Genomic DNA, 57,147 nt, shown 5'->3' on the forward strand with positions numbered 1-57,147 from the left:
TGGCGGTTGAGATGGGTGAATTTCATGGCGTGTCCTTTCGGCTTTGAACACCACAAAGGTACTCCATCTCCTATCTCAACCCTTTGTTTTTTTGCCCTTGAATGTCGCAATTCGAAGTTTACGTCGCAATGCTAGCCTGCAGCCCGCATGGAATATGCGCCTTCAGGCCATACGTATTTTATTTTCCCCTTATTTGAGCTGGACTTACGCTGGCATTTCTTGTTTAGTTCGCTAGCCAACGCGGCGATGGTTTGCACAAAAGTCCAGTCTATGTTCTAATTTGCAACCTAGTTGCAAATGCACGAAAATTCGAGGTTTAAAATTCACTCCACGCTCTTATCCATACTCTTTGCTACCGCCGTTGCTGGCGTCTTGAGCATTACCGCAGCCGCCATATTTTCATTTTCGCTACTATCTAAAATGGTAGAGCGCATGGTCAGCTTATCGGTAGGCATCATGCTGTCGACCTCGTTGCTGCATGCCTTACCCGAGGCGTTTGAGTCTGGCACCGATCCGCGCTCTCTGTTTGCCTGTTTGTTAGCTGGCTTACTGGCCTTTTTTCTATTGGAAAAATTTGCGATTTTACGGCACTCGCATCACCACGAAGGTGATGGCCATCATCATGAACACGGTCATGATGCGCATGAAGCAGGTAAGGCAGGATGGATGATTTTGGTCGGTGACGGCATGCACAATTTTACCGATGGCATACTGATTGCGGCAGCCTTTCTGGCTGACCCAAAACTAGGCTTAGTGACGGGATTGGCGATCATTGCCCACGAAATCCCGCAAGAAATTGGTGACTTCATTATTCTGTTGAATGCCGGATTTTCACGCACCCGCGCCTATGTCTACAATCTCATTTGCAGCCTGATGGCGGTGGTTGGTGGCGTGCTCGGATTTTACATGTTGGAGGACGCCAGTAATCTGATTCCCTACGTCTTGGTATTCGCCTCTTCCGGCTTTATTTATATCGCTGTCAGCGATTTAATGCCACAAATGCAAAGACGCGCCACCTTGCGCGAAACAATACCGCAAATACTGTTGATAGGCTGTGGCGTGCTGCTGGTGTTATTCGTCACCCGCCATCACTAAATAAGTGACGCTGGGGCGACTTGGGAGCGGCTCGATGGCCTCAAGCGGTTCCCTAGACACATCAGGCGCCTAGCGCTACCGGACGCTCTGCCACCGCGCACCATTGGCTCCAGGAACCCGGATAGAGGCTGGCACCAGTGTAGCCTGCAACTTCCAAAGCCAGTAAGTTATGACAGGCCGTCACGCCTGAGCCGCACTGCATGATGGCCTTGTTACTGTCAGTAAGCACGGTGCTCCATTCTTGCCGCAATTGTAGTGCGGACTTAAAACTGCCATCGACTTGCAGATTATCCTTAAAGAAGCGATTTTTGGCGCCGGGAATATGCCCGCCGACCGGGTCTATGCTTTCGTTTTCGCCACGATAGCGATCAGGAGAGCGGGCATCGACCAGTATCAGCTCGGAACTCGCTACGTTCGCGAGAACCTGATCGACGCTGACCTGGCTGACCAAACTAGGCCGAGCCTGAATCGCACCGCAGGCCAGCTGCGGCTCGCTCTGACTCAAAGGCAAGCCCAAGGCCGTCCAAGCTGGCAAACCGCCATCCAAGACCGCTACCGCAGCATGTCCAACCCAGCGCAATAACCACCACAGCCTTGCCGCATACATGCCGCCATGCGCATCGTAAGCGATCACCTGCGTGTCATTATTAATGCCCCATGCCTGTAAATTCTGTATAAATTGGTCTCTGTCAGGCAGGGGATGACGACCATTAAAACTGCCGTCAGCGGCCAGTTTTTTTCCAGATAAATGCAAATCAAGATGGGCAAATTGGGCCCCAGGCAAATGCCCAGTCGCATAGGCTTTTTGGCCGAAGCTGGCATCCATTAAATCATGCCGACAATCTAGAATGACGGTATTTGCTTGCTCGCTTAGGCTAGCTAATTGCGTTGCAGATATTAATGTCGTATACATTCAGACTCCTGTTTTGAAATTCAATAAAGTGAATAGAAATACCGTTAAGCTCAGCCACAAAATACACGATGTCGTACGCGACGACAAATTTTCCAAATTATGGTCTTACATCCTGACAAAGTAACCAACATGCAGAAAAATACCTTTAGAATTATTCAGAACTGATGGGGTCGTTCGCCAGCTTAGGTGTCGTATTTTTATTATTATAGTAAGTGGCGATCAAGCCACTACCAAGTATCACCACGATTCCTAACCAGCTCATCAGATCCAAGGCATCGTTCCAAATCAGTACATCCCAAATACTGGAAAACACGATGCCTACATATTGCAAGTTGGCCGTCACTAGCGTGTTACCCAAGCGGTAGGCGCGCGTCATGGCAATTTGGGCGCTTGCCGCCGTTAAACCAAGAACTAGCAATAACAACAGACTTTTGGCCTGATGCGTATGCCAGACTGGCAGATTGGAACTGCCATGCATAGCGCCCGCCAACAGGGTGCCAATGACGCCGGCAATTGCACAGCAGGTCGAAAAATAAAACACCACCCGCGATTCTGGCTCTCCCAGTAAGCCCATCTGACGTACCTGCAAATAAGCTAATGCAGCCAGCATGCCGGAGACCAGAGCGATGATCCCTCCGGTGATTTGTTCGGCGTGCATAGCGGGACGCAACAGCAAGACGACACCAACAAAACCAAAAATTATAGCCACCAATAAACCTGGCTCTAACTGCTTCTTTTTATGCAGCCATGCGCCGCCAAACAGGATGGCCGCGATCCATATTGGTGACATGTAATTGAGGGTGACCGCCATCGCCAAAGGCAGGCGTCCTATGGCATAAAACCACAACCAAAGAGAGGTGACACCGATCATGCCGCGCCACAGATGATGGCTCGCCATGCGAGTCCGCAAGCTCTGTCCCTGCCAGCGCATCAAGGCAAACACCATCAACATACCAATCACACCACGATACGCCACAATTTCGGCGGTACTGTAATACGAAGAGGCGAGCTTGACGCACACTCCCATGATAGAAAACAAAAAGCTCGCCAGCAACATCCACAAGGATTGCATATTCCACACCCAAAAAAAAGGAGAGCAGCGCTCCCCCTTTTTTAATTAAAAATCAATTTTGCGTCGATACCATTCATGGAAGTGCTGCATGCCATCTTCCATCGGTGATTGATAAGGACCGACTTCACTGACACCACGATCGAACAAGGCCTTACGCCCGCTGTCCATGCGCATCCCGATTTCATCGTCTTCTATGCAGGTTTCCATATAGGCGGCGCGTTCGGCCTCGATAAACTCGCGCTCAAACAGAACGATTTCTTCCGGATAATAAAACTCGACTACATTTTTGGTCTTACCTGTCGCAGTCGGCCACAAAGTAGAAACCACCAGCACGTGCGGATACCATTCAACCATGATGTTGGGATACAAGGTCAGCCAAATCGCGCCATATTTCGGGGCTTCGCCATTGCGATATTTTAAGACCTGCTCTTGCCAGGCCCGATATTTTTCCGAGCCGGACTTGAGCAAACCATTATTCACGCCTACCGTCTGTACACTGTAATCCTCGCCAAACTCCCAGCGTAAATCATCACAAGTGACAAAACTTCCCAAGCCTGGATGAAACGGTTCAACGTGATAATCTTCCAGATAAACTTCAATAAAAGTCTTCCAGTTGTAGTCGCACTCATGTACTTCGACGTGATCCAGCATGTAGCCACTAAAATCGATATCTTGTGTGACGCTAAGCTGCGCCATTTTTTCCATGACGTTGTAACCATTCTGCTCGAACAACAGACCATTCCAATTTTGCAATGGCGTTTTAGAGAGGTTCAGGCAAGGCGTATCGGCAAAGTGCGGTGCACCTATCAACTCACCTTTTAAATCATAGGTCCAGCGATGCAAAGGGCAGACAATATTCTTGGCATTGCCACGCCCATTGGTGCCAGGTCCGCCAAACATCAATGCCTGACGATGCCGACAGACGTTCGACATTAGCTCTATGCCCTGGGCACTGCGCACCAGCATGCGCCCCTCATTCTCAGAGACCAGCGTAGCAAAGTCGCCGACATTGGGCACCATCAATTCATGGCCAACATAACGCGGACCAGATTGGAAAAGTTGCGTGATTTCGCGCTGCAATAGCGCTTGATCAAAATACACGTGAACCGGAAGTTGCGCGTCAGAACGCGCGAGTTTGGAAAAAGAAGCCAGATCGGACATCCCCACCCCCCAAATTAATTTACACCAACCTAAAGGAGAAAGAATCCAGAAATACCAGTTTTCTTAAGAACCAGGAACGCTCGTAAGAAAATTCAAAAAAACTTGAAGAGGAAATTTTGGACAGAACCCAGCATTATACCCGAATCGAAAATTTGCGCGCTCGCCTAGCTTAAGCACGTCTATTTTCTGGTTTTCATGAGTAACCCAATTTGTAACAAATGCTCACATTCATAAAGATTAAAACCACACATCGCCGCTCTTTCCGTGTTTTTAGTGAGTTTAGTCTAATTAAACTATTCTCAATTTTTCTGCGACTCATCTAGCAGTGAAAAACGAATAATTATTTTTTCTGGGAAATACATTTTCGAAGCTGGAAATAAAAATGTGATGCTTTTCAAGCATCTAGACGTCTTGCTCAAAAAATAAGCACAAGCTATCTTTTATTTTATCAAAATCTTATTGAAGGAGAGTTTGCAAAGGGCGCGGATAAAAGCCCGGTTTCATTTTAAATAATAAATAACTATACAAACGAGACAAAAAATGAATAAGAATTTTTTAAAAAAAATAGCGGTACTAGCTCTTAGCGCGACAATACTGCCAACAGCAGCGTGGGCTGGCACTTATACAGCCACCAAATACCCTATCGTACTAGTGCATGGTCTGTTTGGATTCGATAATATTGGCCCAGTCGAGTATTTTTATGGTGTTCCCTCAGCCCTACGTGCTGACGGCGCTAAGGTATATACCACTCAGGTAGCAGCCGCAAATAGCACCGAGGTACGCGGTGAGCAATTACTCAACCAAGTCAAACAAATTCTTGCCGTCACTGGCAGCGGAAAAATCAATTTAATCGGACATAGTCATGGTGGCCCAACCGCACGCTATGTAGCATCGGTCAGGCCTGATCTGGTGGCATCGGTCACCTCTATCGGCGGGGTCAATCGCGGCTCTAAAGTGGCGGATTTTTTAATGGGTATCGCGCCAGCCGGTTCACTCAGCAACGCCGTCATCGTCTCAATTACAAATGGCCTGGCGACCGTCATCAACTTTCTATCCGGTGGCAAAGGCCTGACGCAAAATTCTCAAGCCGCGGTTAACTCTTTGAGCACTGCTGGCTCTTTGAAATTCAATGCGGCACATCCAGAAGGAGTCCCTACTAGCAGTTGTGGCGAAGGGGCGTATCAAGTCAATGGCGTAGCGTATTTCTCGTGGAGCGGCGCCCAGCCTTATACGAATGTACTGGATATTTTAGATCCAGCCTTGGCACTCACTGCGCTGGCATTTGGTTTTGAAAAAAATGATGGTCTGGTATCTAGCTGCTCCTCCCATTTGGGCAAGGTTATTCGCGATGACTATGCAATGAACCATTTGGATGAAGTCAATCAAACGATAGGTTTAGTCAATATTTTTGAAACCAATCCTGTCACAATATTTCGCCAACAAGCGAATCGTTTGAAAAATCTAGGTCTATAGATTTTAGGTCGAAAGTTTCAAAGAAAATTTCACCGGAACAATTCATCCATGAATAGCAAAAAAATTTGTATCATTTCGGTGACGTCAATCGCAGTACTTGGCGTCGCATTTTTTTCGTATGTAAACTCATCAACATCCGACACGGATTTGGGCTCAAGTTCGAAGACAGAGACAAAATCCTTACCGAATAGGGACATGTTTTCCTTCGTCAAATCGATGCAGGGGACGCAAGCAGACGGCGCAGCAAACCAAACTGGCGATACCTTAAAAATCGATATTGAATTAAGACGCATGTTTGACTATTTTCTCGCCGCTATAGGTGAAAAAAGCCTGCCCGATATACGCTTAGAAATAGAAATAGAACTCGATAAGACCTTAAGTCGCCCAGCTGCCGCCCAAGGCAAAGAAGTGCTGGCACGTTATTTAAGCTACAAACAAGATTTAGTTGAACTGGAAAAAGCCCCTGGCCTGACTGGTAGCGGAGCCAAGGCCATGAAATTACGTCTACAAGGTATGCAAAATATGCGCTCCCGTTATTTTAGTCAAAATGAAAATACTGCGATGTTTGGCGCCGATGACATCTACGATACCGATGCTGTCGCTCGCTTTGAAATCAGCGAAGACAAAACCCTGAGTGAGGCCCAGAAAACCAGCAAATACCATGCTTTAGATGCCGCCATGCCGAACGCATTGCGGGAAGAAAAAGAGGCCCCGTATAAAATTCTACGCCTGGCGGAAAATGTGTCTAAGCTGCGCCAGCAGGGCGCTAGCGAGGATGAGATTTATCGGATGCGCGCTGCCAATACATCGCCGGAGGCAGCGGCCAGACTGGCCGCACTTGATGTGGACGAAGCACAATGGAAAAACCGGATTGCCGTGTATTTACAAGAGCGCAAACAATTACCAGAAATTGAACAAAAAAACCCTGCACCATCTGCTTCAAGTGAATTACAAATTCTGCGCGACAAAAATTTCAGTCGCGCCGAACAAATGCGATTGGCAGCCTATGAATAGGTAGACAATTAATGTTTTCAGGCAGGGAGTGAAATCCAAGACGAACGATCAGACTAGTACTAGTATGTGAAGCTCGGTTGTAAGACCTGACATCAAGACCGAGTTTAAAACTTTACTCTGAAGCCACTTCTTCCTGTACTGGAAGCTCGTCCAGTGCAGCCACCAAGGCGCGATCGACCACTTTATCTAATACTAGAATTTGCGCGCGTTGCTCTCGGAAACTTTGTTCCAATTCTTCAGTCGAGACCGAGAATGATTTCTCTTTTTGACTGGAAGTAAAAATGTACAAACTACGCATAGGACTGACCCAGGCCAGCCTGACATTATGTGTACTATCATCCTTACGGGTAAATTGTAGCCAAACTCCGCGCTCAAGGCTGGCAACGATGCCAGTAAAATCATCGGCTGCGATGTCAGCTGGCTGACCTGCTTCCTCTTGTGCACGTTTTTCCAAACGGCGCTCGGCCGCCTGCTGAGCAACTTCAACTGCGATTTCTAACTGGCGCTCTGGCGTCAGATCTAAGGGAGCACGAACGATAGAAGCATGACATTCAGCCAATTCAGAAAAAAACTGCAACTGATCGGACTCATCCCATTTAATCAGACTTAACCATTTATTCAGGCGCACCAAGATCGCGGGTAAGCGACTCACCATTTCCTGGCGCTCTTCTAAATTAATTTTCGGCTTCACGCTCCAAATCAGATCGTCCATGGTTTTGATGGCATCCGCTACCGCTTGCGGCTTATCGTCTTTAACGCTATAGGCAAGCGTCAATACTTTAATCCAACGATTTTCAAGAAAGGTCTCTACAAACGCCAACACCTCACCAGTGCGTACGCGCAGGGCGACTTCATTTTTCGCAGCAAAATTAGCCTGTTTAAATTTTTCTTTCTTCAGAGCCTGAGTAATCGGCAACTGCAAGGCCTGCTCGTTTTCCGCCTCTTCTTTCGCGACATATTTTTCCAGATCAGAAACGACACTGTCAAAGGTATCGACTTGCTGGTCAAACTCCCGCTGCACACGACTGACGTTTTCTTTCATCGCCAGGTACAGAGGGTCACTATGCCCCTTATCCTGATCGATAGAAACACTGTGTTTAGACAACAGGTCAATTAAACGGCGCGCAGGATGTGTATCTTGAAAGAAAAATTCCTTATCCATCAGGGCAGCTTTTAAGACTGGCACCTGCAATAAAGAAATAAGTTCTTTAATCTGCTTAGGAATATCCTGATTGCGAAATACGGTATCAAATATTTTAGAGAGTAAATCTAGCGTGTGCTTTTCTACGCCATTATTTGCCAATTCTGGCATCTGCTCGCGGATCTGCGACAGACGCATGAAATCTTGCGTTCCAGTGGCCATTTGAGAAATGGCCATATTTTTTTGCAAATCAGCTAAATACTGAAATAGCTTGGTGTCCACCGCACGAGACACCTGATCCGCCACATCGCCGCCAAATTGCGGCACACCAAAATGATTTTGTTCAGTGCTGCCCTGTAACGACTGATTGGCAGAAAAATACTTTCTCAGTTTTTGCGCGACATGACTATTCAAAGTCTCGGTTTCTGGCTCGGCATCGATTTCGGCTTTTGCCGTTACACTGCTCGCGGTTTTCTTGACGCGATAGGACTCCTGCAAGTCTGGCAAAATACCCTGACTCACCAAAGTCTCGTTAAGTGCACGGTAAATTGGTGCCAACTCAAACAGGATGTCAGTCCGTAAAAACGAGAGAATTAGATGATGGGCCGCGGAATCGGGGATAAATTCACGCCAAACTGCTTGCATGGTTTTGAGGAAAATATCTGGACGAAATGGATTTTGCGCAATACCAACGCTATCGCAGTCCATTAATTTTGCCAGCCGCATATTGAGTGCAGTAAGCTCCTCAGCGCAGGCTAACTCCAAGGTTCGACTGAGCTTTGCCAAGGCCAGCTTCGCATCCATTTCTTCGTAGCTGACCAAAGTCAACGCAACATCTTGCTGATTGAGCAAAGATTCGGTCTTGATTTGCAGTGCTTCTATCTCTTTACGGAAATTAGCTTCTATGGCCGCCGAAGCCAAGTAATAGAATGAGTAACCATTTTCTTTGAGTAACTGTCCGGCATGAAAACTCAGGTTGGCCTCTTTAGAATCAGTCGATTGCTCTGAGGCAGCCAGTAAAGCGTTCGACAAGCGGGCCAAAAACGCATCAATCTGCGCCACCGTCATATGCGTCGCCTGTTGCATCAGGCCATGCCAAATTTCCGCCGGTGTTTTTAACACTCGCGGATGAATACCACTCTGTTTTTTAGCTGAGGTAGGTAACATAATGACACTTCTTCACTCTTACTTGCAACGATGATTAATTTCCCAAAAACTAAATTGTCTTTAAAATCAATTAACTTACAGCTTTACTATACTACGCAAAACGAGATCACCGAATGTGACTTGACTATATACGGATAATTTCCACATGGAAATGCTTGTATCACAATTTTAGCTTCTTTTCAGCACTATTTTATGTATTATCCCTGTATTGCCCAGATGCAAAAAGCCAAGAAGTGTAACTAGTTGTAAAGCCTGATGGAAACATATTTTTCGCACAAGAGAAATAATATCAAGGAAAAAACTCCTCACCTATAAGCGGCGTTCTCTAGATCAAAAATATCCCATCCTAAGCGAAAATTACTACTTAAACATGAATTAACGAGAATCTTCCACAGAACACCCTCCCTAGAGTGGCAAACTACTAATCTGATTGATAACTTCACACGCAAGAATAGCTTTGCTCTAAAATGATGGGTTGAACTCCTTTTTCACCTGCAAGCGATTATGTCAAAAAAATTACCCATCAGTAGCGCACCGTCTTCCTTTGAAAATGCCATGGCCGAGCTATCAGAGTTGGTTGCGCAAATGGAAGCTGGCGATTTGGCATTGGAGGCATCAGTAAGCGCCTACCAACGGGGTTCGGAACTCATTAAATATTGTGCCGATCAACTCAATAAAGTCGAGCAGCAAGTCAAAATTCTTGACGCAGGATTACTCAAACCCTACTCCAGTGACGACAGCAACGAGGTTCAGGCATGAGCATACCGATGTCGCAGTTCCAGGCATGGATGAAATCGACCCAAGTCGAGTTTGAAATCGCCCTTGCCCATTTACTTCCCGCTAGTACAAGGTTGCCGACCCGCTTACACGAAGCGATGCGCTATGCCGCCTTAGATGGCGGCAAGCGGGTACGTCCGCTCTTAGTATTTGCCGCTGGTCGCCTGTTTGATGCGCCTATCAGCTTACTCACTCGTGCCGCGGCAGCTTTAGAAATGATTCATGCTTATTCCTTGGTGCATGACGACATGCCCTGCATGGACGACGATGCGCTACGCCGCGGCAAACCCACAGTACACGTCAAATACGATGAGGCAACTGCGCTCCTGGTTGGAGATGCACTGCAAGCTCAGGCTTTTTTGGTGTTAGCCGAAGGCGATGCCAGTGCCGAATGCAAATTATCCATGCTGCAGTTATTGGCGCGCGCGGCTGGCTCCACCGGCATGTGCGGCGGTCAGGCCATCGATCTTGCCAGTGTAGGGCTGGCATTAAAGCTTGATGAACTGGAACAAATGCACAGACTAAAGACCGGTGCGCTGTTAAGTGCCTCGGTCTTGATGGGCGCGATGAGCGGTAAAGCGTTGTCAGATACCGAAGTGAGCGCTCTCGATGCCTATTCCAACGCCATTGGTTTAGCCTTTCAAGTAGTTGACGATGTTTTAGATGCCACCGCGGATTCGGCAACACTGGGGAAAACTGCAGGCAAAGACGCAGTCGATAACAAACCTACCTATGTCTCGTTACTTGGATTAGAAGCCTCTTGTGCGCTGGCAGAAAAACTCTGCCATGATGCGCATCAAGCACTCTTGCCATTTGGCGAAAAAGCCCAACTACTGCGCGACCTGGCAGATCTGATCGTGCAGCGGAAAGCCTAAGCAATGACCCACCTTACCAACTTACTCCAACATATTGATAGCCCAGCCGATCTGCGCAAGCTGACGCGTGCGCAATTGCCGCCGCTGGCCGATGAGTTGCGACATTTCGTGATCGACTCGGTCTCCAAGACAGGCGGGCACCTTTCTTCGAATCTGGGGACGGTAGAGCTGACGATTGCTCTGCACTATGTATTTAATACGCCGGAAGACCGCCTGATCTGGGATGTTGGACATCAAACTTATCCGCATAAAATTTTAACGGGCAGACGCGATCAGATGCATAGCTTGCGCCAATACGAGGGCGTCTCTGGTTTTCCGCGCCGCGCAGAGAGCCCTTATGACACCTTCGGCGTGGGTCACTCTTCGACCTCGATTTCTGCCGCCTTAGGGATGGCGCTGGCGGCAAAAACTAAGGGCGAAAGTCGTCATTCGGTGGCCATCATCGGCGATGGCTCCATGACTGCCGGCATGGTGTTTGAGGCGATGAACAATGCCGGCGTATATGACGACATCAATATGCTGGTCGTCCTCAACGATAACGACATGTCGATCTCGCCGCCGGTAGGGGCACTGAATCGCCATCTGGCACGTCTGATGTCGGGCAAGTTTTACGCCGCTGCGCGCAATGTCGGCAAATCGGTATTGCCGTCACCGGTACTCGAACTGGCAAAACGCTTTGAAGAGCACGCCAAAGGCATGATAGTGCCGGCCACCATGTTTGAAGAATTTGGTTTCAATTACATCGGTCCTATCGACGGTCACGATCTCGATTCACTGATCCCGACTCTGCAAAACATTAAAAATCTTAAGGGTCCGCAATTTTTGCATGTAGTGACCAAAAAAGGTCAAGGCTACAAACTGGCGGAAGCCGATCCTATTTTGTATCACGGCCCCGGCAAATTCAATCCTGCCGAAGGCATCAAACCGGCCAGCACGCCAGCCAAACAAACCTATACCCAGGTATTTGGCAAATGGTTGTGCGACATGGCGGCGCAAGATAGCAAACTGGTAGGCATCACGCCCGCCATGCGCGAAGGCTCGGGCATGGTCGAATTCGAACAACGATTCCCTAAGCGTTATTACGATGTCGGCATCGCCGAACAACACTCGGTCACCTTTGCCGCCGGCATCGCCTGCGAAGGACTAAAACCGGTAGTGGCAATTTATTCGACCTTTTTGCAGCGCGCCTACGATCAATTGATTCACGATGTGGCGCTGCAAAATCTGGACGTCACCTTCGCGCTCGACCGTGCCGGTCTGGTCGGTGCTGATGGTGCCACGCATGCCGGCAATTACGACATCGCGTATTTGCGCTGCATCCCAAATATGATCGTGATGGCCGCCTCGGATGAAAACGAATGCCGCCAGATGCTCACTACCGGCTACCACTACCCGGGGCCAGCGGCGATCCGTTATCCACGCGGTGCTGGTATCGGTGCGGTGGTAGAACAAGAACTCACTAGCCTGCCTATCGGCAAAGGCGAACTGAAACGCAATGGCAGCCGCATCGCGATTCTGGCGTTCGGCTCTATGGTGCATACTGCCCTCAAAGCCGCCGACAAACTCGATGCGACATTGGCGAATATGCGCTTCATCAAACCACTCGACGTGGAACTGCTGAAATCTTTGGCCGAGAGCCACGATGTGCTGGTGACAGTAGAAGAAGGCTGCCGTATGGGCGGCGCCGGTTCTGCCGTGGCCGAGGCCCTGGCCGAAGCGGGGATTTGCAAGCCTTTGCTGATACTCGGTTTGCCAGATAAATTTATCGACCACGGCGATCCGACGCTGTTGCTGAGCTTATGCGGTCTCGATGCCAGCGGTATCGAAAGCTCGATTCGCGAGCGCTTTGCCAGCGAACTCAGTAGCATGCCCAAAATAGCCGTGAACAGCTGATACGGACGCGGATAAGCCGCTCCTTAAAACGCCAATAAAAAAAGCCAGCGAAATTCGATCTCGCTGGCTTTTTTATTGGCAATACCAATATACCCCCACCTAGTATATTTTCATTGCGCATACGGCATATGCGCAAATAAGCCATTTCTATTCAAATAAGCGGGAGTATATGAATCATGCTCGCCAAACAGAGATCAGCGTTGGCGTTCTTTTTCCCAAATCACATCGGCGCCACCGGCATAGCGATTAAGCACCCGCGACAACACAAACAAGAGATCCGACAAACGATTCATGTACTGACGTGGCGCATCATTGATCGCTTCGCTCTTACCGACACTGACGATCACGCGTTCGGCACGTCGGCACACGGTGCGGCAAACATTCGCGATGGCGGCGGCACGTGAGCCACCCGGCAAAATAAAATCGCGCAAAGGCGGCAGGTCGGCATTGTAAAACGCCAGCAAACTATCGAGCCGCGTCACCTGCGCTTCGGTAATCATGGTGTAACCGGGTATGCTTAATTCGCCGCCCATATCGAACAGATCATGCTGTATCGACACCAGCTCATGCCGCATCTGCGCAGGAATATCCTCGCAGATCAGTACACCTATCTGCGAATTGAGTTCATCCACATCGCCCATGGCGTGTACCCGCAGCGCATCTTTATCGACACGGCTGCCGTCACCCAACCCGGTGGTACCGGCATCACCGGTGCGTGTTGCTATTTTTGAGAGTCTATTGCCCATATTCGCCAATTATTAAACAGGAAGTCGGAAAGCATACGTGAATTCGGCTGCTAACGCATCATAATAGAGCATAGTCAAAATCACAGAAAAAAGCGCAGAAAAAAGCGCTGGTGCAGCTCCTATAGCTACGCCCTGGGAGCCCGCAAAAATTTATTTTATCTGGAACACTCATGGCAACACGACTCCCCCCGGTACACGCACTGTCCGCCTTTGAAGCCGCAGCCAGGCATAGTTCGTTTGCCGTCGCCGCCGAAGAACTGTGCATCACGCCGTCTGCCCTGTCGCATAGAATACGCCTGCTGGAAGAGCATTTATGTGAACGTGTTTTTGTGCGGGAAGGCCGGAGCGTCACGCTGACCGAATTCGGTCGCCGTTATCTCGACGTGGTCAGGGTTGCCTTACGCACCTTGGCCGAGTTCCCCTTACCCAACAAGAGCACGCAAAACCAATTGCGCGTCAAAGTCACGGTGCCGCCAACCTTTGCACGCTATATGTTCATGCCCAAGCTGGCAGAATTTACCCGCAAACATCCCGAAATAGAGATAGAAATATTTTTATTTGTGCCACTGTATGATCTGAGTCTGTCGGAGAGCGATGTGGAAGTGCGCTTCGGCGCTGGCGAGTATCCGAATCTGGTCACCAAAAAACTCTTCGTCGAACCAGCCTTTCTGGTCGCTAGCCCAGAATACCTCAAGACCATTGCGCCGATTAAGACGCCGAACGATCTGCGCCACGCCAAGCTCTTGCGTTCGGCACTGGAGCCTTGGCAACCCTGGTTTGAAGTGGCAGGATTAGATTGGCCTGAGCCCACCAGCGGTTTGCGTATCGACGATCTGGGTTTGTTACTAGAAGCGGTCAAACATGGGCATGGCGTCGGCTTGACGCGTCAGCATTTTGCGCAGGATTTAATCGAAAGCGGAGAAGTAGTGCGTCTGTTTGAAACCCAACTGGACGCGCCACCGCATGCCTATTATCTGGTGCATGAGGCGCAAGCCATCATGCGTCCGGAAGTCCAATTATTCATAGCTTGGATACAGACTACTTATCAGCAAGCCTAAGCATATTTTCGCTCGCGGCCTCCGGTTGCTGCAGCCATGCATCAACCGGAAGCGGGCGAGAAAATAAATAGCCTTGCAAGCTATCGCAAGCACTCGCGATCAAAAAATCAGCCTGTTCGCGCGTCTCAACTCCTTCTGCCACCACCCTTAAACCCAGATGTTTCGCCATCGCCAAAATCGCCTGCACGATGGCGGTGTCACTCGGGTCTGTGGGGGTGTCGCGGATAAAACTCTTATCGATTTTTAGCTCATACAAAGGCAGTCGTTTGAGATAAAACAGGCTGGAATAGCCAGTCCCAAAATCATCGATAGAAAACCGTATGCCCAATTGGCACAATTCACGCATACGTATGATAGTTTCTTGTAGATTGTCGATCAACAAACCTTCGGTAACTTCAAAAATGAGTGCCGCCGGATCGGCGCCACTGGCCTGCAGCGTGAAACGCACTTTCTCGACAAAGTCGATCTGCCGAAATTGCTTGGGACTGACATTAATCGACAGAGGGAAAGCCCGGCCCTGGGCCGTAAGCTTCAGCGATACCAGACAGGCTTGCTGCAAGACCCAATCGCCTAATTGCACGATGATCCCAGACTCCTCAGCCACCGGAATAAACTCGGCGGGAGAAACCGCGCCTCGCGTAGGATGAGTCCAGCGCATCAACAGTTCGGCACCGACGGTATTGCCTAAACTATCGACCTGCGCTTGCATAAACATCTGCATTTGCTCGTTAGCGATTGCGTTCGCCAGGTCACGTACCATGGTGAGCCGGTTCTCCACTTCTACCTGCATATTCTCCTCAAAGAAAGCAATCTGATTGCGTCCTGCCATTTTCGCGCGATACATAGCAGTATCAGACTCGCGCAATAAATCCTCTTTAGTTTGCCCGGGCTTAGGCATTAACGTCACGCCTATACTGCAGCCGCAGGTATAGGTTTGCGCATCGATCTCGAAAGGTTTCGCAATCTCGGCACGGATTTTTTCGGAAATGCTCAAGGCGATAGCTGCGCTGGAATGACTCTCTTTTGCCACATTAGCGATCAAGGCCACGAACTCATCACCACCAATCCGCGCGACCGTATCCACTTCGCGCAACATATTGCTTAAGCGCTTGGCAACGGCCCTAAGAACGGCATCGCCCGTCGCATGACCGCGAGCATCGTTGATGTATTTAAAGTGGTCAAGATCAATAAATAACACCGCGCTAAACAGACCGCTACGTTGTGCCGTGGCCAGCAACACCCCTATCCTGTCGAGCAGCAAGCGGCGATTTGGCAAACCCGTCAAAACATCAAAATAAGCCAGTGAATGGATATCTGAATCAGCTTTTTTCCTCGCGGTGATATCCCGTCCAACCATCACCTCATGCGTATATTTACCGTCACTATCGGCCACCGGTTGTATGACTACTTCCAACCAGTACTCCTCGCCGCTTTTTGTGTAAGCGATTAGTTCGCTATGCACCCATTCATGCTGCGCAACTGCTTGCCGTATCCGCGCCAGCTCTTCCGGCTGCGTATTTTTTCCGTGGAAATCTCTTGGCATACGTCCCAACACGTCAGCACTCTTATAGCCAGACTGGTGTTCAAAAGCTTGGTTCACAAAAACAATCAGCGACTCGCCATCGGCCTCTTCACTAACGCGCGAAATCACCACCATATCGCTCAGCTGCCCCACCGCTGCTGAGATCAGGCGCAACTCTTCATTTGTGCTGCGTAAGGAGTCAGCGACCAAGCCCTGGTCTTTTAAGGATTTTTCCAGACGTTGCAACAGCACACCGCATGAGATCGTGATCACCGAGCTGATCAGTGAAAAATTTAAGGTAATCACCGCCCAGCGCAATAAGGGTTTGTCGGCAAGCCCGGCCAGGTGAATATTAATATCAAAAAAATACCCAACCACCATTAAGGTGATGGCATTGACGATCAAACAGTAAACCGCTGGCCGCAATCCCAGCAATAATGCCGCCATGGCAGGGAAAGCCATTAAATATATCTGCCCGACCGGGCCGACCGCCCGTAAAAAAAATACCCCAAGAAGAAATAAGATAAGGAGAAAATTCCAGACTCTGGAGGCATAAGACAAAGCCCGTAAGGACCAGAGAATCGCGATCCAGGCTATCGCCACGATGTCCATGACGATCACGGCCCACAAGCGATCGCTGATCGCCAATAAAATACTCGGTATCGCGGTAAGTAATCCCAGTAGCAGTGTTACCGACAAGATGGCAGAAAACACTTCTTCACGCCAATGCTGAATATCAGTGGCGGGATGTTTGACGCGAATAAATTGCTTGCGTATGAACTGAAAAAAAGTTTTCAAGGCTTAGGCTCTCAAGAGAGACATCGCTAGGACAAAACACATTTTCGCTACGGGAATGCTTTACTTTATACGCTTACCAGCAATTATTTACCAGCAGACTTACGCCAACAATTTACGTCAACAACTTTCGCAAGAGACATCTTGCTAAATTAGAGTTAATCCACCGAGCGCCCGGCAGATCCGCACCACAAGGAAAACCACTGTTCACGAGTCAAGCTGATGGCAGTAGCGGCCACTGCTTCGCGTAAGGCGGCAACGCGTCCGGAGCCGGTGAGCACTAGTGGCTTAGCCGGATGCTGCAGTATCCAGGCCAAGGCCACGCTCGCCTCAGTCACCCCCAGTTCGGAGGCTAGCGTCACTAAGGCCTGCCGCACGCGCAGGCCTTGCTCGCTGGTGTCACTCATCAAGCGACCACCGGCCAGCGCCGACCAGATCATGGGGGCAATGCGCAGCCGCTGACATTGATCGAGGCTGCCATCATGCATCGGAGTCATATGCAGCAGCGACAGCTCAATCTGGTTGGTCACCAGCGGAATGCGCGAGGCGAGTAAATCAAACTGTGCCGGAGAAAAATTCGACACGCCAAAATGCCTGACCTTGCCACTTTGCTGCAGAATCTGGAACGCTTCGGCGATCTCGTCGGCGTCCATCAAGGGATCGGGACGGTGTATCAACAACAAATCGAGCTGGTGTATTCCCATCCTGCGCAAAGAATTTTCGGCCGAGGCGATGATATGCGCGCGGCTGGTATCGTAGTGCTGAATCTGATGTGCCGGTCGATGTGGCGACAGCAGCTTGATACCGCATTTACTCACTATCTGCAGTCGCTGACGCAATTGCGGTGCCAGCGCCAGCGCTTCGCCTAGCAAAGCCTCGCTTTGATAATCGCCATAAATATCGGCTTGATCCAGCGTGGTAATGCCCAATTCCAGTGCCTGCTCCAAAAAGCTGAGTCGCTGTTGCGGGGACATCGCCCAATCAGCCATGCGCCACAAGCCGAGCACAATACGGGAAAAATGCGGGCCTTGTGGCGCAATTTTTAGGCTGGGTGTCTGCATGCTCGTTATCTCACTATCTCGTTTATTGATTGATAGAAGATCAGACTTAAGATTGATCTTCTCTATTACAACTTACGCAAAATTGTTCCAGCTAGGCGCAGCGCCCAAGACAGCACTTTAGTATGGCAAGGCGAGTGCAGCGACGCTGGGGCGGTTTTGCGCTATATATGTCTTTAAAGCCTGCAGCAGTGTAGCGCACTCTTGCTCTGTGCCTATGCTTACCCGTAAATGCTGGGTGATGCGGTCTTGATTAAAATGCCGCACGATAATGGCCTGACTGCGCAGATAAGCTTGAATCTCCAGCGCGTCATGCTGAGGATGGCGCATCAAGACAAAATTGGCGGCGGACGGTACGACGTCAAAACCTAATTGTTCCAGGCCATCCACCAGTAGGTCGCGACTGACGATGATGGCTGAGCAGCATTGCTTAAAATAGGCCTCGTCGTTAAATGCGGCAGCAGTAGCGGCAATCGCGATACGATCCAAGGGAAACGGATTAAAGCTGTTTTTCACGCGCTCTAAGGCTGCAATCAAATCTTTATGGCCAATTGCCAGACCGACCCGTAAACCGGCCAAAGAACGGGCTTTTGACAAGGTTTGCACCACCAATAAATTGGGGTAGTGATTTACCAATTTGACTGCCGAGCTGCCACCAAAATCGATGTAAGCCTCATCCACCACCAGCACAGTATCCGGACTGGCTTGCAATAGACACTCTATCTCGCTAAGGGGCAGCAGGCGTCCGGTGGTCGCATTGGGATTTGGGAAAATCATACCGCCGTTTGGCCGCAAATAATCGTCCAGATTCAAGCTAAAATCATCGCGTAAAGCCAGCGTGGTATAGGCGATCTGATACAGCGCACAAAAAGTAGGATAGAAGCCGTAAGTAATATCCGGGAACAAGATCGGCAAATCTTGTTTTAGCAAAGCGAGAAAAGTATGCGCCAATACTTCATCCGAGCTATTGCCTAGAAATACCTGCTCGGGCAGCACCTGATAATAGGTGGCGATCTGCTGCTTTAAATTCTCAAGATTCGGGTACAAACGCAAGTCGCCCGATGCCGCTGCATGTATGGCAGCTAAGACCTGGGGCGAAGGTGGATACGGGTTTTCATTCGCATTGAGCTTAATCATGTCCGCCATTTTTGGTTGTTCACCCGGCACATAAGGGCTAAGACTATGCACCACTTCACTCCAGTATTGACTCATGCTTACTCTCAAAAATATGAACTAAAAACCACGCTGACGCTGGACGTTGCCGCGTCAGCGTGGCCGCGACCAGTTGCTTAAATGCGCTTATGCACTGGGCTGAGGCGCGTGTAGTAACTCGTCCTTGAACATGGCTTTTAAGCCGCGTAAAGCCTGGCGACTACGGGCTTCGTTTTCGATTAAGGCAAAGCGCACATACTCATCACCATAATCGCCAAAACCTATACCAGGAGAAATGCAAAGCTTGGCTTTTTCCAGCACCAGCTTGGCAAATTCCAAAGATCCCAGATGGCGATATGGTTCAGGAATGCGCGCCCAGATATACATTGAGGCCTTAGGTATCGCGACCATCCAGCCCATCTCGTGCAAGCCCTTGACCATCACATCACGACGCCGCTGGTATTTATCGCAAATCTCTTTGACGCAAGTCTGGTCACCTTCCAATGCCGCAATTGCCGCCACCTGTACCGGCGTAAAACTGCCGTAATCATGGTAACTCTTGATGCGTGCCAAAGCCGCTACCAGCTCCTTATTACCAACCATAAATCCTATGCGCCAACCGGCCATGTTATAGCTCTTGGAGAGCGTAAAAAACTCTACCGCGACATCGCGCGCACCCTCAACTTGCATGATGGAAGGCGCTTTCCAGCCATCAAACACGATGTCGGCATAGGCCAGGTCGTGCACGACCAGAATATTGTGCTCTTTCGCCAGCTTGACGACACGCTCAAAAAAATCAAGTTCTACACACTGCGCGGTCGGGTTCGAGGGAAAACCAAAGATCATCATCTTCGGTTTTGGGTAGCTCTCGCGTATCGCGCGTTCTAGTTCATCGAAAAAATCCACACCCGGACTCATCCGTATCGAGCGTATGTCAGCCCCCGCAATCACTGCGCCATAAATATGAATCGGATAACTAGGATTCGGTACCAGCACGGTGTCGCCCTTATCGAGGGTCGCCAGCATCAGATGCGCCAGCCCCTCTTTCGAGCCTATGGTCACGATCGCTTCCGACTCTGGATCGAAGCTGACATCGTAACGCGACTTGTACCAATGCGTGATGGCGCGGCGCAGACGCGGTATGCCTTTAGACGCCGAATAGCCGTGCGTATCCGGCCTTTGTGCCGCCTCCACTAACTTGGCGACGATATGTGGTGGAGTGGCACCATCGGGATTACCCATGGACATGTCGATGATATCGACACCACGTCGGCGCGCCGCCATTTTTAGTTCAGCGGTGATATTGAAGACGTAGGGAGGCAGGCGATTGATGCGCGAAAAGCTGTACTTGGGAAGACTAGGAGTGGCGACTGCCGCATGCGCGACCGAAGTATCGGATGAAGTAGAACTTGGAATTGAGCTTGAAGTTGAGCTTGGAATTGAGCTTGAAGTTGAGCTTGGAGTTGAGTTAGCAGATGCAGTAGCTGCACCCCGGCCCGGCGGAGTAAGAGTTTTTGTCATGATAGATTGTACGTAAGCGCCCGGAACCGTCCGAGCGACGTTGAAGCTAATGCTTCGCTGACAATACTAAAGCTAAAATCCCATTTTGACTAGGCTAAATTCAAAATCAAATTAGAGTAGGCCTACCACGCATATCCCATGCGCCTTTCAAGCCAGGCAGGCTGGAGAAGCCCATGGAATATGCGCAAGCGGTCTATGCCATTTTAATTTTTTTGAGAGCGGCGCGGAACTACTCAGCCGCCTGCACTTGTGAAAGTGCTGTGATGAGATTGGCCGTCTTGGTATACCCGGCAGCGATCATATGCAAGCCGTCTGGCTTCACCAGCAGTAAAGCAGGAAAACCAGAGATCCCCCAGCGCTGCACCTGCTCGAAATCATGCGCAGTCTCGGTCATGGTGGCGGGCGCGCTCAGGGTTTCATAAAAACTCTGGGCGTCAAAACTATCGGTATCGGCAGCGAGATTGAGTGCTGCGCTGGCGACTTGCGCCAGCACCTGCAGATCCGTGACATCTTTGCCCTCGGCATAAAACGCATGCTGGATCGCATGAAACACCACCAACAAGGATTTACCGGGCAGCTCATCGTCCAGAATACGCGCGGCCACCACGGCACGGCAGGCTGGCTCAGTGTCGTAGATAAAGTTAGGCTGCGCCATACCATTGCGGGTAAAAGGCAGGCCGCTGGCCTCTTCCACATGCTGCCAATGTTCTAGAATCATGGCTCTTTTTTCGTCGTCCATGACGTCCTTGTTATAGGCACGCAAACCGCCCAGCACAATATCAATACGCGCCTCCGGCATAGTCGCTAGCAAAGCCAGTAATTCAGGACCAAAGCCGTAACACCACGAGCACATGGGATCGGCGATATACAAAAATTGTGTCATTCAGTTTCCCTTTTTGCGATCAATCTTTTTGCGATCAATCAAAAGCAGATTGTATCGAGTTTAGAACTCCTGCATTTTAAGCCGGGTACAGCGCACCGAGTATGCGCAGACCTTTGGCTCCTGTCACCTCCGGCAAATTGCCGGGTAAGCGCAGAGTAAATCGTTGTGCCAGCCAGGCAAAGGCCAGCGCTTCTACATGATTCGGCGAGACCCCCAGCACTTGTGTGCTGGCGACGCTTGCAAGGCAGCCTCGTTGTTGCAACTGTCGCGCCAGCTCTTGCATTAGTCGGGCATTGTAAGCACCGCCACCGCAGACATACACGGCGTTCGCCGCTGGCGCGTGTTGATAAATCGCGTCGGCTAGCGTGACGGCAGTGAAGGCGCACAAAGTCGCCTGCACATTGACCGCTGCGACACAGCTAAAATCCGCCAGTTTTTGCATTAGCCAATCGGGTCTGAACAAATCGCGGCCGGTACTCTTGGGTGGACATTGACGCAAAAATTCTTCATCGCACAAACTGCCTAACAAGCCGGTATCAATCTGTCCCAGCGCTGCCCAGCTACCGTTTTCATCATAGCTTTTACCCTGATGCTGGGCGATCCAGGCATCCATCAACACATTCCCCGGGCCGGTATCGAAACCACTGGTGTTGCCATCGGCATGCAGAATACTAATATTGCTGATGCCACCGATATTGAGCACGACCCTGGTCTCGCCCTCCGCCCCAAACACGGCTCGATGAAAGGCCGGCACCAAAGGCGCGCCCTGACCACCAGCTGCGACATCGCGGCTACGCAGATCGGCAATCACATCGATGTCGCACAACTCAGCAAGTAAAGCAGGATTATTCGTTTGCCGCGTAAATCCCAGCTCAGGTCTATGCCGTATCGTTTGGCCGTGTGCGCCGATTGCCCTCACCTGTTGCCGTTGCACTTGCGGCGCCTGTCGTAATAGTTCGTTCACACACACCGCATAGTGCTCGGCCAAGGTATTTGCCAACAACGCTTCACGCTCTATCTCGTTGGCACCTGCTTGCTGCAAGGCCATCGCATCCTGCCGGAAGCTAGGCGAGAATGGCTGATAGGCCGTGGCCAAAAGTCGCATCGCTCCGGCAACGTCCGGCAACTCAACTAAGACGCCGTCGACCCCGTCAAGACTGGTGCCTGACATCAAACCTATATACAGATTACTGATGGAATTGTGCATAAAGTAAAAAGCTCACAGAATAAAAAAAGGCCGAACACTAGGTTCGGCCTGAGTAGCTTAAATAGGTTAGTGCCTTGCCTATCTGGACGCCAGCTTCATGATTTCGGCCTGACGTTCAGGACGCAGCAGAGCGAATCTATGCATCATGTCAGAGGCCACTTCCTTAAAGCGCGGCATGTCATTCGATGCCAGCGGCGCCGCATTCGGGATGCTGACCGACAATGGATCACGCGGCTCGTTGCCAACCCGGAACTCATAATGCAAATGCGGGCCAGTCGACCAACCGGTGGTACCGACATAACCGATCACTTCACCTTGGCTGACTTTACTGCCTTTACGGATACCGCTGGCAAAACGGCTCATGTGGGCATACGCCGTACTGTAATTGGACCAGTGTTTCACCACCACCAAATTACCGTAACCACCGCTAGGGCCTACCGATTCAATCACGCCATCACTAGTAGCACGAATCGGCGTGCCCGTGACTGCAGCGAAATCGACGCCGGTATGACGCTTCCATTGTCCAGAGATAGGATGGACGCGCATGGAAAAACCTGAAGAGACGCGGGTAAATTCTAAAGGCGATTTCAAGAAAGCTTTTTTCAGCGACTTACCGTCAAAACTATAGTAGCCACCATTGCCGCCAGCTTCATCAAACCAGACTGATTGAAACAGTTTGCCGACATTGCTAAATTCACCAGCCAAGACTTTACCGGTTTTGACGAATTCACCATTTTGCCAAAAAGTTTCATAGACCACGTTGAAATGATCGCCGCGCTGCAAATAGCGGAAATCGACGTTAGTCTCAAACATACTGACGATTTGATTGGCTACGTTGTCTGGGATTTGCGCCTCGTCAGTGGCGGCAAACAAGGATGAGCGTATATTCCCGGAGCGCATTTCTACGCGGCGTTCTAATTTGCTCAACACTTCTGCGGCACTGAGCTTGCCGGAAGCATCACGCGTCACCATCAGGGTGCGGCTGGGTTTATCGGTTCCGTCTTGCAGGCTTGCTTGTAACCACTCCAATTCGCCTTCATCGTTAGTCTGGGCGCGTACCGATTTACCGGCTTTTACCTGCAACACGCCTTTGGCGGTGGCATCAGTCTTGATAAAGTTATTGGCCTCATTGTCATCTATTCCCAGGCGCAGCATTAAGGCGCCCAAGGTGTCACCGCGTAAGACTTTTTCTTCTCTGACGAAATGTTGCTCGCTGGCTTCCAGCGCGGCAATTTGATCGTCAAGTTTAGGCAAGTCTAAATTTTGGGTGATTTTTTTGACAGGTAAATCCGCTGCGTCCGGGGCAATTGGTGCCACACCGACAGCGCCAAAAGCGCACACGGCAAAAAACAAAGCGGAAAATGAGATGATGCGCGAAGTGCGCGTGGTTCCTAACAACAACCTGCTGCCAGAAGCTAAATGAGGTAATTTATCTATTGGACGCATGCAATAAGTTAAAATTGACGATGTTGATTGAAAATATTTGATTAGAACTGCCAAAAATTGCTTGAAATTATTTACATAAAAATCAATAAATTCAAGCTAAGCGTGAGAAAAATCAAAGAAGCTAGTACAAAAATTTCGTCTGATTGTAACAAAAAAATGCGCAGACGAAGCAAAAAACGATCGCTGATTATGGATTCAGAACAAGAATGCTACCAGCGGTGTTACAAAATAAGTTGATCCTGGTTAAGTAAATAATGACATCTACACAAAATTCCGCAAAAAATACGCCTGTTTCCAAGACCCTGCCCTTATCCGATGCCGTGCAACATGCACTAGCTGTGACCAAACGTGGTGTTGATGAATTACTCATAGAATCAGAATTCGCCCAAAAACTGGCGCGTAGCGAGCTGAGCGGCAAACCCTTACGCATCAAGTTGGGTCTGGACCCTACCGCACCTGACCTGCATCTGGGTCACACCGTGGTCTTGAATAAAATGCGTCAGTTGCAGGATCTCGGCCATCAGGTGATTTTTCTGATCGGTGACTTCACCTCCATGATCGGTGACCCATCCGGTCGCAATGTCACGCGCCCACCGCTGACGCGCGAACAGATAGAAGAAAACGCCCAAACCTATTTCAAGCAAGCGGCTTTAGTGCTGGATGCAGAAAAAACCGAGATCCGTTACAACTCCGAATGGTGTGATCCACTCGGTGCGCGCGGCATGATACAACTGTCGTCCAAATACACGGTGGCGCGCATGATGGAGCGTGACGACTTTACCAAACGCTTTAAGGCCGGCACTCCGATTTCCGTCCATGAGTTCCTCTATCCTTTGATGCAGGGTTACGATTCGGTAGCATTGCATGCAGATCTGGAACTGGGCGGCACCGACCAGAAATTCAATTTACTGGTAGGCCGTGAATTACAAAAGGACTACGGGCAAGAGCAACAATGCATCTTGACCATGCCGCTGCTGGAAGGTCTGGATGGCGTAGAAAAAATGTCCAAATCCAAGAATAACTACATCGCCATCACTGAGCCTGCCAACACCATGTTCGCCAAGATCATGAGCATCTCGGATCAGATGATGTGGCGTTACTATGAGCTGCTGTCGTTCAGCTCGCTGGAGCAAATCGCGCAATACAAAAAAGCCGTCAGTGAAGGCCAGAACCCGCGCGACATCAAAGTCGCGGTAGCGCAAGAGATCGTCACACGCTTCCATAGCAGACAAGCCGCCGAAGATGCGCTGAGCGATTTTGTAAATCGCTCGAAAGGCGGTATTCCTGATGATGTGGCCGAGCTGAGTCTGAGCGGCGCGCCGCTGGGGATTGCACAACTGCTCAAGCAAGCCAATCTGTGCGCCTCCACCTCTGAGGCGATGCGCATGGTCGATCAGGGTGGCGTGCGTATCGATGGCGCCGTAATCAGCGACAAGCATTTGCAAGTGCTGGCGGGCACCGTGGTGGTACAGGTAGGCAAGCGTAAATTTGCCAAAGTGACTTTGACTGCATGATCGCTCTGATACAAAGAGTCAGCCAGGCCAGCGTCGTCGTCGATGGTGAAACGTTGGGCGCGATCAAGGCCGGCTTACTGGTCTTGCTGTGTGCCGAGCGCGGCGACACAGAACAGCAAGCCGATGCCTTATTGAAAAAACTGCTGGCGTATCGCGTCTTTAGCGATGCTGCCGGCAAGATGAATCTAAGTGTCAACGATGTCGCCGGCAGTCTGCTACTGGTGCCACAATTTACCCTGGCAGCCGACACCAATTCTGGTACTCGCCCCTCGTTTACACCTGCTGCCGCACCTGAATTGGGACGGCAATTATTCGATTACTTTGTCAGGCAAGCGCGCACCAAACAAACGCAGGATGCAGCACTCGCACAAGTAGAGACCGGCCAATTCGGCGCCGACATGCAGGTCTCACTCACTAACGACGGCCCCGTCACTTTTTGGCTACAGATCAAACCTTCCGCATGACAGAAATTCTTTTAATACGCCATGGCGAAACCGCCTGGAACGCCATCAAAAAACTGCAAGGCCATCTCGATATCCCGCTAAATGCAGAAGGTACACGTCAAGCTAAGGCATTGGCGGCGGCCTTAGAAAATGAAAAACTCGACGCCATTTTTTCCAGCGACCTGCAAAGAGCGGTACAAACCGCTGGCGAGATCGCCCGCCTGCAAGGCCTCAGCACGCGCATCGATGCCAATTTACGCGAACGTTGCTTTGGTGGTTTTGAAGGCATGCTGTATAGCGAGTTACCGCTGCGCTATCCGGAAGCCTATGCGACCTGGCGTTCGCACGACCCGGACAGCCAGTTCCCACCGTCGTCAGCAAACAATGTCGGCGAAAGCATACGCCAGTTTCAGCAACGCACAGTGACGGCCATTAGCCATCATGCGCGCCAGTTTGCAGGTAAAAAAATCGCGATCGTGGCGCATGGCGGCGTGCTCGAATGCGCCTACCGTGCCGCCAAAAATTTAGCCTTAAATGCGCCACGAGAAATCACCATCTTCAACGCCAGCATCAATCGCTTTCACTGGGATGGCGAGTCGCTGAGCTTGCTGCAATGGGGTGATATTAGCCATCTGGAAACCACGGCAGCCTTAGACGAGTTTAACCAGGACAAAGTCGCTTAGAAAAAAAGCGGAGATATCGAATGATATTTCCGCTTTTCAATGGCAGAGACGGCGACAACTAGCGCCGCTATCCCAACAATTTAGGTTCTGGCACTAGGCAGAAAACGTGCGATGGTCGCCAGTAAATCGTTCTCAGGAACCGGCTTACCAAGGTAAGCATCACAACCAGCCCAATTACCGCGAAATTTATCGAACATAGAATTTTTGCTGGTCAACATCACCACTGCAGTTTTCTTGGTATCGCTATTGTTTTTGATGCGTTTGCACACTTCATAACCATCAATGCCCGGCATCATGATATCGAGGAAAATGCAGGTATAGGTTTTGGCTTGCGCCATTTCTATGGCCTGCTCGCCGTTCTCAGCGAAATCCACATCAAAATGAAACGGTGCCAATTTAATCCGCATAAAAGCGCGCACCGTTGCGCTATCGTCGACCACCAACACCGACTCATTCATGACCGGAGAAGTAAACTCGGGTTCAACCGGCTCCTTTTTATCGATAGTGCGACGATAAGTTTGCCCGTCCCAATTGGTATCAGTCACCTTTTCGCGTTTGCTACGTTCTAGCAAGGCATTTTGCATGACTTCATCGAGATGTTCAAACAAGCGCATCCAATGTATCGGCTTTTGCACAAACGGCCAACCAACTGAGACCGGTTCACGTCCTACCAGCACGGCCGGTGAATGGACATTCGGCGCGTGTTCGCGCATCGCGTTTAAGGCGACAGCATTATCTGCATTGATGAGATAAATGTCGGCGCGTGGCTCGTCCGCAGTGGGCGCCATGTAGCAAAAATGGCGACGCCCGGTTAAGCGAAAAGTGGACGCCAGCATATTTTTTTCAGCGTCAGAAAAACCTATCATATCAAGGGTAAAACGACGACTACCGTCTTGCGACTCCGGCGTGGAATTAATTTGACTCATCGTTGATGACCTCGTTGAACAGATGCGTATTGCAATTGCCTAAATGATAATGTAAAAATCACAAAAAAACCACTTCTTTATTAGTTACTGACATGAAAAGAAATATACGGCATGCCCAGCAAAAGAGCAAAGTTAGCTGTATCAAATCCGTCGCTATAAATACTAGTATCAAAAAACCGACCTATTTAACAACAGAAGCTCCGTCGCCATCACCCAGCAGAGCTGAAATTCCTTACGCAAGCGCCATGCGCTCTGCAGCCTATTTTCCTGCCACGAGGCGCATAGAATATGCGCCTCGGTATTACAATTCAATGCAGCTTAATCCGTGGATTACGCACCCTGTCTATGGTTTCAGCCCAAGTCGATAACCAGGTATGAAACAAACCATTCACCGCGACCTGATGGTGCTTATGCAAAGACCAGTACATCCATTTGGCCAGGGTTCCTTCTATAAAGACCGAGCCACTGGCGATCGCCCCCATCAAACTGCCGACGGTACTGTAATTCCCCAGCGACACCAGTGAGCCATGATCTTTATAAGTAAACTCCAGCAAAGATTTGTTCTGTAACTGGCGTGCCAGCGATTTGGCCAGCATGCTCGCTTGTTGATGCGCCGATTGTGCGCGCGGCGGCACCATAGGCAGGCCCTCGCCCTGCGGGCAAGCACAACAATCGCCCAACGCAAACACCGCAGGATCGCGACTACTCTGCAGATGACGGTTCACGATTAGCTGATTAATCCGATTACTCTCCAGACCATCAATCTCTTTCAAAAAATCAGGCGCTTTAATCCCGGCGGCCCACACCACGATGCCGCTAGGTATGAATTTACCGCTGGCCATCATGACGCCTTCTTTAGTCACTTCCATCACTTTTTCGTTGGTATGCACTTCGATCGCGATAGAACGCAATTCCTTCGCAACCGCATCAGAGAGTCGCTCCGGCAGCATTTGCAAAAGACGCGGTGCGGCATCGACGATGACGATTTTCAAATCTTTTTCGGGATGGAAATTCACCAGGCCATAGCTAGATAAAATTTTCGTCGTCATATGCAATTCCGCTGCCAACTCAACACCGGTCGCGCCGCCGCCGATAATAGTGACGGTAAACCGGCCTTCACCAGCGCCCTGTGCCTGCGATTGGGCGCGTAGACAGCAATTAATCAGTTTTTTATGAAAACGTTCTGCCGCGGGCAAAGAATCGAGCATGATGCAATTTTCTCGTGCGCCCTTGGTGCCGAAATCATTGGTCTGGCTGCCCAAGGCAATCACCAGCGTATCGTAAGCCAAGGCCTGTCGCGGCAATAGCTCTTCGCCATTCTCGTCTACGGTCGGCTCTAAATAAATTTCTTTCTTTTCCCGACTCAAGCCATCCATGCGTCCCAGTCGAAACTCGAAACCATTCGAACGCGCCAAGGCAAAATACTCGCGCTCATCCGCATGACTGTCTAAAGTACCAGCGGCCACCTGATGCAACAGCGGCTTCCACAAATGTGTACGGCTGGCATCGACCAAAGTAATCAGGGCTTTTTTCTTGCGTCCTAATTTTTTCCCCAATCGAACCGCCAACTCCAAACCTCCCGCACCACCACCGACTATGGTGATGCGATGCATCACTTCCTCAGACAAAGACCCCATGATTCACTCCAAAATTTAAAAACGTATTTCATCCATCACAAGGCCGGGCTTGATATGGATGAGATGCGTTCTTAATTGCACTAAGCATCACAAGAAAGGCGAGCCAAGTATATACAGGAAACTCGACTGCGTGGTTTCACCACGTCACACAATTTCGTTTTGGTATTTTCTCTCTAATCTTAATTTTATTTGTTACATGTTGAAATCAGCTATCAGAAATGACTCCCAAATAGAAAAAAATATTCTTTAAATTTCGCTCTATTTTGCTAAATTATTAGGCAGCATTTCAGGTAGAATAGCGCTTCCCCAAGATTAACTCCCAATTCCATCGTGCACATCGGCCCTTATCAGCTGCGGAATAATATTTTTGTCGCGCCCATGGCTGGCGTGACCGATAGACCTTTCCGTCAATTATGTAAAGAGTTGGGCGCAGGCTATGCAGTGTCAGAAATGGCGGCATCTAACCCCAAGCTCTGGGACACTGAAAAATCTTCCCGCCGCACCAATCACGAAGGTGAGATGGAACCTAAGGCGGTACAAATTGCCGGTGCCGATCCGCAGATGCTGGCTGACTGCGCCAGACACAATGTAGAGCGCGGTGCGCAAATCATCGATATCAATATGGGCTGCCCGGTTAAAAAAGTCTGCAATGCATGGTGTGGTTCGGCACTACTGCAAGATGAAAAACTGGTAGCGCAGATACTCGACGCGGTGGTCAAAGCGGTTGATGTACCTGTCACTTTAAAATTTCGCACCGGTTGGGACCGCGCAAATAAAAATGCACTGGCAATTGCCCGCATCGCCGAGTCCGCTGGTATCGCCATGCTGACCTTGCACGGTCGCACTCGCGCCGATGGCTATAAAGGTGATGCCGAATACGACACCATTGCGGCGGTTAAATCGATAGTGAACATTCCAGTAGTAGCAAATGGCGACATTACTACAGCAGAAAAAGCCAAATACGTCTTACAAGCAACTGGGGCCGACGCCATCATGATTGGCCGCGCAGCTCAGGGCAGACCTTGGATTTTTAGAGAAATAGAGCATTTCCTCAAGACTGGCACACATCTGCCAGCACCACTGGTGTCCGAGGTGAGTCGCCTGATGGATACACACTTGCGCGAGCACTATGCGTTTTACGGCGAGTTCATGGGCGTACGTACGGCCCGTAAGCATATAGGCTGGTATGTGCAAGACCTGGTCGGCGGTGAAGCATTCCGGCAAGAGATGAATTTACTTACTTCTTGCGATGAGCAATTAGACGCAGTAAAAATGTTTTTTGATAGTCGTGTCGGAGAGCGGTTACAATACCGCCCCGCTGAAGAAAAGCTAGCCGCTTAAATAATTGTAAGTCCGTAGTAACCTAAGACCAGTAACGTATTACCTTTAGATTAATACCTGTCACTTACCAAGTCGTCAGAGAATAATAACAAACGTGAGCCTCAAGAAATTGCAGCCCACTTGCATGAATAGAAGAAAACAGCATGAGCAAAGATAGCATACAAGAAGCGGTCCACAAAAACCTGGACAAATATTTCCGTGATCTGGGCGAGCAACCAGCGTCTAACATTTACGACATGGTCGTGTTGGCAGTCGAAAAACCCATGTTGGAAATGGTCATGACGCGGGCGGAAAGCAATCAGTCGCAGGCTGCCGATATGCTAGGCATTAACCGCAATACCTTGCGCAAGAAGCTGCAGCAGCACGGCTTACTCTAATTTACCTTCCCTACTGTCACCACTGCCCACCATGATCAAACAAGCCCTCATCTCTGTTTCCGATAAAACCGGCATCCTTGAGTTCGCCCGCGAACTCTCCGCGCGCGGCGTCAAACTGCTTTCTACCGGCGGTACCGCCAAGCTTCTGGCCGACAACGGTCTGGCTGTGACTGAAGTGGCCGATTACACCGGTTTTCCTGAAATGTTAGATGGGCGCGTAAAGACTTTGCACCCTAAAGTTCATGGCGGCATTTTGGCACGTCGCGATTTTCCTGAACATATGTCAGCGCTGGAGCAGCACGGCATCCCGACCATCGATATGGTGGTCGTCAATCTCTATCCTTTCCAGCAAACCGTTGCCAAGGCCGAGTGCTCACTGGAAGACGCGATAGAAAACATCGACATCGGTGGCCCGACCATGTTGCGCTCTTCGGCAAAAAATCACAAAGACGTAGTGGTGATCGTTGACCCTAGCGACTACCAGGTTGTACTCGATGAGATGAGCGCAAACCAAAATGAAGTTAGCTACAACACCAAATTTACTCTGGCTAAAAAAGTGTTCGCGCACACCGCACAATACGATGGCGCCATCACCAATTACCTCACTAGTTTAGGTGAAGACAAAGCGCACACGACACGTAGTAATTTCCCGCAGACGCTGAACCTGCATTTTGAAAAAGTCCAGGAAATGCGTTACGGCGAGAACCCGCATCAGGCCGCTTCTTTCTACCGCGACCTCAACGCATTCGACGGTGCTTTAGCCAATTACACGCAATTGCAAGGTAAAGAACTGTCGTATAACAATATCGCTGATGCCGATGCCGCATGGGAATGCGTCAAATCATTTGAAGCCTCCGCCTGCGTGATCGTCAAGCATGCCAATCCTTGTGGCGTTGCGGTCGGTGAAACCCCGTTTGAGACCTACAGCAAAGCACTGCAAACGGATCCAACTTCAGCCTTCGGCGGCATCATCGCGTTTAACCGCGAACTTGACGGCAAAGCGGCAGAAGCGGTCGCCAAGCAATTCGTCGAAGTCTTGATCGCGCCGTCGTTCACGGCAGAAGCCTTGCAGATTTTCGCCGCCAAGCAAAACGTGCGCGTACTGCAAATCTCGCTGGGCGGTGCCGTCAATAACTACGACTTCAAACGTGTAGGCGGCGGCTTACTGGTGCAAGCACCAGATGCTAAAAATGTCCTACAAGCAGATTTGCGCGTAGTCTCAAAACTGCAACCGACACCACAACAAATGGCCGACATGATGTTCGCCTGGCGCGTGGCTAAATATGTCAAGTCAAACGCCATCGTATTTTGTGCCAACGGCATGACTTTGGGCGTGGGCGCAGGCCAGATGAGCCGTATCGATTCCGCTCGTATCGCTTCTATCAAAGCGCAAAACGCTGGTTTGAGCCTGACCGGTTCTGCAGTGGCGTCAGATGCCTTCTTCCCATTCCGCGATGGTCTGGATGTGGTAGTCGATGCCGGAGCAACTTGCGTAATTCATCCGGGCGGCTCCATGCGTGACCAGGAAGTGATCGATGCCGCTGACGAACGTGGCGTCGTCATGATCTACACTGGCATACGTCATTTCAGACATTAAAATCCCTCTATGTCGTTTCTTTAGTCTGCCATTGGCAAGATAAAGAAACGACGCTAGATTCCGGCCTGCGCCGGAATGACGATTTTGAGGATGGTAGTTTGGGATACGTTTACATTTTAGCCAACGGCAGAAATGGCAGCTTATACATTGGTGTTACCAGTGATTTAATAAAGCGTATCCATCAGCATAAAAGTCATGGCATTCCCAGTTTCACCTCCCGATATGGAATAGATCAGCTAGTTTGGTTTGAACAATGCGACTCGATTGTTTCTGCTATTACCAGAGAAAAACAGTTAAAGTCCTGGAAGCGCGCTTGGAAAATCACATTAATAGAAACCAATAACCCATATTGGAACGACTTATATACATTGATTATCTGAATTGTGGCACGATTCATTCATACTGATTACATTCATTATCGTCACTCCAGCGAACGCTGGAGTCCAGTGACTTGATCAGGTAAATACGCCAAAGAGTAAACGTTTAAGACGATCAAATGAAAATTCTCGGCATCGACCCTGGCCTGCGCACTACCGGCTTTGGCGTCATTCATAAGCAAGGCAGTAAGCTCAGCTATATCGCCTCGGGCACCATCAAGACCGCTGACGGCACCCTGCCTGAACGCCTCAAGACCATACTCTCAGGCGTATCGGAAATTATCCGCACCTATCAGCCCGATTGCGCTGCCATAGAAAAAGTCTTCGTTAACGTCAATCCGCAATCGACACTATTACTTGGCCAAGCCCGCGGCGCGGCGATTTGCGCGCTGGTCAGTTTTGATCTGGCCGTGGCTGAATACACGGCGCTACAAGTTAAACAAGGTGTAGTCGGTCACGGCAAAGCCAAGAAAGAACAAGTGCAGGACATGGTGCAGCGCCTGCTAATGCTATCCGGCATGCCCGGCAGCGATGCAGCCGATGCCCTGGGTGTGGCGATTTGCCATGCGCATAGCGGCGACACCTTAGCGATGCTCGGTGCGCTAGCGCCTGAGCTGGCAAAAAAAGGCTTACGAGTAAAAGCCGGACGCCTGATCGGCTAAGCACTCTATTCGGCAAAATACCAATAGCCGGCATTTACCCAGCGCGTCAACGCGCACAGCAGCTCGCTGGAGCGCGCATCAAACAAATCAGCCGAGCACAGACTAGCCTGCAACGCTGCATAACTAAGCGTTTCCTGATCGCACAGCGCTAGCACCGCAGCCTGACAATTTTCGCCAAATGCATAGCGTTCACCATCGATATAACAGACCCCGGCTGCCACCGTCTGATCCAGATAAAAACAACGCAGACCGCCGATGCGCTGCATAGGCTGCAGCATCAACTGCTCGAGTAATTCAGCTTCGTCATACGGGTTTTCCAGCACTTGCAGATCTAACTGGCATTTGGTTTTGGATAAAAAACTGCCGGCAAAATCGGCCACCAGATTATCGTTGTCCAGCACTGCCTGCATCTGTGCCTTGATCATGGCAAAATCGCTGGCATTGATCCGCCCCTGATGCTGATGAACTGGCCGTAGAGGGTCGCTAATCAGCGCATTACCCAATTCGTTGTCGATCAGATAGTCGGCCAGACCGCTGAGCATATCGCGCGCCGACTTGCTTCTGAAACCGACCGAAAAGCTCATCGATTCTTCCAACGATACGCCATCGTGCGGGAAGCCCGGCGGGATATACAAAATATCGCCGGGCAACAGCTCGACATCGATGATAGGCTCAAAAGGATCTGTATGCAAAAGCGCCGCATGTGCGGCAAACTGGCGGTGTTCGCCACGATCGCCAACCCGCCACTGGCGGCAGCCCGAACCCTGGCAGATAAAAACATCGTAGAGATCGATATGCGGCCCGACACCGCCACCCGGCGTCGAATAACTGATCATCACATCATCCAGCCGCCACTTAGGGATAAAAGAAAACGGCGCTATCAGTTGCGCCACTTCCGGCGACCAATGGTTCACCGCCTGCACGATCAGGGTCCAGTCGCTCTCGCCCAAATGCTCATAAGATTCAAAAGGACCAAATTGCGCTTGCCATTGCCCGTCTTTTTTGTAGACCAGACGCGATTCTATATTCTCTTCGCAGGCCAGACCGGCCAGTTCATCCGGACTAATCAGATCGTCGAAATCGGCAAAGCCGCCGCGTAGCACCACCGGTTTTTGCTGCCAGTAATGTTCCAGAAAATGGGCTAGTGAAAAATCAGCGAGATGAAGGGTTAACATTGTGCGCAGCCTAAAATAAAAATGTGAATCAACAGCTTTTATCATTATTTTGCTCGCAGCTACTTCGTTCAGATCAAAGAAACCGCAATTGAGAGCGCTTTGCAGCGCAGGTTTAACCAGAATGCGAGCCCTCATAGGCTGAGCATGATTTTTTGACAGATCAAAAAATCATGCTCGTTTCACGTGCGCACACCGCACATTTTGCACATTAAACTCTCGGTAAACCTCAGATTTGCACCAAGTTGGCGCACGGAAACTATTATTGATTTTTCGTATAACGCATATATAAAAAAAGATCTTTTTATAGCCTATATGGCACGGTATATTTGCCAAAATTCAGCGTATCTCTCATAGCGGAAAAGCTGAAAAAGGATAGCGTCACCCCACCAAAAAACTTCCCGCGTTTGACACAATCAAGGCGGGACGAATAGTTAGAAACAACGAGCACATCATGAGAATTTTCGCCTACAGCCGTATCAGTAAAAAAGACAGTAACCTAGACAAGCAAAATGCCGAAATCGAGCAAGCTGGCTTTAAGGTCGATTACTGGTTCAAGGACGAAGGCATCAGCGAGAAAACCAGCGCCAGCAAGCGCCCACAATTTAATGCCTTACTCGCACAAATACGCGATGGCGAAACCATGGTGGTGTCTAAACTCGATAGACTAGGACGCGATGCCATCGATGTTGCGCTCACCATCAAAACGCTGGCGGCACGCAAAATTCAGGTCATCGTACTGCAATTAGGTAAGCTCGATATCACCTCAAAAGCCGGCAAGCTGATGCTGACCATGTTGAGTGCCGTAGCCGAACTAGAAACCGATGCGCGTCTCAAGCGTAGTCCCGCTGAATTGGTCACAACCAAAGAACAGGGGAAAATCCAGAAGAAAACCAGCGCACTTAGTGAGCAACAAAAACTGCAAGTCGTAGAGCGACTCAATCTGGGCGAATCGGTGAAAGAAGTATCCCGACTCTTCGGCGTACCACGCATCAACATCATGCGTATCAACGCTGCGCTGTAGTTTCGCTTTTCAAAATATGAAAGCTACCCGCAATCCCTATGCGGCTCTCAGGCCATAATCGTGCCACAGGCCGCATGGCGATTGCGCCTACCAAATCAAATCCTCACACTCCCTCTACTCCGCTGCCAGCAAAGCTGGCGCGATCGCGCTGCTGTCCTTAAGGGTTTGCAGCACGATATTCGAGCGTATATCGAGCACACCGGTAGTCTTGTAAAGACGCTCCAGCACGAAGGCGGAATAGTGTTTTAGATTGCGCGCACGCACTCTGAGCAGATAATTGGCGTCGCCCGTAATGATGTACGAGCCGACTACTTCCGGCCAGCTTTGCAAAGCTTGCGAAAAATTCTCATGCCATTGTTCGACATCGCGCCGCATCGTCACCTGCACGAAAGCATCGACCTCCAGTCCCAGCACCGTAGTGTCCAAAACCGCACTGTAATGTTTAATGACGCCGCTCTCTTCCAGCATGCGCACGCGCCGCAGGCAGGAAGACGGCGATAAAAATACCTTCTCGGCCAGCTCCTGATTACTCATACGGCCATCGCTTTGCAGGTGCTGCAAAATCTTCAAGTCAGTAGCATCTAATTGCATGTGAAATTTTCCAGCAAAATATTGTCATTAATTCGCAATATATTCTAAAGAGCCTGGATTTACCACCCCAATTTGCAAGAAATCATCATTCATTTCAGCATAAAATACTATTCACTTTCAAGCATAGCGAGTCGCCAACATGAAGCTCATTCAGCAACGCATCTGGGATATCACACCCGCCATCGCCATAGGCATACCGGTCTGGCCCGGCGACAGCGACTACAGCGCCGAGACCACCTGGCAGATCGCCGACGGTTGCCCGGTCAAGGTCAGCAAGATCAGCATGTCGACCCACACCGGTGCCCATTGCGATGCGCCCTCGCATTACGATGCCGACGGCAAAGCAATTGACGAAGTCGACTTGCAGACCTATATCGGCGCCTGCCGTGTGATCCACTGCATAGGCGTGCAACAGGTAGAGCCGCAACATATTGCTGCCTTTTTAGCCGAGCTACCGCCACGCGTCTTGCTACGCACTTACCAAAGTGCGCCACAGATGCGCTGGGATGCCGACTTCCCTAGCATCGCACCCGCCACCATAGAATTGCTGGCGCAGCACGGTGTGCGCCTGATAGGCATAGACAGCCCTTCGCTAGATCCGCAAGACTCCAAAACTTTAGACAGTCACCTGACCGTCAAAAAACATCAGATGGCGATACTCGAAGGCATCGTTTTAGATACGGTAGAAGCTGGCGACTATGAACTGATCGCCCTGCCCCTGAAACTGGCCGGGCTAGACGCCAGCCCGGTACGCGCGATTCTGCGCGCTCTGCCTTAACTTAATTCGCCCCAAACTCGCACCAAACTCACAAGGACACACCATGCCTACACTCACCCGCCAGCATTGCCTAAGCCTCGATCAAGAAGATAGCCTGGCACCGCTGCGCCAGCAATTCTCCCTGCCGCAAGGCGTCATTTACCTCGATGGCAATTCTCTCGGTGCCATGCCCAAAGCCGCACTAAGCCGCGCCCAGCAAGTGATACAAGCGGAGTGGGGTAATGACCTGATCAAGAGCTGGAACAAGGCTGGCTGGTTTGAACTGCCATCCCGTCTGGGCAATTTACTCGCGCCTTTAATCGGTGCCGATGAAGGTGAAGTGGTGGTCACCGATTCGACTTCAATCAATCTCTTCAAGGCGCTGGCCGCCGCGCTACAGATGCAAGCTGCCAGCCCGGCCACAGCGGCGCGTAAAGTCATCATCACTGAACGCAGTAACTTCCCTACCGATATTTATATGGCAGAAGGTTTGACGCGTTGGCTGGATAGAGGCTACCGCCTGCATCTGGTCGATAGCGCCGAAGAGCTGAACACTGCCATCAATAGCGACACCGCCCTCGTGATGCTGACCCACGTTAACTACCGCAGCGGCGCCTTGCACGACATGGCCGCCATCACGGCGCACGCGCATAGTCAGGGCGCTTTGATCTTATGGGATCTGGCGCATTCGGCCGGTGCCGTACCGGTAGAGTTAAATCGTGCTAAAGCCGATTTCGCGGTTGGCTGCACTTATAAATATCTCAATGGCGGCCCCGGCTCACAGGCTTTTATCTGGGTGCCTAAGCATCATCAGGCCGCCTTCCATCATCCTCTCAGCGGCTGGTGGGGTCATGCGGCACCGTTCGCGATGCAACCCTCGTTTGAAGCGACACCAGGGATACGGCGCGCCCTGTGCGGCACCCAGCCTATGGTGTCTCTGGCGCTGGTAGAGTCTGGCCTGCAGGTTTTTGCCCAGACCACGATGCAGGCGATACGCGCCAAATCCCTGGCGCTGACCGACCTGTTCATCGCCTTAGTCGAGAGCCGTTGCGCCAGTCATCCCTTGCAACTGGCGACGCCGCGCATGCATGCGCAGCGCGGCAGCCATGTCAGCTTCGTTCACCCTCATGCTTACGCGGTGATCCAGGCCTTGATAGGGCGCGGCATCATCGGCGACTACCGCGAACCGGGCATCATGCGCTTTGGATTTACGCCGCTGTACACGCAGTTTGTCGATGTCTGGGATGCGGTAGAAGGCTTGCGCGATATTCTTGATACGCAAGACTACCAACCGGATGCCGCGCGCAATGCCGTGACCTAAGCAGAGCCAAATCTGATACGCGCATCTTCACTATTACTAGAAAAACTCAACATCATGACTAACGACAACAAAGACAACACCGCCGGCAAATGCCCGATGTCCTGGCATGGCGCCAAAATGGATTTCAAAGACGACATGAGCTATGGCGATTATCTGGGTCTCAATCAGATACTCTCGGCCCAGCATCCGCTGTCGCCAAATCATAATGAAATGCTGTTCATCATCCAGCATCAGACCAGCGAGTTGTGGATCAAGCTGATGCTGCATGAGCTGCATGCGGTACGCCAGCAAATGCGGCTGGGCAATCTGCCGCCGGCCTTCAAGATGCTGTCACGCGTGGCGCGCATCATGGATCAGTTGGTGCATGCCTGGGATGTTTTGGCCACCATGACGCCAAGCGAGTACACCGCAATCCGCCCTTATCTGGGCGCGTCTTCGGGCTTCCAATCGCACCAATATCGCGAGCTAGAATTTTTACTCGGAAATAAAAATGCTGCCATGCTGACGGTACACGAAAAAAATCCGGAAGCACATGCCAGCCTGAGCGCCGCCCTGCACTCGCCCTCGATTTATGACGAAGCCATCATGCTTTTGGCGCGTGACGGTTTTGCCATCGACGCTGAGCGCCTGGAGCAAGATTGGACGCAAGACATGCGCGCCAACGAATCGGTGAAAGCAGCCTGGCTCAAGGTGTACCAAGCCCCGGAACAGCATTGGGCATTCTATGAATTAGCCGAAAAATTGGTCGACATGGAAACCGCTTTCCGTCAGTGGCGCTTCCAGCATGTGACCACGGTAGAGCGTATCATCGGCTTTAAAACCGGCACCGGCGGCACCGCAGGCGTGAGCTATTTACGCAAGATGCTCGATGTAGTCTTGTTCCCGGAATTGTTTTCGCTCAGGACCGCTCTGTAATTGAGACGAGCACTGGCTGGCGGCGCATACGCCATGCGGTGCGCAGGCCAGGCAGGCTGGACGCGCATATCCCATGCGGCCCGCCAGCCTGTGTGCCTGAAGAAGCGCATGGACTATGCGCGCTGACTGGGGCGCTTATACAGATTTCTTACGGCGCAATTTCCAGGCATAGCCGCCTTACGTAAAGATGGCAGCTTAGCGAATGATCCTCGTCATCCGCGTAGGCACAAAGGCTGCGCCCACCCTCGCTGACATTTGCATTTTTTAAATTATCTTAGACCTTGAGACCGCCGTAGGGTGCGCCATGCGCACCGCTGGGTAAAGATCAAAAGCAGACATAATTTTGCATATATTGATTTTATCGGTGCGCATGGCGCACCCTACGAGATACGCACGCTACGCTTGCTGCCCCGTTAGTTGTCCGTATTATCGGTTACGGGTTACCGATTGCAATTTACAAAGGACGAAGTAACATAAAACTAATGTGTGTTGAATCAGCCATTTCAACAATGAATTGCGCATCTTTGTATCCATACGTACCACCGATTTTGTAGTCAAGACTGACCTCTTGAGTGAAAGCCGGTCGAGCCAATCCATCTTTAGTAAATTCTTTGTAGACGAAACGGATTTGGCCTCCCGCAACTCCAGCATACGTCAACGTAGCGCGCGGTCCAGAGACTTCTTTATCTTGTAGGTAAGTGACAGAGTTTCTCTTGCTTCCGCTGATCGGTGATGTCAATTTTGCTTGATAGACGTCCCGTACATCACGATCCCAGCTCCAATAAAATTCTGTGGCCTCTGATGCACCACTTGGCACAAACAGGCCGCCATATCCTATTTTTGTTCCATTTAATCCAGAGAAAGATACTGGCGCGGAATAGTAACTACCTTCATTGATCCTGCTGCGCAGGCGATAATCTCCGGCTGGAATGGAAAATTCGAAAGTTTTAAGCTTGTGCGCTACACGTGTTTCTGTGTTCTCTTTGAGACCAAACGCTTCAAGTCGGAGACCCGTAGCTTCCTTTGAATATTCTCCAGCTGTTAGCATGACATCGCCAACATTTGCGATAGATTTGCTTGGGACAAAAATCTTCCCGGGAATTACTTCGGGGTCAACTGGCGCGCCCAATCGTACCGACCGTAGTTCTGTAGCGCATGCGGTGAGAAGAGCCAACGCAAAAGCTATTAAAGATAGACGCGACATAACCGTAGCTGTTTTGATCATCTTTGTACCTATCTGTGTAAAATTTCAGTGAAATCAGGAGAGATTTGTTTTTGGGTAACAGGTTAACTACAGACCATTGCCACCCGTCTCCATACCATGGAAATGCAAATTTTTCTGAATTGGCTCGCAGCTTGGTTATCCGACTTAAACTTCAATTTTTATCGAGCGTGAATATCCCGCGAAAAGCAGCAAAGCACTAACTTTTCATTTTACCAACAATATTGTTGTTACTGAAAAATATCTCAAAGATCGGTTTCCACTCTAGCGTCACGCGTGGGCACAAAGCCTGTGCCCACCCTACGAATTTTCCACAAATCTGCAAGCAAATTACGGTCCGTGATGACGGCGATCGCAGATACGACACGACGCGTAAACCTAGCTAGCCGCACCCGTCCACTTAGCGCGCGCCACATGCAATTTTTTGTAGCTATCAATCAAACGCTGATGTCTATCCAGGCCCTCCAGCTTCATGCTGGTTGGCGTTAAGCCGTAGAAGCGCAGGCTGCCGTTGACTGATCCCAGCACGGCGTCGATGCGCTCCTTGCCAAACATGCGGCGGAAGTTGACTTCGTAATCGGCTAGCTCTAATTCCTCATCCAGCGTAACTTCTAACACCACGTTCAGGGCTTGATAAAACAATTTGCGCTCGACTGTATTGTCGTTGTACTGCAAGAAGGCTTGCACCAGCTCTTGCGCTTCCTCAAATTGTTCCAGGGCTAAATTAATCAGCAGTTTTAATTCCAGCACGGTGAGTTGACCCCACACCGTGTTCTCGTCAAATTCTATGCCGATCAAGCTGGCGATGTCGCTGTAATCGTCTAGCTCGTTATTTTCTAAAGCTTCAAGCAGAACTTCTAGCGCCTCATCGTCAAGCGTGTGCAAATTCAGAATATCGCTGCGGAATAATAGGGCTTTGTTGGTGTTATCCCAGATCAAATCATCGACAGCATACACCTCTGAATAACCGGGCACCAAAATCCGGCAAGCGCTCGCGCCGAGTTGGTCATACTCCGCCACGTAGACTTCTTTACCCATCTGTTTGAGTATGCCGAACAAGGTAGCGGCTTCTTCGGCATTCGAATTTTCGCCTTGTCCAGAGAAATCCCACTCAACAAATTCGTAATCGGCTTTGGCACTGAAAAAACGCCACGACACTACGCCGCTGGAATCAATAAAGTGTTCGACAAAGTTATTCGGTTCAGTAACAGCATTGCTGACAAAGGTGGGCACAGGTAAATCATTGAGCCCCTCAAAACTGCGGCCTTGCAGCAATTCGGTCAGGCTACGTTCCAGCGCGACCTCTAAGCTTGGGTGCGCACCGAACGAGGCAAACACACCGCCAGTGCGTGGGTTCATCAGGGTCACGCACATGACCGGGTATTGCCCACCGAGTGAGGCATCCTTCACCAGCACCGGGAAACCTTGTTCTTCCAAGCCCTGTATGCCAGCCAGTATGCCGGGGTATTTCGCCAACACTGCTTGCGGTACATCCGGCAAGGCGATTTCGCCTTCGATAATTTCACGTTTAACGGCTCGCTCAAAAATCTCGGACAGACATTGCACCTGCGCTTCGACCAGGGTATTACCGGCGCTCATGCCATTGCTGGCATACAGGTTTTCGATCAGGTTGGAGGGAAAATACACCAGTTCACCATCCGACTGGCGCACATACGGCAGCGAGCAAATACCGCGCTCGGCATTGCCAGAATTAGTGTCGATCAGATGCGAGCCACGTAATTCGCCATCCGGGTTGTAAATTTTCAGGCTGTATGCATCCAAAATCTCTTTGGGTAACGCGTCGCGTTTGCCAGGTTTAAACCAGCGCTCGTTCGGGTAATGCACGAACGCTGCGTTGGCAAGGTCTTCGCCCCAGAACGAGCCTGCATAGAAATGATTGTTACTGAGGCGCTCGATATACTCACCCAAGGCCGAAGCCAGGGCGCTTTCTTTGGTCGCGCCTTTGCCATTGGTAAAACACATAGGCGAGTGTGCATCGCGTATATGCAGCGACCAGACGTTAGGAATGATATTGCGCCACGAGGCGATTTCTATCTTGATGCCTAAACCCGCCAACAAGCCGGACATATTCGCGATGGTTTGCTCCAACGGTAAGTCTTTACCGAGGATATAAGTGGCAGCATCCGCATTAGAATTTAAGCTCAGCAAAGCCTGCGCATCAGCATCGAGACTCGCTACTTCTTCGATTACAAATGTTGGCCCTTCCTGCACCACTTTCTTCACCGTGCAGCGCTCGATAGAACGCAAAATTCCTTGCCTATCTTTATCAGAAATATCGGCGGGCAATTCAACTTGAATCTTGAAGATTTGCGCATAACGGTTTTCCGGATCAACAATATTATTCTGCGACAGGCGGATGTTTTCTGTAGAAATATTGCGCGTGTCGCAGTACAACTTCACAAAATACGCCGCGCACAAGGCCGATGAAGCCAGAAAGTAATCGAAAGGTCCAGGCGCTGAGCCATCGCCTTTGTAACGGATAGGCTGATCAGCAATCACCGTAAAATCATCGAACTTGGCTTCCAGGCGAAGCTTATCGAGAAAGTTGACCTTAATTTCCATGAGAATTCCAAAAAGAGCGTTAAATTTGAGTTAAGCGCTATTATCCTAGATTCCTCGCTTAGCAGTTCAATTTCGTCTTTGGGCTTGCCGGAGCCGTCATGCTGGACTTGATCCGGCATGACGATAACGAGTGCGTTTGGGATCGGTTCAAAGCGGGCTGAACAGTTAGCACTTATGAAGAAATTCAAGAACACCCCGGCCCAGCGCGCATATCCCATGCGGCTCTCCAGCCTATGTGCTTGAAGAAGCGCATAGAATATGCGCGCTGGCGGGGTGCCTACACAGATTTCTTACGGCACCATTGCTTCGCGTTGTCGTGTTACGCAAAGACTACGTCTTACTCGATTGTGTTTTACTGAGTTGGCTAGATGTTAAATGTAAGGTCTATGCCCGGTCTCTTGTCGGGAGCTACCAGGTAAAGTCATCCGGGATCTGGAAGGCGGCATACGGATCATCCGCATCGATTTCGGTCGTGGTCTTCTTCACGCGCACCACCAGTGTAGCATCGCGCTCGGCAATTTTATCCGCGATAATCCGGGGCAGCAATTCTGTTTTACCATCCAGACACACGATCACCAGTCGGCCAGCAATCAAATGCGTCTGTACCGCTGCTGACACATAAATCTTATCGATCTTGGTACCGTGCGTATAGTAATAAGCGATGTCGCCTGCGCCCTTGCTTTGGCGATTCTTTTGCACCAACTGCACAATTTGCGCTAAAACCGCTTTTTGGCTAGCGGCCGCATCGCGTTGTGCATTCAGTTCGCGAGCGCGTTCGGCATTTTTACGCTGCACCTCAAGCGCGGCCAGACGCGACTCATCGACGCTCTCGGTGCCAGTCCGCCGCTCGATTTTTTTCTGCTTGGTCTTGTCTTGGTGAGCCAGTTTGGCTTTGTTTTTATCGATTAGTCCCGCTTTTAAAAACTGATCTTGCAATGATGCCATAACACAACTCCGTAAAATAAGTGCCTCCGGTCCGAGGCAAGACTGCCGACCAATGAGAAGCCGCTAGCATAGCAAAATTTCGTATTCTGCGGCTCACCATTGTCAAACGAGTCAGACCAGTTCATGTGTCTGGATACGCGCGGCTTGCGCCGGGACTTGGCCGTCAATTTAGCTAGGCACGCACTTATTTTTGAGGTTTATTTGGCGTTCTTGCTATCGCTTTTACTGCCCGATAAATTGCCCAGCCATTTCGCGGCGGCTCTGGCGTTGGCTTTGATGCCGTAGTCTATAGAAGCGACTTGTTCTTGCACTGCCTCTTTCAAGACACTGACTGCATCAGCTGGCAATACTTTGAGGTAGGCATCGGATTCGCCATATTCGCGGAAAATTTCCATTCCGGCTTTTTTGGCGATATGCACCATGGTGTGATTGGAAGACAAAAAATGCATGTAGAGGGTATCGACATCGGCATTGCGACAGTGAATAGCACCACGCTCGAAGAGTTTCGACCCTACCCCTTTACCGCGTGCCGACTCGGAGACCGAGACCCCAAACTCAGCAATCCTGTCTTTATCCGAGACATCATCACCTTCCTGACGCGGCGCAAAAGCCAGATGACCGACACCCACCAGGCGAAAGTTACGGCTAACCACGCCAAACAAGGTATCGCGTGAAAAATCGAGACCTTCTACATATTTTTCTACCATCTCATCGGGCAGATGGGTACCAAAGCGTAACAGCCTATCGCTCTCTTTAAGACCGAGAAAATGCTTGAGGATACGGTGCCTATCGCGCTCGGACAATTCTTTGACGAACACGGTGTATTGGGAAGAGGCTGGCACATCGCCAGGCACTTTGCCTTCAGGAAAAATATCAGAGGTATGCATATAAAAGTTTTCCTACAAATACTGAGAATTTGTGCACTGCACAACGCATTGTAGGCGATATCGCACCACTGCGCTAAATTTATTCAAGCACCTTTGATCTTCGACAAAATTCTTGCACTGCAGCGACTCTTGCCTGACGTATCGCTTCGGCAATTTTTTGCGGCTGTCCTATATGCGCCTGCGCCACAGCACCGGCATTAACTGCCTGCGCCGCCGCCAACGCCGCAATCAGATACGCCGGTTGCGGAAACTGTATATCGACCAGACCTGCACGCCCAAAACAATCACACTCGGCAGCCTTAAGCATATCAAAAAAACGCTGCGGCTTGCGAAAAGCATCGTTGCGTTCAAATAGTTCCAGCAAAGTGGCCGGGCGCATTTCCAGAGCGCGGCCGACATTACCGTGATCGCGCGCCGTCATGATGGCCAGATCGCGGCACTCGCCAGGTACTTTGAGGCGTTGGCAAACAGCCTCCACCAGAGCCACCCCGCGTTGTTCGTGACCGTGATGGCTAGGCCATTTCTCCGGATCACTGCTGCCCTTGCCCAGATCGTGCATCAAGGCGGCAAAACGGATCGCTAAAGAATGACCTTGTTGCGCCGCGTAATCGACCACCAGCATGACGTGCACGCCGGTGTCGATTTCAGGATGATGTTTGGGCGGTTGCGGCACGCCCCACAAGGCATCAAGCTCAGGCAACAGACGCTGAAGAGCGCCACATTCGCGCAAGACTTCAAACATACGTGACGGACGCACCTCCATCAGGCCACGCGCCAGCTCTTGCCAGACGCGCTCGGGCACCAAAGCATCGACCTCACCAGCAGCCACCATCTCTTGCATCAGGGCCATAGTCTCCGGCGCGACGCTAAAATTATTTGGCGCGACTGAAAAGCGTGCGGCAAAACGTGCCAGTCTTAAAATGCGTACCGGGTCTTCGGCAAAGGCGCTAGAAACATGACGAAAAATTCGATTTTGCAGATCTTGCTGTCCATGAAATGGATCAGTCAAGAGCCCAGCTTCATCCTGCGCAATCGCGTTCACCGTCAGGTCACGGCGTATCAGATCTTGTTCCAGCGTCACGCTGGCGTCGGTGTGAAATACAAACCCTTTATAACCAGCGGCGGTCTTGCGTTCGGTGCGCGCCAAGGCGTATTCTTCGTGGGTTTTCGGATGCAGAAACACCGGAAAATCCTTACCCACCGGCGTATAGCCCAGGGCCAACATTTGTGCCGGCGTCGCACCTATCACCACGTGGTCACGGTCTTGCACAGGCAAACCGAGCAAACGATCACGCACCGCACCACCGACGATATAGGTTTTCATCGTCAGTATTTATTTGCTAGACGGAAAATCATACTTAGGCAGATGATCCGCTTCATTGAGTGCATCTCGTATCCATTCAGCCACGGCCGGGTGCGCCTGCACTCTTTCTATATACGCTTGCAAGGCGGGAGCCAGCGACACGTTATAGGTTTTAAAGCGCATTACCACGGGTGCGAAATAGGCGTCGGCGATACTGAAATCGCCAAACAAGTAATGATGGGCACCGTAACGCGACAGGCAGTCTTCCCAAATTTCGCTAATACGCCCGATATCTGCCTGAGAACCGGCATTGCGGCCCTTGCCAGAAAAATCGGCCTTGATATTCATAGGCATGGAGGCCCGTAAATCGCTAAAACCAGAATGCATTTCGGCGCAAATACTGCGTGCGATAGCACGCGCCGCCACATCTTCCGGCCACAGATTTTGCAGTGGAAATTGCTCTGCCAAAAACTCACAGATTGCCAGAGAATCCCATACCACCACAGGATCGGCCAGCAGCACCGGGACCCGTCCTGCCAAGGAATACTCGGCTATATGCGCCGAGGTAGTCGGCTGATCCAGTACGATGTGTATCTCTTCAAATGGTATGGTAAACGCCTTCATCACTACCCAGGGGCGCATAGACCAGGAAGAATAATTTTTATTCCCTATGACCAATTGCATGGTCGGTTTTTTTGAGCCGCTCATTATACTTTCCAGCGTGGTCTCTAATTCTGTATCTTGCATGATTACCTCAACCTCAAAGTTTTGCTCTATTTAAAACTTGTTTTTTTTGGGCTTACGCACAATCGCTTCAGCTAGGCTTACCGTCGATGACAATATTTAATGCGTCAGGCGGATACAACAACGCTGGCGCGGTTTTGCCTAAGTCCTCTCTATCAAGGCAGATCGGCATCGTTGGCCGACATCCCTTTTGGCACCACCACACCGAGGCGTGCTTTCAGTGACTGCGGTTTTTTTTCAAAAATAGCGGCATAGTAAGTCGCGTTCGAGAGTACATTTTTAACGTAGCCACGGGTTTCTGAAAACGGTATGCTCTCTGCGAAAATCGCCCCTTCGACTGGCCGTGTCAAAGTCGAGCGCCAGGCACGTGGCCGCCCCGGTCCTGCGTTATAGGCCGCCGAGGCCAATGCTTGCGAACCACCCAGATCGGTCAAGACCATATTCAGATAACTGGTACCTAAGACGATATTGGTTTCTATGTCGTTGACCTGATTCGGCGCAAAACCATCCATGCCTATTTTTTTAGCAACATAACGCGCCGTCGCCGGCATCAATTGCATCAAGCCCGAGGCACCGACATGCGATTTGGCATTCATGATGAAACGCGATTCCTGACGTATCAAGCCATATACCCAGGCCATATCCACGCCCAGCGCTTGGGTGGTTTTGTACATGCTCTCGTTAAAGGGCGTAGGGAAGCGCTGACCGAAATCATTTTCAGCCTTGGTACGATCCGAGGTGCTGACCATGCGATCGAGCAGATTATTCTGGCGCGCCAATTCTGCCGCGACCAGATGCTGGCGCTCGCTCATCTTGCGTAGCTCCCAGTTCCACTCGCGGGTACCTTCAAAACGCAGATTCATGGCGTAAAATTTCAAGGCCCTTTGTAGATTTTCATTTTTCGCGATTGCGGCCATCTCTTCCATCGTGGCCGGTTTTGCGGTTAAAGGTACGCCGATTTTCTGGCCGCGTTCTTCCAGCGCCAGTTGCCCGTAAAAATGAAACTGATCGGCGATGCTGGCAAACAAAGCTTGCGCTTCTTCTTTTTTGCCCTCTTCCATCAGGGCCCGCCCTTGCCAGTAGATCCAGGCCGGTTCATTTTTTAAGGCCACAGGCATGCCTGCAATCCCGAATTTCACCATGGCCCAATCGCCTTCACGCAGAGCCGTGCGAACCCGCCATTGATATGCCTCTTGCGACAAAGTAGCCGCATCGGCTCTATGCCAATACGCCAGCGCTTCCGGTTTCAGCTTAAGTGCCGCCTGCAAAGCGATATGCGCCCAGCCTTGGGCGCGCTCGGTCTCGGAGAATTTAGCGCTGTATTGCGACAAGGTGTCCGCCGCCTCATCTGGATCGGTCTTGGCTAAGCGCCCCAAAGCAATCAGATACAGCTCATGCGCGGCTTTGCCATTAGCCGGAGCTTTTTTGAGTAAGGCGGCAGGTTTATCAATCGCCTGCGTGACGTCTTTTTCTGCCACATCGAGTAATTTTGCGATTCGCAGCGCCAGCGGCATGGCCGAATTTTCTGCCGCCATACGCATCTGCGTCCACAGGTCAGACTCAGAAAACTGGCCCTGCTCAGACAAATACGTCAACAATGTATAACAGCCGACGCCATAGTCGCGTGGCGCCACCAGCAAAGCACGCGCTTCCGCCGTTACTTTTTGCTGTTTGATGGCTTTCGAGAGCAGCGCATAACACTTCAACTGGGTGTCATCGGCCACTACAAATTGTGGGTATTGCTGGTCGAAAGTGTCCCATTCACCACGATGCGCCAGCACCAGCAACCAGTCGTTGCGCAAGCGATCGGCAATCGCGCTACCTTTGTACAGTATGAGAAATTCTTTGATTTCGGTGGTCGAGGCCGAGCGTATCCGCGTCCTGAGTACATAGTAATCAACATACGAACGGATCTCGTACCGACGTAATGCACTCGCGTGTTCTTGTGCCGCGCTGGCGTCGTCATGCATTGCGGCATCGCGCAAGGCCATGAATCTATCATCGTCAGTGACAAAAGTTTTCGCGGTTTTAGCCGCCAGCGCTTCAGACTGCGGTAGCAATGCTGCTACCATGGACAAACTCAGCTGAAAACTGACGCACAATGAAGCACGCAAACTCAGACGTGCTATTTTTTTCGGTAAAAACATGATCTACGGCTTTCTTTCTTTATCTTATTAACAGTATGACACAGCCATCCCTACTCAGTCGCCCTGCTCTGCGCAAAAATCTATTGGCATTGCGGCGCGATACCGATCCTAGTATGCGCCAGCAATGGGATCGTGCCATTGCGCAGAATTTACTCGTCTGGTGCCGGCAACATCGCCCCGCCAGTTTGGGCCTATTTTGGCCGATACGGGCCGAGCCCGACTTGCGCGAGATCTATCCAGAGCTACAAAAAATGGGAATACAGTTAGCGCTGCCTTTAGTGCAGGAAAAACAGCAGCCATTGTTATTCTTAGAATGGCAAAGTGGCGACGCCATGGATACGGATGAATACGGTATTCCGGTGCCAAAGCAGCGCGAGCGCAGCCTCATTCCGCAAGTCGTGCTGGTCCCCTGTGTTGGCTACAATCGCGATAAATTTCGTATGGGCTATGGCGGCGGCTACTATGACCGCACTCTGGCAAAGCAGCCGCGCCCCTTGGCGCTAGGCATCGCCTACGCGCAGGCGCAAGCCGATTTTGCGGCAGAAGCACATGACATCGCGATGGACGAAATTCTGACCGAAAACAGTAATCTAAAAAACTAATACGCATATCCCATACGCCTTAACGCGGCTTTTCGGGCTGCAGGGCGCATCCAGATTGCGCATTCGTTTTTGCTCAAATTAGGTTTCCCAGCGACAGTAATTCATGATTTAAAGCTAAAAGCAGATTGCCAAAGTTGGCGTTTTAGCATATTTTCCATGTTCGTTCCCATTTTAGGAAAAACTCCGTGAAATTGCTTACCGTACTCATGCTTAGCGCTGGCATCCTGTCTCCAGGATTGGCTTATTCTCAAATACCAACCGAAACTGCGCCCCCGCAATTAAGCAGAAGCGCGGCACTGGCCGCACCAGTCAAAGTTACCACGGTGGAAGGCATTACCGAATATCGCCTGGCGAACGGGATGCGCGTCATGTTATTTCCTGATCCTAGCAAAGCCAGTTTGACGACCAATATTATTTACATGGTCGGCTCGCGTCATGAAAATTATGGCGAAACCGGCATGGCGCATTTACTCGAACATCTGCTGTTTAAACCTAGTGCCAATTTTGGCGTCAAAAAAGGCACGAAGACGCCGGTCGAAGTGCTCAATGCAATAGGCGGGCAGTTCAACGGCACCACCTGGTACGACCGCACCAATTATTTTGCGACTTTCCCTGCCAATGACGACAACCTGCGTCAAATGCTGGCACTGGAAGCGGATCGCATGGTCAACGCCGCGATAGATCAAAACGATTTATGGAACACCAAGACCAATAAGGGCGAGATGACGGTGGTACGCAATGAGTTCGAAATGGGTGAAAGCGACCCTATCGGCGTCACCACAGAACGGATACAAGCGGTCGCCTACGACTGGCACAACTACGGCAAATCGACCATCGGTGCGCGCTCCGATATCGAGCAAGTGAATATCCCACGCCTGCGCGCATTCTATAAAAATTACTATCAGCCAGATAATGCCGCCCTGATGGTGGCAGGCCGCTTCGACGAAGCCAAAGTACTCAAGCAAGTCAATGAGCTATTCGGCCGCATCCCTAAACCTAGCCGCGTGCTTCAGCCAACTTACACTGCCGAACCGACTCAGGATGGCGAACGTGCTGTGACCGTAAGACGTAGCGGCGGCACGCAATTCATCGGAGCCGGCTACCATGCGGCTCCGTCTGGTCACCCAGATGCAGTGGCGCTGTCTTTGCTCAGCCGCATTTTGGTCGATGCCCCTAGTGGGCGTCTGCATAAAGCCCTGGTAGAGAGCAAACTGGCAACGCGCCTGGAACACGATCCGGTCAGCAATCTGGAGCCTGGTTATCGCATTTTCGGTGCCGTGGTGGCCAAAGAAGGCAATCTGGATCTGACCCAGGACGCGATGCTCAAGGTCTTAGAAAATCTGAAAACTCAGCCTATCACTGATGCCGAAGTGGCACGCGCCAAGCAGCAAATCAATAAGGGCATAGAGCTGGCGATGGCGGATACCGCCAATCTGACGATAGCCTTGACCGAATCGATGGCAGCCGGCGATTGGCGTCTATTTTTCCTGCAGCGCGATCAGATGGAAAAAATGGATGCCGCCAGCGTGCAAGCGGCGGCCGTCAAATATTTAAAACCGTCCAATCGCACCCTAGGTCGTTTCATCCCTACCGACAACGCGGATCGTACCGAAGTACCAGCCAAGACCAATGTGATGGCATCACTCAAAGGTTATACGGGGCGCGCAGCAGTGGCTCAGGGCGAGGCCTTCGATACCAGTCCTATGAATATAGAAACGCGCACGCAACGCTTCACACTGCCAGGCGGTTTGAAGGCTGCACTCTTGCCTAAGAAGACCAAGGGCGCGACGGTTAGCGCCACGCTGCAATTGCGACTAGGCAGCGAAGACAGTTTGAAAGGAAAATCACAAATAGGTGAATTTGCCGCGGCCATGCTCTTGAGCGGTACCGATAGACTGTCGCGCCAGGAAATCAAAGACAGCTTTGATCAACTCAAAGCGCAAGTTAGCATCAGCGGCAATGCTGAGGGTATTACCGCCAACATCACCAGCACCAAAGAAAATCTGCCGGCTGTGATCGATCTGCTGAGTGAAGTCTTGAAAAAATCGAACTTCCCTGCCAAAGAATTCCAGGAGCAACAACTGGCGGCAATCAATCGTGCCGAACAAGAAATCCCGGAACCTGAGCCTTTGGCATCGAATGCCATGGCGCGTCTGATCGATGCCACACCTGCCGGTCACGTCCGTCACGTCGGTACTTTGCAAGAGCAATTGGCCGAGACTAAGGCGGTCACGGTCGAGTCTGTGCGGGCTTTCCATACTGCCTTCTATGGCGCGAATAACGCAACATTTTCGGCCGTTGGCAATTTTGACGAGATCGCACTCAAGGCGCAATTAGCATCGCGTTTTGGCATGTGGAAATCGACTCAAGCCTATGTGCGGATACCTCGCAGCATCAAGACAGTGGCTGGTGCCAAGATTGCCCTGGAAACCCCGGATAAGGCCAATAGCATGTTGCTGGCGGTGCAGCCTTTGACGATCAACGATAGCGCCTCAACTTATCCGGCACTGCTGATCGCCAACCACATGCTCGGTGGCGGTGCCTTGCGCAGTCGTCTGGCCGATAGAATCCGTCAGAAAGAAGGTTTGTCTTACGGTGTAGGCTCACAACTCAATGTCCCGGCCCTGGATCCAGCGGGTATGTGGGTAGCCTACGCCATCAGTGCGCCGCAAAACACCGCAAAAGTAGAAGCGGCAATGCGGGAAGAAGTGCAAAAAGCACTGAGCAGCGGATTTACCGAAGAAGAATTGGTGGACGCGAAAAAGGCCTGGAAACAATCGAATGAAGTCAACCGTACTTCTGATGCCAGCCTGGCGCAACGTTTAGCTAGCTATCTCAAAATCGATCGCAGCATGCTGCATGATAAGGAGTTAGAAGCCAAAGTTGCAGCGCTGAGTCTGGCACAAGTCAACGATGCCCTGCGTCAAAATCTGAAAGCGGTGAACATCTCGGTGATCAGCGCCGGTGATTTTGCCAAGGCAGCCAAGGATGCTAAGGATACTACTGGCAAGTAAAACCAGCTAGCCAGGACGCAGAGTGGCAAATAAAAAAAGCTGTATCCTTCATCGGATACAGCTTTTTTATTCTCTACAATTTTGCTCAGCGCATGATCAAAATAAGATCCATGCCCGATCAAAGTCCGATCCAGCCCTGCACTATTCCTTAGTCGATTTGGCAGCGCCCGTCAGCACCGGCAACCCGGCTTTTTGCCAGGAGATCATGCCGCCTTCGACGTTCGTCAAAGTCGTAAAACCTGCGACCTCTAACAAGGCCTGAGCCGCCGCCGAACGCCGTCCCGAACGACAGATCAAAATCACCGGGCGACTCTTGTCGGCCCCCAGTTCTTGCAAGCGTTGTGGCAATTGCCCCAGCGGTATTAAAGTGCTATTGGGAGCATGCGCCTCGGCATATTCATCTAGCTCGCGTACGTCGAGCAGTAAGGCCCCACTATTTTGCAGGCTCGCTACTTGCAACACATCGATAGATTTCGGGCTAGCCGCCATGACCGCATGGCTCACTGAGAGACTGAGCAAGATCGCTACCCAGAAGGCGTGAATTTTTTTTGATTTCATATTGGCACCTTAAGCCTTAAGGATAGTGAGAAAGTTTCTTAGTCGTCAGGGCGACCCGCTTCAGAACCTAGTCTAGCTCTTACAGTTGTATTAACATAGTAACGCAAACCCACAAAACGCATGAAAAAATTCGTTCAGTTAAGACTTACAGCGTTACGACTTGCAGCGTCATCAATCTGCTCACACTCAAGAAAACGTCTTAAAACCCGTTCATAGAGATGTAGTGCAAGGCAGCGATGCGCCCAAGTACAGCTTTTTAGAAGTTCACAAATCAAACACGCATATTCTATGCGGGTTTACAGCCATTTTGCTGCCAACAGGCGCATGGAATATGCGCATTCATCTTGAGAACAGTTCATTCTCGAAAAAACGATCGAAATAATTCTCGAAATAACCCGCCTTATACCAATCTAAAATTAAGCTGTGCTGGTCTGCCTGAGATGTGTAATTGTGCCTGTGCTGCCGGCATCTGACTAAGCACTTTGCCGCGTCGTATAACGCATAATCGGGCGGCCCGCAAACGTAGCGCTTCGACAGGATTGCCGGCATCGAGTATCAGCAAATCGGCATGACAGCCCACTTGCAGACCATAGCCTTGCAAGCCCATGATCTTAGCCGGCGCTTCTGTGACGGCATGAAAGCACGCCTGCATCGCCTCTTGCCCCGTCATCTGCGCCACGTGCAAACCCATGTGAGCCACTTCCAGCATATCGGCCGACCCCAGGCTATACCAGGGATCCATCGCACAATCCTGGCCGAAGGCAACGTCTATGCCAGCGGCCATCAATTCTGGTACGCGAGTCATGCCGCGCCGCTTTGGATAGCTATCGTGGCGGCCTTGTAAGGTGATATTGATGAGAGGATTGGCGATCGCTGCCACGCCAGCTTCGCGCATCAAGGGTAATAGTTTACTGACATAATAATTATCCATGGAATGCATGGAAGTCAAATGCGAACCGGTAACCCTGCCCTGCATACCTAGTCTATGACTGTGATACGCCAGAGTTTCAATATGGCGCGACATCGGGTCGTCCGACTCGTCGCAGTGCATGTCGACTTGCAGACCTTTTTCTGCCGCGAATTCACACAACAGCCGCACCGATTCGGCACCGTCAGCCATGCTGCGCTCAAAATGCGGAATGCCCCCAACCACATCAATTCCCATGGCAATCGCCCGCTTCAGATTGGCGAAAGCGCTGGCGCTACGCAATAAACCATCTTGCGGAAACGCCACCAGTTGCAGATCTATATACGCTGCTACTTGCTGTTTAACCTGGAGTAAAGCTTCGACCGCCAATAATCTATCGTCACAAATATCGACATGACTGCGTATCGCCAGTAGGCCACGCGCTACCGCCCAATCGCAATATTGCAAGGCTCGCTCGACGATGGCATCTTGCGTCAACGTTGGTTTAAGCTCGCCCCATAATGCAATGCCCTCCAGCAAAGTGCCAGACTGGTTAACCCGCGGCAAACCATAACTGAGTGTGGCATCCATATGAAAATGTGCATCAACAAAAGGCGGACTCACCAGATTGCCATTGGCCTTGATCTCCGTGTGCGCCTGCAGCGGCAGCGCATGCTCTATTGCGACGATACGACCGTCAAGAATGCCGACATCCATCGCGCTACGGCCATCGGGCAAATTGGCATTACGTATGATGAGATCCATTGCTGCCATCCTATTTTTAATTGAGCACTGAAAAAGTGTAAACCTATCGCGTCACACTCTTTGAAAAATTTTGGTTTCGTCCAGAGTATGCGTCATAATCGCAACTACGAAAGGCAGGATCATATGGCAACTATGAAGCAGGTCGCGGAGAAGGCTAGGGTCTCAACCACCACGGTCTCTCACGTCATCAATAATACCCGAGTCGTTAGCGAAGACGCTAGAGAGCGTGTGCTCGCTGTCATCAAGCAAATGCGCTACATACCGAGTGCGGTTGCACGCAGTCTTAAGAACGACAAGACGCATACCTTGGGCATGATCATTCCAAATAATTCGAATCCCTATTTTGCTGAGGTTATTCAGGGCATAGAGGCCGAATCGTTTAAGCTGGGATACAACATTATCCTGTGCAACTCCTACGACGACCCAAAAAAGCAGGCGGCCTATACCAGGGTGCTGATGGAAAAACGCATCGATGGTTTGATCATCGTGTCATCTGGCTCCGATGAGGAACTCAATCAATTGCTGGCCGACGAAGACATCCCTAAAGTCTTGGTCGATAGGGAGGTACCAGGCTTGGCGGCCGATTTCATCGAGGCCGATCATGAGCAAGGTGGCTATCTGGCAACCAGGTATTTGCTCGATCTGGGGCATACGGATATCGCTTGCGTCTCAGGTCCAAAGACACTGCTGCCCAGTGGCGACAGGGTGCAGGGCTATTGGCGTGCGCTGAAAGAAGCAGGAATCGCTTTGCGTGAAGAATATCTGGCACACAGCGACTTTACCAGCCAGGGTGGATTTACCGCCTTTCAGCAACTGCTGGAACTGAAAAGACGGCCTAGTGCAATCTTCGCCAGCAATGACCTAATGGCCATAGGCGGCCTATGCGCAGCGCATCAAGCCGGCATGAAAATCCCCGAACAACTGTCCGTCATCGGCTATGACGATATCGCCCTAGCCTCTTTTAGTACTCCACCACTGACCACCATTGCCCAGCCCAAATACGAAATAGGTGTATTGACCGCGCAAGTGATGGTACAGCGTATCCGCAATCCAGAATCAGATTTGCAAAGAGAGAAACTAGAAACCAAGCTAGTGATACGGCAATCGACAGCCGCATTTAAAACTTAAAAACCGATTGCCACCGGAAGTAGCTCAGAGAGCAGCCGGTTCAAAACCTGTATTGCGATCAAGGCTATCATCGGCGAGAAATCTATGCCGCCCAATGCCGGGATTAATCTACGCAAGGGCGATAGGATAGGCTCGTTCAAGGCACGGATAAACGGAGCGAATGGCGCGTGCGGATTGACCCAGCTAAACACCGCCTCCAGTATCAACAAGGCCATCAAGCCATACAATATCCACTGTGCCATCTTAAATACGGCAAGTAGTACGAGAGTAACAAATGAGAGCTGCGGTAGTAACCAAAAATTAAGCAAGACGGCAAACAGTGCAACCAAAAATGTTGCAATCAAACTAGCCCAGTCATATCCGGCAAAACCGGGGATCAGGCGCCGTATTGGCCGCACCAGCCAGTCGGTAATTTGAAAAATCGATTGCGCTAAGCCAGACGGAGGCCGCACGCGCTGCGCCTGCATCCAAAACCGCAGCAATAAAAAACCGGCAAATAACCCGGCGACGGTATCGGTGATAAAGCTAAAAATTCCATACAACACGAAGCTACTCCCCATAAAAAAACCCACTGAGTGAAAATCACACAGTGGGTATTGTGCCTTATTACTGACAGGCATCCAAGCATGTCAACTTATGATGGACGGCTACCAGTAGGGAAAGGCCACGCTGCAGTTGGACTAACTACTGTTTTTGCATCCGGCGTAGCCGGTTTAGCAGCGACTACTGCTGCTGCTGCCGCTGCGGCTGGCTTAGCTGCTGCTTTTTTTGCTACTGGTTTAGCTGCTGGCTTAGCCGTCACTTTTTCCGCTGGCTTCGCTGCTGCTTTTGCTGCTGGCTTCGCTGCTGCTTTTGCTGCTGGCTTCGCTGCTGCTTTGGCTGCTGGCTTCGCTGCTGCTTTTGCTGCTGGCTTCGCTACTGCTTTTGCTGCTGGCTTCGCTGCTGCTTTGGCTGCTGGCTTCGCTGCTGCTTTTGCTACAGGTTTAGCTGCTGCTTTGGCTGCTGGCTTCGCGGCTGCTTTTTTCGCTACAGGTTT

General features: G+C 50.7%; 51 protein-coding genes. 23 read left to right on the forward strand and 28 right to left on the reverse strand.

The annotated features are described in order from the left end of the window. Positions 1-323 precede the first annotated feature (323 nt). Positions 324-458, reverse strand: a complete 135-nt coding sequence (locus ACO0K8_RS16575) for a hypothetical protein (RefSeq protein ID WP_422947992.1) — start codon at positions 456-458, stop codon at positions 324-326. On the opposite strand from ACO0K8_RS16575, the gene ACO0K8_RS16580 reads away from it, so the two are divergent. Continuing rightward, complete coding sequence (locus ACO0K8_RS16580; protein WP_422947986.1) at positions 394-1,095, forward strand: ZIP family metal transporter; 702 nt, start codon at positions 394-396, stop codon at positions 1,093-1,095. The two genes, ACO0K8_RS16575 and ACO0K8_RS16580, sit on opposite strands and share 65 nt — an antisense overlap. A 61-nt stretch (positions 1,096-1,156) precedes the next feature. Here the strand turns inward: ACO0K8_RS16580 and ACO0K8_RS16585 are convergent, their stop codons facing one another. The 3 genes from ACO0K8_RS16585 to ACO0K8_RS16595 all read right to left on the reverse strand — a co-directional run bounded on the left by ACO0K8_RS16585 (position 1,157) and on the right by ACO0K8_RS16595 (position 4,241). Continuing rightward, positions 1,157-2,008 carry a sulfurtransferase gene (locus ACO0K8_RS16585; protein WP_422947769.1) on the reverse strand — a complete coding sequence of 284 codons (852 nt, stop codon included), beginning with the start codon at positions 2,006-2,008 and terminating at the stop codon, positions 1,157-1,159. Between the two features lie 151 nt (positions 2,009-2,159). Further along, positions 2,160-3,080, reverse strand: a complete 921-nt coding sequence (locus ACO0K8_RS16590; protein WP_422947770.1) for a DMT family transporter — start codon at positions 3,078-3,080, stop codon at positions 2,160-2,162. 45 nt (positions 3,081-3,125) lie between these two features. Beyond that, positions 3,126-4,241 (reverse strand): aromatic ring-hydroxylating oxygenase subunit alpha, encoded by a 1,116-nt coding sequence (locus tag ACO0K8_RS16595; protein ID WP_422947771.1) that lies wholly within the window; start codon positions 4,239-4,241, stop codon positions 3,126-3,128. Between the two features lie 540 nt (positions 4,242-4,781). On the opposite strand from ACO0K8_RS16595, the gene ACO0K8_RS16600 reads away from it, so the two are divergent. Next, positions 4,782-5,714: a lipase family alpha/beta hydrolase gene (locus ACO0K8_RS16600; RefSeq protein WP_422947772.1), complete on the forward strand. Its 933-nt coding sequence runs from the start codon at positions 4,782-4,784 to the stop codon at positions 5,712-5,714. 29 nt (positions 5,715-5,743) lie between these two features. Here ACO0K8_RS16600 and ACO0K8_RS16605 read toward each other — a convergent pair whose 3' ends face one another. Continuing rightward, complete coding sequence (locus ACO0K8_RS16605) at positions 5,744-5,911, reverse strand: hypothetical protein (protein WP_422947773.1); 168 nt, start codon at positions 5,909-5,911, stop codon at positions 5,744-5,746. Here ACO0K8_RS16605 and ACO0K8_RS16610 point away from each other — a divergent pair. Further along, positions 5,910-6,728, forward strand: coding sequence for a lipase secretion chaperone (locus ACO0K8_RS16610; RefSeq protein ID WP_422947774.1), 819 nt, complete (start codon positions 5,910-5,912; stop codon positions 6,726-6,728). The genes ACO0K8_RS16605 and ACO0K8_RS16610 overlap by 2 nt on opposite strands. A 112-nt stretch (positions 6,729-6,840) precedes the next feature. Here ACO0K8_RS16610 and ACO0K8_RS16615 read toward each other — a convergent pair whose 3' ends face one another. After that, positions 6,841-9,036, reverse strand: coding sequence for a DUF1631 family protein (locus tag ACO0K8_RS16615; RefSeq protein WP_422947775.1), 2,196 nt, complete (start codon positions 9,034-9,036; stop codon positions 6,841-6,843). A gap of 504 nt (positions 9,037-9,540) precedes the next feature. Here ACO0K8_RS16615 and ACO0K8_RS16620 point away from each other — a divergent pair. From ACO0K8_RS16620 to dxs, 3 genes are read left to right on the forward strand one after another with little or no spacing between them, the layout of a single operon-like run. Continuing rightward, complete coding sequence (locus ACO0K8_RS16620) at positions 9,541-9,795, forward strand: exodeoxyribonuclease VII small subunit (protein ID WP_422947776.1); 255 nt, start codon at positions 9,541-9,543, stop codon at positions 9,793-9,795. Then, complete coding sequence (locus ACO0K8_RS16625) at positions 9,792-10,688, forward strand: polyprenyl synthetase family protein (RefSeq protein WP_422947777.1); 897 nt, start codon at positions 9,792-9,794, stop codon at positions 10,686-10,688. Before ACO0K8_RS16620 ends, ACO0K8_RS16625 begins: the two co-directional genes overlap by 4 nt. Positions 10,689-10,691: 3 nt before the next feature. Then, entirely contained in the window at positions 10,692-12,581 is a 1,890-nt protein-coding gene (dxs, locus tag ACO0K8_RS16630) for a 1-deoxy-D-xylulose-5-phosphate synthase (RefSeq protein ID WP_422947778.1), read from the forward strand. A gap of 194 nt (positions 12,582-12,775) precedes the next feature. On the opposite strand, the gene ACO0K8_RS16635 is transcribed toward dxs, so the two are convergent. Continuing rightward, a complete protein-coding gene (locus ACO0K8_RS16635; protein ID WP_422947779.1) occupies positions 12,776-13,327 on the reverse strand; it encodes a cob(I)yrinic acid a,c-diamide adenosyltransferase in 552 nt (183 codons plus the stop codon). 170 nt (positions 13,328-13,497) lie between these two features. Here ACO0K8_RS16635 and ACO0K8_RS16640 point away from each other — a divergent pair, with 170 nt between their 5' ends. Next, positions 13,498-14,385 (forward strand): LysR substrate-binding domain-containing protein, encoded by an 888-nt coding sequence (locus tag ACO0K8_RS16640; protein WP_422947780.1) that lies wholly within the window; start codon positions 13,498-13,500, stop codon positions 14,383-14,385. On the opposite strand, the gene ACO0K8_RS16645 is transcribed toward ACO0K8_RS16640, so the two are convergent. From ACO0K8_RS16645 to ACO0K8_RS16675, 7 genes are all read right to left on the reverse strand, one after another. Next, positions 14,366-16,705, reverse strand: a complete 2,340-nt coding sequence (locus ACO0K8_RS16645; RefSeq protein WP_422947781.1) for a putative bifunctional diguanylate cyclase/phosphodiesterase — start codon at positions 16,703-16,705, stop codon at positions 14,366-14,368. The two genes, ACO0K8_RS16640 and ACO0K8_RS16645, sit on opposite strands and share 20 nt — an antisense overlap. Before the next feature lie 155 nt (positions 16,706-16,860). Continuing rightward, positions 16,861-17,763 carry an aldo/keto reductase gene (locus ACO0K8_RS16650; protein ID WP_422947782.1) on the reverse strand — a complete coding sequence of 301 codons (903 nt, stop codon included), beginning with the start codon at positions 17,761-17,763 and terminating at the stop codon, positions 16,861-16,863. 117 nt (positions 17,764-17,880) lie between these two features. Beyond that, a complete protein-coding gene (hisC, locus tag ACO0K8_RS16655; RefSeq protein WP_422947783.1) occupies positions 17,881-18,972 on the reverse strand; it encodes a histidinol-phosphate transaminase in 1,092 nt (363 codons plus the stop codon). A gap of 87 nt (positions 18,973-19,059) precedes the next feature. Then, positions 19,060-20,433 (reverse strand): alanine transaminase, encoded by a 1,374-nt coding sequence (gene alaC, locus ACO0K8_RS16660; protein WP_422947784.1) that lies wholly within the window; start codon positions 20,431-20,433, stop codon positions 19,060-19,062. A gap of 229 nt (positions 20,434-20,662) precedes the next feature. After that, complete coding sequence (locus tag ACO0K8_RS16665) at positions 20,663-21,316, reverse strand: DsbA family protein (RefSeq protein WP_422947785.1); 654 nt, start codon at positions 21,314-21,316, stop codon at positions 20,663-20,665. Positions 21,317-21,392: 76 nt separating this feature from the next. Next, entirely contained in the window at positions 21,393-22,523 is a 1,131-nt protein-coding gene (locus tag ACO0K8_RS16670) for an anhydro-N-acetylmuramic acid kinase (RefSeq protein WP_422947786.1), read from the reverse strand. Between the two features lie 78 nt (positions 22,524-22,601). After that, positions 22,602-23,969 (reverse strand): peptidoglycan DD-metalloendopeptidase family protein, encoded by a 1,368-nt coding sequence (locus ACO0K8_RS16675; RefSeq protein ID WP_422947787.1) that lies wholly within the window; start codon positions 23,967-23,969, stop codon positions 22,602-22,604. 254 nt (positions 23,970-24,223) lie between these two features. On the opposite strand from ACO0K8_RS16675, the gene tyrS reads away from it, so the two are divergent. Genes tyrS through ACO0K8_RS16690 form a run of 3 tightly spaced genes read left to right on the forward strand, consistent with a single transcriptional unit; the run spans position 24,224 to position 26,609 of the window. Next, the gene (gene tyrS / locus ACO0K8_RS16680; protein ID WP_422947788.1) at positions 24,224-25,483 is read left to right on the forward strand and encodes a tyrosine--tRNA ligase; all 1,260 of its coding nucleotides are present in this window, start codon (positions 24,224-24,226) and stop codon (positions 25,481-25,483) included. Then, entirely contained in the window at positions 25,480-25,947 is a 468-nt protein-coding gene (dtd, locus tag ACO0K8_RS16685) for a D-aminoacyl-tRNA deacylase (protein ID WP_422947789.1), read from the forward strand. The genes tyrS and dtd overlap by 4 nt, the downstream gene beginning before the upstream one ends. Next, positions 25,944-26,609, forward strand: coding sequence for a histidine phosphatase family protein (locus ACO0K8_RS16690; protein WP_422947790.1), 666 nt, complete (start codon positions 25,944-25,946; stop codon positions 26,607-26,609). Before dtd ends, ACO0K8_RS16690 begins: the two co-directional genes overlap by 4 nt. A gap of 80 nt (positions 26,610-26,689) precedes the next feature. On the opposite strand, the gene ACO0K8_RS16695 is transcribed toward ACO0K8_RS16690, so the two are convergent. Together ACO0K8_RS16695 and ACO0K8_RS16700 are read right to left on the reverse strand one after the other, a co-directional pair. Then, positions 26,690-27,535 carry a response regulator gene (locus tag ACO0K8_RS16695; RefSeq protein WP_422947791.1) on the reverse strand — a complete coding sequence of 282 codons (846 nt, stop codon included), beginning with the start codon at positions 27,533-27,535 and terminating at the stop codon, positions 26,690-26,692. A 308-nt stretch (positions 27,536-27,843) separates the two neighbouring features. Next, positions 27,844-29,172: an NAD(P)/FAD-dependent oxidoreductase gene (locus tag ACO0K8_RS16700; protein ID WP_422947792.1), complete on the reverse strand. Its 1,329-nt coding sequence runs from the start codon at positions 29,170-29,172 to the stop codon at positions 27,844-27,846. 330 nt (positions 29,173-29,502) lie between these two features. On the opposite strand from ACO0K8_RS16700, the gene dusB reads away from it, so the two are divergent. From dusB to ruvC, 5 genes are all read left to right on the forward strand, one after another. Further along, on the forward strand, positions 29,503-30,513 hold the full coding sequence (dusB, locus tag ACO0K8_RS16705; RefSeq protein WP_422947793.1) for a tRNA dihydrouridine synthase DusB: 1,011 nt from the start codon (positions 29,503-29,505) through the stop codon (positions 30,511-30,513). A gap of 143 nt (positions 30,514-30,656) precedes the next feature. Beyond that, positions 30,657-30,890, forward strand: a complete 234-nt coding sequence (locus tag ACO0K8_RS16710) for a Fis family transcriptional regulator (protein WP_126128261.1) — start codon at positions 30,657-30,659, stop codon at positions 30,888-30,890. Positions 30,891-30,921: 31 nt separating this feature from the next. Then, positions 30,922-32,487 carry a bifunctional phosphoribosylaminoimidazolecarboxamide formyltransferase/IMP cyclohydrolase gene (purH, locus tag ACO0K8_RS16715; RefSeq protein WP_422947794.1) on the forward strand — a complete coding sequence of 522 codons (1,566 nt, stop codon included), beginning with the start codon at positions 30,922-30,924 and terminating at the stop codon, positions 32,485-32,487. 98 nt (positions 32,488-32,585) lie between these two features. Then, complete coding sequence (locus ACO0K8_RS16720; RefSeq protein WP_422947795.1) at positions 32,586-32,867, forward strand: GIY-YIG nuclease family protein; 282 nt, start codon at positions 32,586-32,588, stop codon at positions 32,865-32,867. A gap of 116 nt (positions 32,868-32,983) precedes the next feature. Next, complete coding sequence (ruvC, locus tag ACO0K8_RS16725) at positions 32,984-33,526, forward strand: crossover junction endodeoxyribonuclease RuvC (RefSeq protein WP_422947796.1); 543 nt, start codon at positions 32,984-32,986, stop codon at positions 33,524-33,526. A 5-nt stretch (positions 33,527-33,531) separates the two neighbouring features. Here ruvC and ACO0K8_RS16730 read toward each other — a convergent pair whose 3' ends face one another. Beyond that, positions 33,532-34,701 carry a JmjC domain-containing protein gene (locus ACO0K8_RS16730; protein ID WP_422947797.1) on the reverse strand — a complete coding sequence of 390 codons (1,170 nt, stop codon included), beginning with the start codon at positions 34,699-34,701 and terminating at the stop codon, positions 33,532-33,534. Positions 34,702-35,152: 451 nt separating this feature from the next. On the opposite strand from ACO0K8_RS16730, the gene ACO0K8_RS16735 reads away from it, so the two are divergent. Continuing rightward, on the forward strand, positions 35,153-35,722 hold the full coding sequence (locus ACO0K8_RS16735) for a recombinase family protein (RefSeq protein WP_422947798.1): 570 nt from the start codon (positions 35,153-35,155) through the stop codon (positions 35,720-35,722). Between the two features lie 114 nt (positions 35,723-35,836). Here ACO0K8_RS16735 and ACO0K8_RS16740 read toward each other — a convergent pair whose 3' ends face one another. Then, on the reverse strand, positions 35,837-36,313 hold the full coding sequence (locus tag ACO0K8_RS16740) for an Lrp/AsnC family transcriptional regulator (protein ID WP_422947799.1): 477 nt from the start codon (positions 36,311-36,313) through the stop codon (positions 35,837-35,839). Positions 36,314-36,452: 139 nt separating this feature from the next. Between ACO0K8_RS16740 and kynB the strand changes: the two genes are divergently transcribed. From kynB to kynA, 3 genes are read left to right on the forward strand one after another with little or no spacing between them, the layout of a single operon-like run. Next, positions 36,453-37,091: an arylformamidase gene (gene kynB / locus ACO0K8_RS16745; protein ID WP_422947800.1), complete on the forward strand. Its 639-nt coding sequence runs from the start codon at positions 36,453-36,455 to the stop codon at positions 37,089-37,091. A gap of 43 nt (positions 37,092-37,134) precedes the next feature. Further along, complete coding sequence (gene kynU / locus ACO0K8_RS16750; protein ID WP_422947801.1) at positions 37,135-38,391, forward strand: kynureninase; 1,257 nt, start codon at positions 37,135-37,137, stop codon at positions 38,389-38,391. Positions 38,392-38,445: 54 nt separating this feature from the next. After that, a complete protein-coding gene (gene kynA / locus ACO0K8_RS16755; RefSeq protein WP_422947802.1) occupies positions 38,446-39,306 on the forward strand; it encodes a tryptophan 2,3-dioxygenase in 861 nt (286 codons plus the stop codon). 454 nt (positions 39,307-39,760) lie between these two features. On the opposite strand, the gene ACO0K8_RS16760 is transcribed toward kynA, so the two are convergent. The 7 genes from ACO0K8_RS16760 to ACO0K8_RS16790 form a co-directional block, all read right to left on the reverse strand. Further along, positions 39,761-40,531 (reverse strand): hypothetical protein, encoded by a 771-nt coding sequence (locus ACO0K8_RS16760; protein WP_422947803.1) that lies wholly within the window; start codon positions 40,529-40,531, stop codon positions 39,761-39,763. 375 nt (positions 40,532-40,906) lie between these two features. Continuing rightward, a complete protein-coding gene (locus tag ACO0K8_RS16765) occupies positions 40,907-43,111 on the reverse strand; it encodes an OsmC domain/YcaO domain-containing protein (RefSeq protein WP_422947804.1) in 2,205 nt (734 codons plus the stop codon). Positions 43,112-43,519: 408 nt separating this feature from the next. Beyond that, on the reverse strand, positions 43,520-44,056 hold the full coding sequence (locus tag ACO0K8_RS16770; protein WP_422947805.1) for a DUF2058 domain-containing protein: 537 nt from the start codon (positions 44,054-44,056) through the stop codon (positions 43,520-43,522). A gap of 197 nt (positions 44,057-44,253) precedes the next feature. After that, on the reverse strand, positions 44,254-44,943 hold the full coding sequence (locus tag ACO0K8_RS16775) for a GNAT family N-acetyltransferase (RefSeq protein WP_422947806.1): 690 nt from the start codon (positions 44,941-44,943) through the stop codon (positions 44,254-44,256). 79 nt (positions 44,944-45,022) lie between these two features. Further along, a complete protein-coding gene (locus ACO0K8_RS16780; protein WP_422947807.1) occupies positions 45,023-46,267 on the reverse strand; it encodes a multifunctional CCA addition/repair protein in 1,245 nt (414 codons plus the stop codon). A 9-nt stretch (positions 46,268-46,276) separates the two neighbouring features. Beyond that, complete coding sequence (locus tag ACO0K8_RS16785) at positions 46,277-46,993, reverse strand: glutathione S-transferase family protein (protein ID WP_422947808.1); 717 nt, start codon at positions 46,991-46,993, stop codon at positions 46,277-46,279. 152 nt (positions 46,994-47,145) lie between these two features. Continuing rightward, positions 47,146-49,137 carry a transglycosylase SLT domain-containing protein gene (locus tag ACO0K8_RS16790; RefSeq protein WP_422947809.1) on the reverse strand — a complete coding sequence of 664 codons (1,992 nt, stop codon included), beginning with the start codon at positions 49,135-49,137 and terminating at the stop codon, positions 47,146-47,148. A 35-nt stretch (positions 49,138-49,172) separates the two neighbouring features. On the opposite strand from ACO0K8_RS16790, the gene ACO0K8_RS16795 reads away from it, so the two are divergent. Together ACO0K8_RS16795 and ACO0K8_RS16800 are read left to right on the forward strand one after the other, a co-directional pair. Then, positions 49,173-49,739, forward strand: coding sequence for a 5-formyltetrahydrofolate cyclo-ligase (locus ACO0K8_RS16795; RefSeq protein WP_422947810.1), 567 nt, complete (start codon positions 49,173-49,175; stop codon positions 49,737-49,739). Between the two features lie 185 nt (positions 49,740-49,924). Continuing rightward, positions 49,925-52,753: a M16 family metallopeptidase gene (locus tag ACO0K8_RS16800; RefSeq protein ID WP_422947811.1), complete on the forward strand. Its 2,829-nt coding sequence runs from the start codon at positions 49,925-49,927 to the stop codon at positions 52,751-52,753. 141 nt (positions 52,754-52,894) lie between these two features. Here the strand turns inward: ACO0K8_RS16800 and ACO0K8_RS16805 are convergent, their stop codons facing one another. Both ACO0K8_RS16805 and ACO0K8_RS16810 read right to left on the reverse strand, forming a co-directional pair. Further along, positions 52,895-53,311 carry a rhodanese-like domain-containing protein gene (locus ACO0K8_RS16805; protein ID WP_422947812.1) on the reverse strand — a complete coding sequence of 139 codons (417 nt, stop codon included), beginning with the start codon at positions 53,309-53,311 and terminating at the stop codon, positions 52,895-52,897. 400 nt (positions 53,312-53,711) lie between these two features. Continuing rightward, positions 53,712-54,983, reverse strand: coding sequence for an amidohydrolase family protein (locus ACO0K8_RS16810; RefSeq protein ID WP_422947813.1), 1,272 nt, complete (start codon positions 54,981-54,983; stop codon positions 53,712-53,714). Between the two features lie 123 nt (positions 54,984-55,106). On the opposite strand from ACO0K8_RS16810, the gene ACO0K8_RS16815 reads away from it, so the two are divergent. Beyond that, a complete protein-coding gene (locus tag ACO0K8_RS16815) occupies positions 55,107-56,111 on the forward strand; it encodes a LacI family DNA-binding transcriptional regulator (protein ID WP_422947814.1) in 1,005 nt (334 codons plus the stop codon). Here ACO0K8_RS16815 and ACO0K8_RS16820 read toward each other — a convergent pair. Beyond that, positions 56,108-56,671 carry a YggT family protein gene (locus ACO0K8_RS16820; RefSeq protein WP_422947815.1) on the reverse strand — a complete coding sequence of 188 codons (564 nt, stop codon included), beginning with the start codon at positions 56,669-56,671 and terminating at the stop codon, positions 56,108-56,110. The genes ACO0K8_RS16815 and ACO0K8_RS16820 overlap by 4 nt on opposite strands. Positions 56,672-56,737: 66 nt before the next feature. On the opposite strand from ACO0K8_RS16820, the gene ACO0K8_RS16825 reads away from it, so the two are divergent. Next, positions 56,738-57,147, forward strand: a 410-nt coding sequence (locus ACO0K8_RS16825; protein ID WP_422947816.1) for a hypothetical protein, incomplete at its 3' end; no start/stop codon positions are given.

This window comes from Undibacterium sp. Ren11W, assembly GCF_049340485.1.
Taxonomy (GTDB): domain Bacteria; phylum Pseudomonadota; class Gammaproteobacteria; order Burkholderiales; family Burkholderiaceae_D; genus Undibacterium.

Coding starts and splice junctions, on each gene's coding strand:
- ACO0K8_RS16575 (WP_422947992.1), bottom strand. CDS start 458: ATGATGCCTACCGATAAGCTGACCATGCGCTCTACCATTTTAGATAGT.
- ACO0K8_RS16585 (WP_422947769.1), bottom strand. CDS start 2,008: ATGTATACGACATTAATATCTGCAACGCAATTAGCTAGCCTAAGCGAG.
- ACO0K8_RS16590 (WP_422947770.1), bottom strand. CDS start 3,080: ATGCAATCCTTGTGGATGTTGCTGGCGAGCTTTTTGTTTTCTATCATG.
- ACO0K8_RS16595 (WP_422947771.1), bottom strand. CDS start 4,241: ATGTCCGATCTGGCTTCTTTTTCCAAACTCGCGCGTTCTGACGCGCAA.
- ACO0K8_RS16600 (WP_422947772.1), top strand. CDS start 4,782: ATGAATAAGAATTTTTTAAAAAAAATAGCGGTACTAGCTCTTAGCGCG.
- ACO0K8_RS16610 (WP_422947774.1), top strand. CDS start 5,910: ATGTTTTCCTTCGTCAAATCGATGCAGGGGACGCAAGCAGACGGCGCA.
- ACO0K8_RS16605 (WP_422947773.1), bottom strand. CDS start 5,911: ATGTCCCTATTCGGTAAGGATTTTGTCTCTGTCTTCGAACTTGAGCCC.
- ACO0K8_RS16615 (WP_422947775.1), bottom strand. CDS start 9,036: ATGTTACCTACCTCAGCTAAAAAACAGAGTGGTATTCATCCGCGAGTG.
- ACO0K8_RS16620 (WP_422947776.1), top strand. CDS start 9,541: ATGTCAAAAAAATTACCCATCAGTAGCGCACCGTCTTCCTTTGAAAAT.
- ACO0K8_RS16625 (WP_422947777.1), top strand. CDS start 9,792: ATGAGCATACCGATGTCGCAGTTCCAGGCATGGATGAAATCGACCCAA.
- dxs (WP_422947778.1), top strand. CDS start 10,692: ATGACCCACCTTACCAACTTACTCCAACATATTGATAGCCCAGCCGAT.
- ACO0K8_RS16635 (WP_422947779.1), bottom strand. CDS start 13,327: ATGGGCAATAGACTCTCAAAAATAGCAACACGCACCGGTGATGCCGGT.
- ACO0K8_RS16640 (WP_422947780.1), top strand. CDS start 13,498: ATGGCAACACGACTCCCCCCGGTACACGCACTGTCCGCCTTTGAAGCC.
- ACO0K8_RS16650 (WP_422947782.1), bottom strand. CDS start 17,763: ATGCAGACACCCAGCCTAAAAATTGCGCCACAAGGCCCGCATTTTTCC.
- hisC (WP_422947783.1), bottom strand. CDS start 18,972: ATGAGTCAATACTGGAGTGAAGTGGTGCATAGTCTTAGCCCTTATGTG.
- alaC (WP_422947784.1), bottom strand. CDS start 20,433: ATGACAAAAACTCTTACTCCGCCGGGCCGGGGTGCAGCTACTGCATCT.
- ACO0K8_RS16665 (WP_422947785.1), bottom strand. CDS start 21,316: ATGACACAATTTTTGTATATCGCCGATCCCATGTGCTCGTGGTGTTAC.
- ACO0K8_RS16670 (WP_422947786.1), bottom strand. CDS start 22,523: ATGCACAATTCCATCAGTAATCTGTATATAGGTTTGATGTCAGGCACC.
- ACO0K8_RS16675 (WP_422947787.1), bottom strand. CDS start 23,969: ATGCGTCCAATAGATAAATTACCTCATTTAGCTTCTGGCAGCAGGTTG.
- tyrS (WP_422947788.1), top strand. CDS start 24,224: ATGACATCTACACAAAATTCCGCAAAAAATACGCCTGTTTCCAAGACC.
- dtd (WP_422947789.1), top strand. CDS start 25,480: ATGATCGCTCTGATACAAAGAGTCAGCCAGGCCAGCGTCGTCGTCGAT.
- ACO0K8_RS16690 (WP_422947790.1), top strand. CDS start 25,944: ATGACAGAAATTCTTTTAATACGCCATGGCGAAACCGCCTGGAACGCC.
- ACO0K8_RS16695 (WP_422947791.1), bottom strand. CDS start 27,535: ATGAGTCAAATTAATTCCACGCCGGAGTCGCAAGACGGTAGTCGTCGT.
- ACO0K8_RS16700 (WP_422947792.1), bottom strand. CDS start 29,172: ATGGGGTCTTTGTCTGAGGAAGTGATGCATCGCATCACCATAGTCGGT.
- ACO0K8_RS16710 (WP_126128261.1), top strand. CDS start 30,657: ATGAGCAAAGATAGCATACAAGAAGCGGTCCACAAAAACCTGGACAAA.
- purH (WP_422947794.1), top strand. CDS start 30,922: ATGATCAAACAAGCCCTCATCTCTGTTTCCGATAAAACCGGCATCCTT.
- ruvC (WP_422947796.1), top strand. CDS start 32,984: ATGAAAATTCTCGGCATCGACCCTGGCCTGCGCACTACCGGCTTTGGC.
- ACO0K8_RS16730 (WP_422947797.1), bottom strand. CDS start 34,701: ATGTTAACCCTTCATCTCGCTGATTTTTCACTAGCCCATTTTCTGGAA.
- ACO0K8_RS16735 (WP_422947798.1), top strand. CDS start 35,153: ATGAGAATTTTCGCCTACAGCCGTATCAGTAAAAAAGACAGTAACCTA.
- ACO0K8_RS16740 (WP_422947799.1), bottom strand. CDS start 36,313: ATGCAATTAGATGCTACTGACTTGAAGATTTTGCAGCACCTGCAAAGC.
- kynB (WP_422947800.1), top strand. CDS start 36,453: ATGAAGCTCATTCAGCAACGCATCTGGGATATCACACCCGCCATCGCC.
- kynU (WP_422947801.1), top strand. CDS start 37,135: ATGCCTACACTCACCCGCCAGCATTGCCTAAGCCTCGATCAAGAAGAT.
- kynA (WP_422947802.1), top strand. CDS start 38,446: ATGACTAACGACAACAAAGACAACACCGCCGGCAAATGCCCGATGTCC.
- ACO0K8_RS16760 (WP_422947803.1), bottom strand. CDS start 40,531: ATGATCAAAACAGCTACGGTTATGTCGCGTCTATCTTTAATAGCTTTT.
- ACO0K8_RS16765 (WP_422947804.1), bottom strand. CDS start 43,111: ATGGAAATTAAGGTCAACTTTCTCGATAAGCTTCGCCTGGAAGCCAAG.
- ACO0K8_RS16770 (WP_422947805.1), bottom strand. CDS start 44,056: ATGGCATCATTGCAAGATCAGTTTTTAAAAGCGGGACTAATCGATAAA.
- ACO0K8_RS16775 (WP_422947806.1), bottom strand. CDS start 44,943: ATGCATACCTCTGATATTTTTCCTGAAGGCAAAGTGCCTGGCGATGTG.
- ACO0K8_RS16780 (WP_422947807.1), bottom strand. CDS start 46,267: ATGAAAACCTATATCGTCGGTGGTGCGGTGCGTGATCGTTTGCTCGGT.
- ACO0K8_RS16785 (WP_422947808.1), bottom strand. CDS start 46,993: ATGCAAGATACAGAATTAGAGACCACGCTGGAAAGTATAATGAGCGGC.
- ACO0K8_RS16790 (WP_422947809.1), bottom strand. CDS start 49,137: ATGTTTTTACCGAAAAAAATAGCACGTCTGAGTTTGCGTGCTTCATTG.
- ACO0K8_RS16795 (WP_422947810.1), top strand. CDS start 49,173: ATGACACAGCCATCCCTACTCAGTCGCCCTGCTCTGCGCAAAAATCTA.
- ACO0K8_RS16805 (WP_422947812.1), bottom strand. CDS start 53,311: ATGAAATCAAAAAAAATTCACGCCTTCTGGGTAGCGATCTTGCTCAGT.
- ACO0K8_RS16810 (WP_422947813.1), bottom strand. CDS start 54,983: ATGGATCTCATCATACGTAATGCCAATTTGCCCGATGGCCGTAGCGCG.
- ACO0K8_RS16815 (WP_422947814.1), top strand. CDS start 55,107: ATGGCAACTATGAAGCAGGTCGCGGAGAAGGCTAGGGTCTCAACCACC.
- ACO0K8_RS16820 (WP_422947815.1), bottom strand. CDS start 56,671: ATGGGGAGTAGCTTCGTGTTGTATGGAATTTTTAGCTTTATCACCGAT.